Origin of the sequence: Thioalkalivibrio sp. AKL8 (genome assembly GCF_000380525.1) — a bacterium.
Classification (GTDB): Bacteria; Pseudomonadota; Gammaproteobacteria; order Ectothiorhodospirales; family Ectothiorhodospiraceae; genus Thioalkalivibrio; species Thioalkalivibrio versutus.
In genome coordinates this window covers 1-57,671 of the sequence record NZ_AQYF01000014.1, presented here as the reverse complement: position 1 = coordinate 57,671, position 57,671 = coordinate 1, and the positions used below count along the sequence as shown (strand labels likewise).

Sequence of the window (57,671 nt, the reverse complement as noted above, 5' to 3'; positions counted from 1 at the left end):
TACGACACCTTCCTCGAGCTGGCCATCGTGCTGATCGCGCTGCTGGGCGCCTGGTCCCTTGGGCGACATGACCTGATCCCGGCGCGTCCGGCCCCGGGCCCGATCCTGCCCGGCACCCTGCGCCTGCTGGTCCCGGTCGCGATCGTCACCGGGGTGTACGTGCTGTGGGCCGGGAGCCACGCCCCCGGCGGGGCCTTCCAGGCCGGGGCCATCCTCGGTGCAGCCGGGATCCTGCTGGTACTGGCGCGGCCCCGCCAGCTGCCGATGGCGCCGGGGGTGCCACTGCGCCTGGGCCTGACCGCCGGCGTCGCCCTGTTCCTGCTGGTGGGGCTGTACGGCCTCGTGGCCGGACACGGCTTTCTCGGCTATGCGGACGCCTGGGCCTACCCGCTAATCCTCCTGATCGAGGTCGCGGCGACGCTGTCCATCGCACTGGCCCTGGTGGCCCTGTTCGTGGCCGGGCGCCCGGCCGGGGACGACGCATGAACGGCCTGGCCGAAACGCTGGCACCGGGCCTGTTGTACCCCACCGCTGGCGCCATCCTGTTTGCCCTGGGGCTGTACGGGCTGATCCGCCGGCACCATCTGGTCCTGCGCATCCTGGCCCTGAACATCATGGGCTCGGGCGTGTTCATGGTGCTGCTGGGTGTGGCCGCCCGCGGCGAGGGCCCGCCGGACCCGGTGGCGCAGGCCCTGACCCTGACCGGCATCGTGGTCGCGGTCAGCGCGACCGCCTTCGCCCTGGCTTTGGTGGTGCACCTGACGCGGCTGACGGGCCATGCAGTGATGCTCCCCGGGCCACCGGACGACGACGCCCCGGTGGAAGACATCTCGCGCGGCGAACATCACGCCGACGGCGGCCCCGCCGCCTCGGACGAGGATCGGCCCTCGTGACCCCGGCAAATGCCGAGTGGCTCCCGGCGGCGATCGCCGGGCTGGTCGCGCTGTCGCTGGTAGTGGCCGTATTGGCGACGGCCTGGCCGCGCCAGGCCCATCGCGTCGGCCTGCTGGGGGCGCTCGCGATCACGGCCTGGGTGCTCGGTCTGAGCGCGCTGTTCCTGAACGCCGGACCGGTTCCGGAGGCCGCCGCGACGCGGGTGGCACTGGGGGGCTGGGAGGCGCCACTGGGCCTGATGCTGCATCTGGACGGGCTGTCCATGACCCTGCTGGTGCTGACGGCCGTCGTGGGGCTTGCGACCAGCCTCTACAGCCTGGGCTATGTGCATGATCGCATCGAGCGGCGCCAATTCTGGCCCTTGTGGCTCTGGCTGTGGGCCGGCCTGAACATGCTGTTTCTCTCCGGCGATGCCTTCAACCTGTACATCACGCTGGAGGTGGTCTCGCTGTCGGCAGTGGCATTGGTCGCCTTCACCGGAACGGCCGCCGCGGTCTCCGGCGCGGTGCGCTATCTGCTGGTCAACATCCTCGGCTCGCTGAGCTTCCTGATGGGGGTGGTGCTGCTGTTCGGAGAGCACGGGGTCCTCGACCTGCTGCTGCTGGAGACGCGCACCGAGGCGGGCCCCACAGAACGCATGGCTGCCGTACTGATGACCGCCGGGCTCATGCTCAAGGCTGCGCTGTTCCCACTGCATGTCTGGCTGGCGCCGGCCCACGGTTCGGCCCCGGCGCCGGTCAGCGCGGTGCTCTCAGGGCTGGTGGTCACCGGGTCGTTCTATCTGATCCTGCGTCTGTGGATGGGCGTGTTCGCCCCGCTGGCCACCCCGGCCTTCGGCATCCTCGTCGGGATGCTCGGCGTGGCGGCGCTGGTCTGGGGCTCGCTGCAGGCCCTGCGCGCCGGCCGCCTCAAATCGATCGTGGCCTATTCCACCGTGGCCCAGTTCGGTTATCTGCTGGTGGCCTTCCCGCTGATGCTGGTGGATCCGGGTGCCTGGCGGGTGGTGGTGTTCTTCGCGGTCGTCCACGCGCTGGCCAAGGCCTCGGTCTTCCTGGCGGCCGGCACGCTGCAGCACGCCGCCGGGCATGATCGGCTGGCCGATCTCGGCGATGTACTGCGGGCGCGGCCGCGCACGGTCTTCGCCCTGGGGCTGGCCGGCGTCAGCCTGATGGGGCTGCCGTTCACCGGCGGATTCATCGCCAAGTACCTGCTCCTGGAGGCCGGCCTGGGCACGGTCCTGGCCGGTAGCGTCATCGGCGTGCTGTGGGTGCTGGCGATCGCCGGCGGCGGCCTGCTCGCGGCGGCCTACGTGCTGCGCATGGTGGCCCCGTCCTTCCAGCGCGGACGTGCGGACGCCGGCGAAGCGGTCTCGCCGTGGATGGACTGGGTACCGCTGGGCCTGGCGACTGTCGCGGCGCTCGCCGGACTGGCCGGGACGCTGACCCTCAACACGCTCGCGCTGACGCCGGGGGCCCCCTGATGGACGGCGGCTGGCTGCTGCTCGCGATCCTGTTCAGCTCCCTCGGGCCGGGGATCGCGATCTTTTTCCTGCCCGAGCATCGCCAAGGCCTGCGTACCGCGCTGAACCTGGGTGGCGCCGGCACCAAGCTGGCACTGGTCGGAGTCCTGCTGGCCGGGGTGCTGCGCGGCGACGAATACCGCTTCAGCCTGCCGCTGATGCCGGGCATCGACCTGGTCCTGGCCGCCGATGCGTTGTCGCTGCTATTCGCCAGTCTTTCGGCCGTGCTGTGGTTCGTGACCACCGTCTACGCGATCGGCTACCTGGAGGGTTCGCCCCGGCGCAGCCGCTTCTTCGGGTTCTTCTCGTTGTGCGTCAGTGCCACGGTGGGCATTGCCCTGTCCGGCAACCTGATCACCTTCCTGATCTTCTACGAGATCCTGACGCTGGCGACCTGGCCGCTGGTGGTCCATCGCGGTACGCCGGCGGCGCTGCGGGCCGGACGGCTCTATCTCGCCTACACGCTGACCAGCGGGCTGGTGCTGTTCACGGCGATTGTCTGGCTCACGCTCCTGGCCGGAGCCGAGGGCTTCACCCCGGGCGGGTACCTGGACGGTCTCGCGGAGACGCACGCGACCACCCTCCAGATCCTGTTCGTGCTGCTGATGATCGGCTTCGGGGTGAAGGCGGCGCTGGTGCCGCTGCATTCGTGGCTGCCCATTGCGATGGTCGCGCCGGCGCCGGTGAGCGCGCTGCTGCACGCCGTGGCCGTGGTCAAGGCCGGCGCCTTCGGCATCATCCGCGTCGTCAACGACGTCTATGGAACCGAGCTGGCCATCGAACTGGGCCTGACCGCCGGGCTTTTGGTGGTGGCGGCGATCACCATTGTCTACGGTTCCATCCAGGCCCTGCGCACGGACGACCTGAAACAGCGCCTGGCCTTCTCCACCATCAGCCAGGTCTCCTACATCATCCTCGGCGTGGCGCTGGCCGGGCCGCTGGGCATCATCGGCGGGCTGGTGCATCTGGTGCATCAGGGCATCACCAAGATCACCCTGTTCTTCTGCGCCGGCAACTTCGCCGAGACCCTCGGCATCCACCGCATCAGCGAGCTCGACGGGGTCGGCCGGCGCATGCCGCTGACCATGCTCGCCTTCACCCTCGGGGCGCTGGGTATGATCGGCCTGCCACCGCTGGCGGGATTCGTGACCAAGTGGCATCTCGGGCTGGGGGCGCTGGAGGCCGGCATGCCCTGGGTGCTGGGCGTGCTGGTCCTCAGCAGCCTGCTGAACGCCGCCTATTTCCTGCCGCCGGTGATCCGTGGCTGGCTCGGTGAGCGCCGCGAGCCGTGGCACGAACCGCTGCAGGCGCATGCCGGGCCGACCCGCTTCGAGACCCACTGGATGCTGCTGTTTCCGGTAGTCTTCACCGCTGCTCTGGGCCTGCTGGTGGGACTCTTCGCCGGGCTGGGGCTGAGCCCGCTGGGCTGGGTCAGCCTGATCGTGCGGCGCGACTATTCGCTGCCGGAGTTCGGGCTGTGAGCAGCATCCTCCTGCTCGCCGTCCCACTGCTGCCGTTGCTGCTGGCGGTATTCATCGGCCTGCGCCCGGGGCAGGCGCGGCTGAACCGCCTGGTCCCCTGGGCCGCGCTCCCCGGGCTGCTGCTCGCCGCCCTGGCCCCGACCGGGCTGGAGGCGACCTTCGATAGCCTGCTGATGGGGACCCACCTGGCCGTCGACCCAACCGGGCGGGCGTTTCTGGCCCTGACTGCAGGCCTTTGGCTGGCAGCCGGACTATTCGCCCTCGGCGAGCGGCGTGACGACGTCCGGCGCGAGCGCTTTTACGTGTTCTGGCTGCTGGCCCTGGCCGGGAATCTGGGCCTGGTCCTCGCGCAGGACGCGGCATCGTTCTACCTGTTTTTCTCCCTGATGAGCCTCTCCGCCTACGGGCTGGTGGTCCACTCCGGAAAGCCGGAGGCGTGGCGCGCCGGGCGGGTGTACCTGATCCTCGCGGTACTGGGCGAGGTCCTGCTGCTCGCGGGCCTGCTCCTGGCCGTCCACGCCGCAGGGCAATCCAGCCTGGCGGCGGTGGCAGCGGCCCGCCCCGAGGGCTGGGCGCTCGCACTGCTGGTCGTAGGCCTGGGGATCAAGGCCGGCATGCTGCCGCTGCACTCCTGGCTGCCCCTGGCCCACCCGGCGGCCCCCGTGCCGGCCAGCGCCGTGCTGTCCGGGGCGATGATCAAGGCCGGGCTGCTGGGCTGGATGCGGTTGCTGCCGCTCGACGCCACCGGGCATGCAGTGCTGGGCGAGACCCTGGTCCTGCTGGGCCTGGCAGCGGCCTTCCTCGGGGTCCTGGTGGGCGTCCTACAGGTACGACCGAAGACCATCCTCGCCTACTCCAGCATCTCGCAGATGGGACTGATGACGGTCGGCATAGGCCTGGCCCTGTTGCTGCCGGAGGCGCGCGGCTGGCTGCTGGCCGCCGTCACGCTGTACGCCGTTCACCACGGCCTGGCGAAGGGCGCGCTGTTCCTGACGGCGGGCATGCAGAACCAATGGCCCGGTACGCGCCTGGCCCGGGCCGCGTTTGTCCTGTTCACCCTGTTGCCGGCCCTGGCGCTGGCCGGGTTGCCGTTCACCAGCGGCGCGCTGGCCAAGAACACGCTAAAGGGCCCGCTGGCCCCCGACGCGCTGCCCGGCTGGCTGGCGCATACGGAGTTGCTGCTGACCCTCGCCGCAGCGGGCACCACCGTACTGCTGCTGCGTTTCCTGTGGTGCTGGCAGGCCGGGCTGCGGGCACCCGCCAACGGACTTGACCGGCACCGGTGGTGGGCCTGGGGCGCGCTTGCACTGACGGGGTTGTTGCTCCCGTTCGGGGTCCTGGTCGTCGGGCCCGGCGGCCTGCCCGTCGAGCCACGGGATCTGTATGGCCTGGCCCTGCTGTGGCCGATCGCCCTGGGGCTCGTCCTCGCCGGCATCGCCTACCGGCTGATCCGTGACCGCGAGACCCCACGCGTGCCGGAGGGCGATCTGGCCGTGCTGGCCGATGCCGCCTGGAGTGCCGCCCGCCGTACCCACCGAAGCCTGGCCCTGCGACCACCCCGGCCGCACCGGATGCCGGCACGCCTGCGGCTACTGCGCCTGAAACTGCGCCAGCGTCTGGAAGACGCCGAACGCGTCCTGACGCGATGGGAGACCATCGGGCTGCTGTTCTCCGCCGCGATGCTCGGGCTCTACCTGACGTTGCTGGTCGGATAGCCCCTAACACGGGCACGAAAAAGGCCGGCCCGGGGAATTCCCGGGCCGGCCTTGCACTAGCGCCGACTTGTTCTTGAGGGCTTACCGATCAGTTCTGATCGATGAAGTCCGCGGTGAAATCGGCCACGTCATCCGCGAAGAAGTCGCGGAAGAAGTGATCGGCACCGTCCACGGTCATCAGGGTGATGTCGCCGCTGTCCTTCACCGCCTCGACCTTCTGCGGCAGGTCCGGCACCACGTCATCCTCGGAGCCGACGATCACCAGCGTCGGAATCTGCATCCCGCGGATCACCGAAGGGGTATCGTTCTGGCGGGTCGGTTCGTAGTAGCCAAGAAAGGCGCGCGGGGTCACGTCCAGCTCCTCGCAATAGAGGAAGCGCACGTCCTCCATCAGGGTCTCTTCCTGGTTCATGCGCTGCAGTTCGCGGGCACGATCCAGCATCACCTGCAGCGGCAGGCCGCTTTGCTCCTCGAAATCCGCCGCAGCCTCATCCTCGTCAAAGGTGGAAGCCGCCACCAGCACCAGGGCGCGGATGCCGTCCGGGTCGTGCTCGATCAGGTAGCGGGCGACCTGATTGGCGCCACGGGAGTGCCCGAACAGGGTGACTGGACCGTAGCCTTCGTCCTGCAGCCATTCGTGCCACAGGCTGACCTCCTGCAGGTGATCGTCGACCCCGTGACGCACCGGGGCGTCACACTCGAACATCCCTTCACGTGCATCGATCCCGTAGCTCAGGTTGATCGACAGGGAGTTCAGTCCGTGCTCGGCCAGCAGGTCCTGCACCCCCGCCATCACCTCCATGCGCCCGTGCGCCAGGGTGCCGTGCAGCATCAGCACCACACCGTCGGAGGGGCTCGCCCCCATGCCTTCCTTCATATGCCCGACCAGGGTCAGATCATCGTGTTCCAGCGTGACCTTCTCCGCGGCTTGAGCGGCCGAGGCCACCAACAATGCTGCGGCCGCAAGGGCGGCCGTGGCGATCCAACGGGACATGGGGAACCTCCTGGGTGGTTAGCGTGATCCAATAGACTCAGTAGCAGTGGGAAAATTCCGCCCGAACGGGCGGGCGTAGTCCTGACAGCGCGACCTGCGCAGCGCATGATAGGCAAATCCGGAACGGCCCCGCCGCCACCTTGACGGTAGACGCATGAGCAATCGTGACCCATCCCTCGACTGGCACGCCCTGAAGACCGACGAGGTCCTCAAGCGCCTGGAGGTGGACGAGCACGGGCTCAAGTCTCCGGATGCCGAACAAAGGCTGCAGGACGTCGGCCCCAATCGCCTGCCGGAAACCGCACGCACCGGACCCATCCGGCGTTTCCTGCTGCAGTTTCACAACGTGCTGATCTACGTACTGATCGCCGCGGCCATCGGCACCGCTTTCCTCGGGCACTGGCTGGATACCGGCGTGATCCTGGGCGTGGTACTGATCAACGCGATCATCGGCCACATCCAGGAGGGCAAGGCGGAAAAGGCGCTGGATGCAATCCGCCAGATGCTCTCGCCGAAGGCGCAGGTGCTGCGCGACGGCCAGCGCCGGAGTATCCCTGCGGAAGAGCTGGTCCCCGGCGACATCGTCTACCTGCAGGCGGGAGACCGCGTCCCGGCGGACCTGCGCCTGACCGGGGCGCACAACATGCGCATCGACGAGGCCGCGCTGACCGGCGAATCGGTCGCCAGCGAGAAGCAGACCGCCCCGGTGGAGCCAGAGGCCGACCTCGGCGACCGCGTCTCGATGGCGTATTCCGGCACACTCGTCGCCTTCGGCCAGGGGCGCGGCGTGGTGATCGGCACCGGGGCCGATACGGAGATCGGACGCATCTCCACCCTGATCGGCGAGGTGGAGACCCTGACGACGCCGCTGCTGCGCCAGATCGCGCAGTTCGGCCGCTGGCTGTCGGTGGCGATCGGCATACTGGCCGCGGCCACCTTCGCCTTTGGCTTCTGGGTGCGCGACTACGACCTGGTGGAGACCTTCCTCGCGGCGGTCAGCCTCGCGGTCGCGGCCATCCCCGAGGGCCTGCCCGCGATCATGACCATCACCCTGGCGATCGGGGTACAGCGCATGGCCGCGCGCCACGCGATCATCCGCCGCCTGCCGGCGGTGGAGACCCTCGGCTCGGTCACCACCATCTGCTCGGACAAGACCGGCACCCTGACCCGCAACGAGATGACGGTGAAGAGCATCGTCACCACCGCGGCGGAGTACGAACTGACCGGGGTCGGCTACGAGCCGCACGGCGGGATTACCCGCGACGGCCAGGAGGCCGATCCGGAATCCGACCCGCTGCTCGCGGAGATCCTGCGCGGCATCCTGCTGTGCAACGATGCCGAGGTCTACCCGAAGGACGACGCCTGGACCATGGAGGGGGACCCCACCGAGGGGGCGCTGATCACTGCGGCGATGAAGGGCGGGCTGGACCCGAAGGAGGTCAACGAGCGCTATGTACGCGACGACGTGATCCCCTTCGAGTCGTCCTACAAGTTCATGGCGACCCTGCATCACGATCACGAAGGCGGGGCATTCGTCTTCCTGAAGGGCGCGCCGGAACGCGTGCTGGCCGTCTGCAGCACCCAGCGCACCGCCGACGGCGAAGAGCCCCTGGACGCCGAACACTGGCAGCAGTGGATGGACGGCGTCGCCGCGCGCGGCCAGCGCCTGCTCGCCCTGGCCACGCGGAGCATGGAGGATCATCGCCGGGAGTTGGAGTTTGCCGACATCGAGGATGGCGGTCTCACCCTGGTCGCCGTCTGCGGCATCATCGACCCGCCCCGCGAAGAGGCCATCAAGGCAGTGGCCCACTGCCAGGAAGCCGGCATCCGCGTAAAGATGATCACCGGCGATCACGGCGTCACCGCGCGCGCCATCGCCGACGAACTGGGCATCCGCACCGAGGGCGGCGTGGTGGTAGGCCACGAACTGGAGAACGCCACCGACGAAGAGCTGGAGGAGCAGGTCCGCCACGTGGACGTGTTCGCCCGCGCCACGCCCGAGCACAAGCTGCGCCTGGTGCGCGCCATCCAGAGCCATCACGAGGTGGTGGCGATGACCGGCGACGGCGTCAACGACGCCCCGGCGCTCAAACGCGCGGATGTCGGGATCGCCATGGGCATCAAGGGCACCGAGGCCGCGCGCGAGGCCTCCGAGATGGTGCTGGCCGACGACAACTTCGCTTCCATCGCCAACGCGGTGGAAGAAGGCCGCACGGTCTACGACAACCTGAAGAAGGCCATCCTGTTTCTGCTGCCCACCAACGGCGGCCAGGCCTTCACCATCGTCGCCGCCATCCTGCTCGGCCTGACGCTGCCGCTGACCCCGGTGCAGGTGCTGTGGGTGAACATGGTCACCGCCGTGACCCTGGCGCTGGCGCTGGCCTTCGAACCGACCGAACCCGGCGTGATGCAGCGCCCTCCACGCCCGCCGCGCACCCCCCTGCTGTCCGGCTTCCTGATCTGGCGCGTGGGGTTCGTCTCGGCACTGCTGGTCGCCGGCACCTTCGGCCACTTCCTGTGGCTGGAACAACAGGGCGTGGCCGACGAATTCGCCCGCACCGTGGCGATCAACACCCTGGTCATGGGCCAGTTGTTCTTCCTGTTCAACAGCCGCTACATCCTGGAACCGTCCTGCAATCGCGAGGGCCTGTTCGGCAGCCGCCCCGTGCTGATCGCCGTCGGCGCCCTGATCCTGCTACAGGGCATGTTTACCTACGCCCCACCGCTGCAGTTCCTGTTCGGCACCACCGCCATCGGCCTGGAGGAATGGGGCCGCATCCTCGTGTTCGGGATCGTCCTGTTCACCCTCGTCGAGCTGGAAAAGGCCTTCCTGCGCCGCCGCGGCTTCAACCCGCACCAGTAAATCCCGGTGCTGCGCAGGAACGCCATAACCAGGGGAAATCCGATCTGGAGGGATTGCGGCTTCAACCCGCGCTGACTTCTACCCGGTTGCGCCCGCCCTCCTTGGCGGCATACAGACCCAGATCAGCACGCTTGACGATTCCGCGTCTCTGATCACCCTCCCGGTATACCGCCACGCCGAAACTGGCGGTCACACTGCCGTAGTCACGGATCTCCAGGCCCGCGATCGCCGCGCGCAACCGTTCTGCCAGGCGGGTTGCACCCTCGAGACCGGTATTGGCAGCCAGTACGAGGAATTCTTCACCGCCCCAGCGACCCGCAAGATCGGCATCGCGCATGAAGGTCGAGACGGTCCGCGCCACCGTGACCAGCACTTCGTCACCGGCATCGTGACCCCAGGTATCGTTGAAGCGCTTGAAATGGTCGATATCGAACATGACCAGCGCGCAAGGTCGCCCGTAGCGTTCGGCCACGGCGACCTCCTGGTCGATCGCCTCCTCCATGCGGTAGCGGTTCCACAGGCCGGTGAGATGGTCACGGGTGGCCAGGCGCTCGAGCCGCTGGTTAAGCTGACTGATTTCGCCGGCCGCGATCAGCACGGCCAGATCGCTGGCCAGGTCGGTCGCCGCACGCAGCTCCGCCGATTGCCACGGGACACTCTGTCCGCGCACGATTTCCTTCCAGGAGGCGAAGCTCTCGCGCGGCGAAATTCGCCCACTTTGTCGGTCGAGTGTCTTTTCGGGGTTGCCCGCCCAGATGCGCGTTTCGGCCTTCTCTGATCGAAAGAACAGCAGCCAGGCGTCACGCGGGTTCCGGATCGGCAGCGGTACCGCCAGCAAGCCCGAGGCCCGGGCGGGTTCGCAGAACCTTCCCAGTTCGGTCCGGCCGAGTTCTCGCGATGACCAGGCCAGATCGCCGGAGTGATGCCTGTTCAACCAGGCGACGATCCCGTCGATCGATTCCGCATCCGGCACCGTGCCCACGCCGGCGCTCTGATCACCGGCGGCCAGAACCGCGCCACTGGCCCGGAAGATCCGCAACCATTCCTTGCCGTGGCTTGCCAGCAGTTCTTCCGGTTCGGGAAACTCCCCACGCTGATCGACCAGGACGTCACGACTGTCGTTGGCCCGTTGAATCAGCGCGGCCTCCTCGCGGGCCTGGACCAATTCGAGCTGAACACAGGTGGTCTGCACCATGGCGCGCAGGGCATCACGCAACGCCGGCGACAGGATATTGCGTGCCGCTGCATGGCAGGCCAGCAACCCCCACAACCGTCCATCGAGGTGCAGGGCGATCGACATCGAGGCGACCACGCCCATGTTGGCCAGGTAGGTGACATGGATCGGTGCGACCGCCCGCAGGATGCCGCACGAAAGATCGAGGGGAGAAGCGTCGACCGGGTCGCTTGTCGGGACGAGCGGCACGGCTGCCGCCGAAGCATCCGGGATGTCGCGCACCCGCATGATGCTGTAGAGCTGCCGCACCTGGGCGGGAATGTCGCTGGCCGGAAAGTGGTGACCCAGGTAGGTGTCGGCACCGTCGGCCAGGCTTTCGGCGACGACGCTGCCGTTCCAGTCCTCGTCGAACCGATAGATCATCACCCGATCGTAGCCGGCCAGTTCGCGCACCAGGGCGGTAAGCGCGCGCAGCAGCCCGTCACGGGTCGTGTGTCCGGACAGCTCGGTCTGCCAGTCGGCCATCGCGCCGAACAGCCAGCGTTCGGGATTGCCGGAAATCGGTTCGAGTTCGACCACCACGCGCGCACCACTGCGATACGACAGCAGGCGAAAACGCTGCGACCGGCCACGGCTACGCAGCGACACGATCAGCGCACCGTAACGGTTCCGTGAATCGAGCTGGATGCGGATCTGATCGAGCCAGCGGCGAGTGAACATCCGCTCGGGTGTCATGGCAAGGGCATCGGCCGGCGCCACACCGAGGATGGCTTCGAGGTTGGCGCTGACCTGGCGAACCTCCTGGAGCTGCTCGTCCATGGCAACCAGCGCACCATGCGGCTGAATCGCTCCCGGGATATGCACCGGCTCACGGTCGCAAGCCTCGAGCGCGGCATCCAGTTCCGGCTCGTCCATATCCTTCATCTCCTTCGCGGAGTGACAGCGGGCAATGAATTTATCGCATTTCGACAGCGCGTTTCCTGCTGTCGAAGGCATCCAGCTCGGCCTTGTAGTCGGCGAACGCCTCTCGGGCGCCTGCTACAGCCTGCGCGAGAGCGTCCTCGACTTCCAGCTCGCGCTCGAGCGTCGCCAGCAAGCGACCAAAGTCGTCGGGCACGATGGTCTCACCGAAAAAACGGCAAGGCACCGTATCGCCCAGGTTGGAACGAATGCACCGGGCAATCACCGCACTGCCCTGACGCGATCCCTCCAGTACATAAACCCGGCCCCACCAGGCCGCACGTCCATCCGAAAGGTCCGGCGGCGTCTGCGAGACCGGAGGGACGGGCTGGCCCAACGCGACCAGGTCCGCTTCCAATCGCGCGAGACGTGGTAACAGCTCAAATCCCGACTCCGCATGATGGCGGCTTGCATGAACCCGCCGCTCCAGTCGGGCATGCGGTCGGCACATGGCCGCAAGCGATTCCGCGTACTGCTCGCGGGTAAGCTCGCTACCGGTCAGCCGCTGCATCAACCGGTGCTGATCCAGCGCCTTGTGCGCGGGCACCGTGCCCCTGCGCAAGGCCTGGTGCGCGCGCCCCCTTTGATACCTTCTCATTGCATGAATGGTAGCAGCTTGCGCTGAGCCTGTGCCGTCCAGCATTCCGAGTATTGGGGCTTTCGCGCCGATATTCCTCGAGCCCCGGCTTGATGCCTCCGGGTCCAGTCCCGGGTGGCAGAAAGGAGGCGCAGTCGCATGTGGCACCGTCGCAGGGCCGCTGCGCTCCTCGATTCATGGGACGACCCGAGCTTTCCAGGGCGTGCCAGTCCCCCCGCCCGCTCGTTGAACGCCTTGATCGCTTCATTCGACACACACCTACAAGGATCGCGGAGTTGCGGGGACCGCCCGCGGTGGAACCCTGGCAGTCCGCGAGACACGCCCCTGACCCCCTTGGGATGGTAAAGTGCCGACCCAGCGCGGGCCACGAGTGGCCAGCCCCCTCATCCAAACCGAATTCGTCGCAGGAGCACCATGGCGCAGTACATCTTCACCATGAACGGCGTGGGCAAGATCGTCCCGCCGAAGAAGTACATCCTCAAGGACATCAACCTGAATTTCTTCCCGGGCGCCAAGATTGGCGTGCTGGGCTACAACGGCGCGGGCAAATCTACCCTGCTGCGCATCATGGCAGGCGTGGATACCGACATTGTCGGCGAGGCGCGCCCGCAGCCGGGCATCCACATCGGCTACCTGTCGCAGGAGCCGCAGCTCGACGAGAACAAGGATGTCCGCGGCAACGTGGAAGAGGCCGTGGCCCCGGTCAAGGAAGCCCTGGCCGAGCTGGATCAGGTGTATGCCGCCTATGCCGAGCCGGAGGCCGACTTCGACGCCCTGGCCGCGAAGCAGGGCGAGCTGGAGGCGAAGATCGAGGCCGCCGACGGCCACAACCTGGAGCGAAAGCTGGAGGTGGCTGCCGACGCCCTGCGCCTGCCGCCGTGGGATGCCGACGTGAAGAACCTCTCCGGGGGGGAACGCCGCCGTGTGGCGCTGTGCCGGCTGTTGCTGTCCAACCCGGACATGCTGATCCTCGATGAGCCGACCAACCACCTGGACGCCGAATCCGTGGCCTGGCTGGAGCGCTTCCTGCAGGAGTTCCAGGGCACCGTGGTTGCGGTGACCCATGACCGCTACTTCCTCGACAATGTGGCCGGCTGGATCCTCGAGCTGGACCGTGGCCAAGGCATCCCGTTCCAGGGCAACTACTCGCAGTGGCTGGAACAGAAGGAAAAGCGCCTGAAGCAGGAAGAAAAGTCCGAGGCGGCCCGCGTGAAGGCGATGGAATCCGAACTGGAGTGGGTGCGCTCCAACCCGAAGGGCCGTGGTGCCAAGAGCAAGGCCCGCCTGAAGCGCTTCGAGGAGATCGCCTCCACCGACTACCAGAAGCGCTCCGAGACCAAGGAGATCTACATCCCGCCGGGCCCGCGTCTGGGCGACAAGGTGCTGGAGGTGGACAACCTGTCCAAGCACTTCGGCGATCGCGTGCTCTACCAGGGCCTGTCTCTCTCCGTTCCGCGCGGTGCGCTGATCGGCGTGATCGGCCCGAACGGCGTGGGCAAGACCACCCTGTTCCGCATGATCGCCGGCCAGGAACAACCGGACGAAGGGACCATCGAACTGGGCGAAACCGTGCAGCTGGCGTATGTCGACCAGAGCCGCGATGCCCTGCAGGACGAGAAGACGGTCTGGGAGGAGATCTCCAACGGCCAGGACATCATCCAGGTCGGCAACTTCCAGATGCCGTCACGCGCCTACGTCGGCCGCTTCAACTTCAAGGGCACCGACCAGCAAAAGCGCATGAAGGATCTCTCCGGTGGGGAGCGCAACCGCGTGCACCTGGCCAAGCTACTGCAAAGCGGCGGCAACTTCCTGCTGCTCGACGAACCGACCAACGACCTGGACGTGGAGACCCTGCGCGCGCTGGAAGAGGCGCTGCTGGACTTCCCCGGCTCCGTGATCGTGATCTCGCATGATCGCTGGTTCCTCGACCGCATCGCCACGCATATCCTCGCGTTCGAGGAAGACGGCAACGTGGTGTTCTTCGACGGCAACTACCAGGAGTACGAGGAGGACCGCCACAAGCGCCTGGGCGCCGCGGCCGACCAGCCGCACCGGGTCAAGTACAAGCGACTCGCCTCCTGATCCACCCCGAACGCCCGGCACCCGCCGGGCCTTCGCCTTTCCGCGCCCCGGCACGCCACGATCCGTTCACGGGCAATGCCCGTTTCATCGGGCGCCCGGCCCGGCTGGAGACTACGGGCCCTGCGGCCGGGTCTTCTCCTCGAATTCCGTGGTAAACGCTTCCAGCTCCGCATCCTCGATCAGCCCCTCGCGCCGCATGCACGTGAACTGGTCAAGCGCCTTCGAGCGGGCGTGGCCATCGAAGATGAACGCAAGCCGCTTGTCCGCTTCGCGCACTTGCTCGTACAGGTCCAGAAAGCGTTCGTGATTCGACCGGTCGTCCTGTTCCATAGTCGCCCGACAATCGGCCAGGGCTCGTTCGCAGTAACGATCCAGCGCGGTTTCCTTCAACCGGCTGAACCGCTTCCAGTCCGACTCCTTGATCATTCCGGCCGCCTCCTGAAACTCGACACGTCAGGTGGTCAGGCGAGTGCGCGCCCAACAGACCGAAAATAATGCAACGGCAGCGATAGGCCCGCCAACCCTATCGGTGATCGCAGGTTGCGGTCAGGCGCCCGTCCACCGGCTCCCCCGTCATCTCCATATCCACGAATCGGCCGTCGGCCTGCAGTTCGCTTCCGTCGATCTGGAGCAGCGGCTCGGCAGCCCCTCCGGCGGCACTAATCCACTGCTGGCCCATGCGGGTCCGATTGGCCTCCAGCACCTCGCCCCCCGCACGAAAGTCCCCAAACTGCAGCGACACCGAGTGCGTCAGCATCCCCGCAACCGCATTGCGCGAGGCAAATACCCGCAGCGGGCCGCGATCCGTATCCGCGCGCGCCACCAGCGTCTGGTAGCGGTCATCCGACTCACCCGAGAAATCACAGACCTCCATCTCCAGCACGTACTCATCGCCCTCCAGGACCAGTATCGCGGCCCCGGCCGCGTGGGCATTCCCGGAAACCAGCGCAACGGAAAACAACGAGACCAGACAGGCGGGCAGGACCAGCGCTCGACGCATACGGGAGCTCCTTCGCATGGGTGGGGGTATGCCGGAAGCTTACCCCATCACCCCGCGAAGCTCCTGCCTCCTGCCATGCGGTCCATCCCGACGGCCGTGCCCCAGTTTCTGGGCGTTGGCCGGCGATGCGGATTCCCTTCGTTCGGGATGTGGTCCATATTCGGGTTAGCGGTCGGATTGCCCGGCCGGTCTGCCTTCGGGACGGAGGGCGATGCAGGGATCCATCAGCAGTACAGGAAGCGCGGGGTCTGCGGACGGCCGCGAGAGGCGACAGGCCCAACCCGAGCGAATCGCGACTTGTCGCCTGCAGCTGCACCCGGGGTTCACGCTGGACGACGCTGCCGCGATTGTTCCCTATCTCGCGCGGCTGGGGGTTTCGCATGTCTATCTTTCGCCGATCCTGCAGGCGGTGCGCGGCAGCACCCACGGCTATGACGTGGTCGACCCCTCGCGCGTCAACGAAGAGCTTGGCGGCGAGCCAGCACGCCAGCGCCTGTGCGCGGCGCTGGCGGCGGCCGGGATGGGCCTGGTACTGGACATCGTGCCCAATCACATGGCGGTGGCCGGGGACCAGAACCCGTGGTGGTGGGATGTGCTGGAGAACGGCCCGTCCAGCCCGTTTGCGACGTACTTCGACGTCGACTGGGAGTCCTCGGAGGAGCGCTGGCCAAACAAGGTCCTGCTCCCGGTGCTGGGCGATCATTACGGCCGTGTCCTCGAGGCCGGCGAGATCCGCCTGCAATATGGCGCCGGGCTGTTCGACCTCGCCTATTACGAGCACCGCTTCCCGCTAGACCCCTCCTCGCTCAACGAGCTGCTCGCCCGCGCCTGTCGCGCCACGGGTATCGAACTGCTGGGCTTTCTCGCGGAATCCTGTGCACGCCTGCCACAGCCGCATCTGATCGCACACCATTCGGTGCAACGGCGCCACCGCGACCAGGACGTGATCCGCCAGCTTCTGGACGACACGACCCGCCAGAACCCGGCGGCCGCCGAGGCGATCGCGACCGAGGTCGAGCGGATCAACGCCGACCCCGATGCCCTGGATGCGCTGATCGAGAAGCAGAACTACCGGCTGGCCTGGTGGCGCACCGCCGGCCGCGACCTTGGCTACCGGAGGTTTTTCGACATCAACGACCTGGCCGGGCTGCGGCAGGAGAAGGAGGAGGTCTTCCAGGCCCTGCATGCGTTGCCGGTCCGCTGGGTGGCGGAAGGCTCGGTGCACGGCCTGCGGGTCGACCACCCGGACGGACTGCGCGACCCCCGGCAGTACTTCAGCCAGTTGCACCGCGCCTGTCCGGACACCTGGATCGTCGCCGAGAAGATCCTCGAGCCCGGCGAGCAGCTGCCGGACGACTGGCCAATCGCCGGCACCACCGGCTACGACTTCCTCAACCGCGTGCAGGGGCTGTTCGCGGACCCGGCCGGCGAGACCCCGCTGACACGGCTGTTCGCGGAGCTCACCGGCGAGGAGGCCGACTACCCGGGACTGATCTACGAATCCAAGCGACAGATACTCAAGGACCTGCTCGGCAGCGAACTCAATCGCCTGAGCTCGCTGTTCGTGGATATCTGCGAACGCCACCGCCGCCACCGCGACTACACCCGTCACGAGCTGTACCTCGCCCTGCTGGAGGCGGCGGCCTGCTTCCCGGTCTACCGCACCTATGTCACCCCACGCGAAGGCGGCGTGACGGCGGCCGACGTCGGCTGCGTGGAGACCGCGATCCAGCAGGCCGCCGAGCGCCGCCCGGAGCTGGACAGCGAGCTGCTGCAGTTCCTGCGCAACCTGCTCCTGCTACGCATCCCCGGCGAGCGCGAGACCGAGCTCGCCCTGCGCTTCCAGCAGCTGACAGGCCCGGCGATGGCCAAGGGCGTGGAGGATACCGCGCTGTACCGCTTCCACCGCCTGACGGCACTCAACGAGGTCGGCGGCGACCCGGGAAGCTTCGGGTTGTCGGTGGACGAATTCCACGAGGCCAGCGCCCGGGCCCGGGCGCTGCACCCCGAGGCGATGCTGGCCACCTCGACCCATGACACCAAGCGCAGCGAGGACGTACGCGCTCGCCTTCTGCTGCTCTCCGAGATGCCGGAGGCCTGGGCCAGGAGCGTGCGTCGCTGGATGCGTCACAACGCCCGCCACCGCAGTGGTGGGTGGCCGGACCCGGCCACCGAGTACCTGTACTACCAGACGCTGGTCGGTGCCTGGCCGATCGACGCCGAGCGCATGACGGCCTACATGGAAAAGGCCGCACGCGAGGCCAAGCAGCACACCAGCTGGACCCATCCGCAGGAGGACTACGAGCAGGCCCTGCGCGATTTCGTGGCCGGCACCCTGGACGACCCGGGGTTTCGCGAATCGCTGGAGTCGTTCCTGCAGCCACTGGTCGGCCCCGGCCGCACCAACAGTCTGGCGCAGACCCTGATCAAGCTCACCGCACCGGGCATCCCGGACATCTACCAGGGCAGCGAGCTGTGGGACCTGAGCCTGGTCGACCCGGACAATCGCCGCCCGGTGGACTTCGACACGCGGACCCGCCTGCTGGAGGAACTCGCGCACCTCTCGCCGGCACAGATCAACGCCCGCGGCGACGAGGGCCTGCCCAAGCAGTGGGTGGTGCACCAGGCCCTGGCCCTGCGCCGCCGCCACCCGGAGTGGTTCCGCCCGGACGCGGCCTGTACCCCGCTGCGCGCCAGCGGCGAACGCGCCGGGCACGCGGTCGCCTACCTGCGCGGCGAAGGGGCGCTGGTGCTGGTGCCGCGCCTGACACTCGGGCTGGCGGGCGACTGGGGCGGCACCCGGCTTGCGGTTCCACCCGGCACTTGGCACAACCGCCTGTCCGGCGCGGCGTTGCAAGGCGGCGACTACCCGGTCGCGGAGATCCTCGATGCGTTTCCGGTGGCCCTGCTCGAACGCGAGGAGGCCACGTCATGACCACCGTTAGCGTGTGGGCCCCCGAGGCGCATCAGGTCGAACTGGAGTGCGGTGGCAGCCGCATGCCAATGGACTGCCGCGCGGACGGCTGGTGGTCGCTGCAGACCTCGCGGGTGGTGCACGGCAGCGACTATGCCTTCCGCGTCGACGGCAACGGCCCGTTCCCCGACCCGCGCTCCGCCTGGCAGCCACAGGGCGTGCACGGCCCGTCGTGCTGGCTGGAGCATTCCCGCTTCGTCTGGAACGACGCCGGCTGGCAGGCGCCGCCGCTGGCCGCGGCGGTGATCCAGGAGATCCACGTCGGCACTTTTACCCCGGAAGGCAGCTTCGACGGCGTAATCGACCACCTCGATCACCTGGTCGACCTCGGCATCACCCACCTGGAGCTGATGCCGGTGGCGGCATTCCCCGGCGAGCGCGGCTGGGGCTACGACGGGGTCGACCTGTACGCACCGCACCACGCCTACGGGGGCCCCGATGGCCTGAAAAGGCTGGTGGATGCCTGCCACCGCCGCGGCATCGCGGTGCTGCTGGACGTGGTCTACAACCACCTCGGGCCGGACGGCAACTACCTGGCGCAGTTCGGCCCCTATTTCACCGACCACTACCAAACCCCCTGGGGCGACGCGATGAACCTCGACGGCCCGGACAGTGACCCCGTGCGCCGCTTCTTCGTCGACAACGCCCTGATGTGGCTGCGCGACTACCACATCGACGGCCTGCGCATCGACGCGGTACACGCGATTGTCGATACCTCGGCCACCCATTTCATCGAGCAGCTCGCCACCGAGGTGCAACGCCTCGGGCGCGCGCGCGGGCGGCACCTGGTGGTGATCGCGGAGAACGACCGCAACGACCCGCGCGTGGCACGGCCGGTCGAGGCCGGCGGCTACGGGCTGGACGCGCAGTGGAACGAGGACTTCCATCACGCACTGCATGCCCTGCTGACCGGGGAATCCGACGGGTACTACGCGGACTTCGGACGCCTCGCGGATGTCGCCCGGGCGCTGACGCGCGGCCTCGTCTATGACGGGCGCTACTCCCACTACCGCCGGCGTACCCACGGGCGACCGGCCTCCGACCTGCCCGGACGGCGTTTCATCGGCTGCCTGCAAAACCACGACCAGATTGGCAATCGGGCCCTGGGGGACCGAATCAGTGAAGGCGTCTCGCCGGGACTACTGAAGATTGGCGCAGCCCTGGTGATGACCAGTCCCTTCGTGCCCATGCTGTTCCAGGGGGAGGAATGGGCGGCCGCGACGCCGTTTTTGTATTTCACCGATCACACGGACACCGACCTGGGGCGCGCGGTGACCGAAGGCCGCCAGCGCGAGTTCGCGGCCTTCCGCCGGGGCACCGATCCCGGCAACGTCCCGGACCCGCAATCCATCGAGACCTTCGAACAATCCCGCCTGGACTGGGACGAGCTCGGACGCGAGCCGCATGCCGACATCTTGCAGTGGTACCGGGCCCTGATCGCCCTGAGGCATGCCCACTCGGCGTTCGGCGACGACCGTCTGGAGGCGATCGAGGCGCATTTCGACGAGGCGGCACGCTGGTTGATCGTGCACCGGTCGGGACTGCGGGTGGTGTGCAACCTGCACCCTGCCCCGCAACGGCTGGCGTGCCCGGGCGCCGCGGCCGGTCACCTCCTGCTCCAGTCCGATACAGGTATCGTGGTGGGTCCGGACACCCTGGAGCTGCCCGGCGAGTCCGTCGTGATCCTGGACGCACCTGCCCCCTCCTGCCTGCCCGGCCAACCGTCCATGTCAAAGGAGTGATCCAGTGACCGTATCCGACCGCCCCGTACACCGCATTGACGGCTACCTGCCGATCGAGGAGCACGGCCTGATCGGGAACTGCACGACTGCCGCCCTGGTCGGTCGCGACGGGACCATCCCCTGGATGTGCGTCCCCCGCTTTGACTCCGAACCCTTGTTCTGCGCGCTGCTGGATCACCAGCGCGGCGGCGCCTTCACCGTGGCCCCGGAACCCCTGGTCACCTCGCACCAGCGCTATATTCCGGATACCGCCGTCCTGATTACCGAGATGACCGGACCAGAGGGGCGCGTCCGGGTGACCGACTGTCTGCCCCTGCGCGCAGGGGCAGACCTCTCGGAGGACGCACCCGCCGGACGGAATGAGCTGCTTCGCCGGATCGAGGTGCTGGAGGGCCGGGTACACCTGCGGGTCCGCGTTACTCCCCGGGGCGGGGCGGATTTGTATCCGCACGGGGCCGGGCTGGGCCTGGCGTTGCACCGCCAGCCCGACCTGGAACTGGCCCTGAGCTCGTCCCTGCCGCTGGAGGACGCGGACAGCCTGCATGAACTGGAGGCCGGGGAGCAGCATCACGTGCTCCTCGGGTGGGGGCCGCATACGCATCGGTTCCAGCCCCGCACCCCGCAGGACCTGCTCGAGGCCACCCTGCTGGTCTGGCGACGCTGGATGACGCACTTCAGCTATGAAGGGCCTCGCGAGGACCTCGTCCGCCGCTCGGCTGTCACCCTCAAGCAGATGGACTACACCGCGACCGGGGCCATGATCGCGGCACCGACATCCTCCCTGCCGGAGGCGATCGGCGGCCCGCGCAACTGGGATTACCGCTACGCGTGGATCCGCGATGCGGCGTTCTCGGTGTATGCGATGAGCGACATCGGCATGACCCACGAGGCCGCCGGGTTTATCGGCTGGGCCCTGGACGCCGTCGATCGCGCGGGCTGGCCCCGGGTGCTGTACGACGTGGACGGCCACCTCCCGCAACCGGAGCGCAGCGATCCCGAACTGGAGGGCTACCGTGGTTCGGGACCCGTTCGCTGGGGGAACGGCGCGGTCGAACAGCGCCAGCATGACGTGTTCGGGGAGATCCTCGATTGCGCCTGGCGCTGGGTACGCTGGGGCGGCACGCTGGACGATCACCTGTGGCAGCGCCTGCGGCGCCTGGTCCAGTCCGCCAAGACCGAATGGAAAAACCCCGACCACGGGATCTGGGAGGTCCGCACAGCCGGACGACCGTTTACCTACTCCGCCGCCCTGTGCGCGGTCGCGCTGGAGCGCGGGGCCGCGCTGGCCGAGAGCAACGGCGTGCAAGGCGACAGTGCGCTCTGGCGTTCCGAGGCGCGGCAGATCCACGAGGCGATCCTGGAACAGGCCTGGGACCCCGAACTCCAGAGCCTGACCGAACATCTGGGCGGCGGCGGCATCGACGCGAGTCTGCTGGCACTACCCGGACGCGGCGTCATCCCCGCGGATCACCCGAAGATGGTGGCCACTACCGAGGCCGTCGTCCGGCGCCTGGGTGCCGGCAACGGCCTGCTCTACCGCTATCTGCCGGAGGAATCCCCGGACGGACTGCCCGGGCACGAGGGTGCGTTTGTGCTGTGCAGCTTCTGGCTGGTCGACAATCTGGTCGGGCAGGGTCGACTGGAGGAGGCCCAGGCGCTATACGACTCCCTGTGCGACCGCACCAATGCGCTGGGTCTGCTCCCGGAACAGATCGACCCCGCTAGCGGCGCTTTCCTCGGCAACTTCCCGCAGGCGTTCAGCCACGTCGGCCTGATTTCGAGCGGCATCAAGCTCGCGCGGGCGCTGGAGCGAAGCCGGGAGCGTTGAGAACAGTCAACTCACGTTAAGCGGTGCCCGAGGCCCGAAAGGCCTCCGGACTGGGGAGACACCCTCTTCAGGCGGTCGGCATCATCGAGGAGTGGTGATGGACGATCTTCCATCCCCCGTCGCGATTCTCGTAGACGAAGGTGTAGCGCGCGGGGACATCCTTGGTCTCACCGCCATCCGTCACGCGAAAGGTGTAGGTGCCGGCATCGGTGAGCTTGTTGCAGCCAAGCTTCACGTTGCGGGTGTTGATCGTCCCAAAGGGCTTCTTCTCCAGGAAGTGCTCGAAGTAGTCCTGGATCTCGGCGTGCGTGGTGCGCGGGACGTTGGAGACGGTCGGGAGCAGCACAGCGTCCTCGGCGTAGCGCGCGGCGACCTTGCGCGCGTCACCTGTCTGGAGGGCGGCATTCCAGCCCTCGAACAGTTCCTCGGCCAGTCGGCGGGTCGCCGGCGCACAGACCACGCAGCTCTCGTTGGCCGGGGTATCGATCGCGCCGAACCGGGGGTCACCGCCGGTCCCGGTTACCGGATGGTGTTGATCGCGGTGCGAGGCACTCAGGCTCAGGCGCGCGCGCGGCGCCTGGTCGGCGTTGATGAACTGGGTGCCGCTGATACGCGGTCGGCTGCTCGTGGTCACTGACTGATCTCCGAGTTCGGCCGTTAGCGGCCGGGTAATCCGTGAATTGTAAGGTACGCTCCCGGGCCTGTCATTCCGGGCCCGCCCCGAATGACTCCGCTGTCAGCGCCCCCTGCAGATTGGGCCGCTGCGCTTGCAATGGCCGTTTGTGGTCAGCTCGCCTGGGCCTTGAAGGCCGCAAGGAGATCCTCGACCTGGCCGCGCACGCGCGCCTCGTCCTGGATCGCGAAGTCGAGAAAGGTCTGCGCGACCACCGACAGGACCTTCTGCCTGGGGTGAACGATGTGCCACTGGCGGTGAATCGGGAAGTGCTCCACATCCAGCAGTGCTACCGGCCCGCCCGCCCCCTCCGCGCTGAGGGTGTGCAATGACAGCACCGCAATCCCCAGGCCGCCGATTACCGCCTGCTTGATCGCCTCGTTGGACCCGAGCTCCATGCGCACCGTCGGGCTGATCCCGTGCTCCTGGAACAGCTTGAGCGTTGCCTCGCGGATCCCGGAGCCCGGCTCGCGCATCAGGAACGTCTCCTGTTCCAGGCGTTCGATCGGGATGTTGCGCTGTCCGACGAGCGGGTGATCGCGGCTGGCCATCACCACCAGCGGGTTCGGTGCGAACGGATACACCGCGATGTCGGTCAGCCGCTCGGGCACGTGTCCAATGATGTACAGATCGTCATCGTTGTTGGCCAGGCGCTGCAGCACGCGATCGAAGTTGCTGACCTCCAGCGACAGTTCGATGTCCGGATAGCGCTTGGCGAACTGCCCGAGGATCGTCGGCGCGAAGTACTGCGCGGTGGTGATCACCGCCAGGCGCAGCCGCCCCCGCTTGAGCCCGTGCATTTCCGCGAGCTTCATCTCCAGGTTGGTCAGCGCGCCGAGCATCTCGCGACAGGTGTCGTACAGCAACAGCCCGACCTCGGTGGGGAAGGCCTTGCGCCCAACGTACTCGAACAGCGGCAGGCCGAGGGCGCCGGAGAGCTTCTTGATCTGGATGGAGACGGTGGGCTGGGTCAGGTAAAGCTCTTCCGCCGCGCGGGTAAAGCTACCCAGGCGCACGATCGCTTCGAACACCTGCAGCTGGCGCAGGGTGGCGTGCCGGATCAGGTGCGCCGGCAGTTCGGATTTCAGCATCACCTGCGGAAGGCCGGACTCCTTCTGCGGTGTCGTGCCGGTCCCTTTCCTGGCCATGCTAGTACCCGTGACCCCTACCGGGTGAGACCGGCGTACAGCATCGGCAGCTTTTCCGGGAGCCGTTCGATACGATCCAGCACCATGAAGTGCTGTGCCCCGAAGATCCGTTCGACGTACTCGTCGGCGTTCGGGTCCAGGCTGATACAGAAGCTGTAGACGCCGTTCTTGCCCACCTCTTCCACCGCACGTTTCGCGTCCTGACGCAGGTACTGCGGGTCGCGCACATCGGTATCCGCCGGCTCGCCGTCGGTCACGATCAGCAACAGCTTCTTCTGCGTCCCCTGTTGCTGCAGCAGATGCCCGGCATGCCGAACGGCCGCGCCCATGCGAGTGGAGAGCTGTCCCTTCATCCCGGCCAGTCGTGCCCGGGCGTGATCGTCGTAGGGGGCGCCGAAGTCCTTGAAGCGGTAGTACTCGACATCGTGGCGACCATCCGAGGCAAAGCCGTGGATAGCGAAGGGATCGCCAATCTTGGAGATTGCGCCGCCCAGCAGAGCGGTGGCCTCGCGCGCCAGCTGTACCACACTGGTATCCGTACCCTGGACCATCTCGTTGGTGGACTCGGACAGATCCAGCAGCACCAGCACCGACAGATCGCGCACCTGGCGGATATTGCGCACGTAGATGCGCTCGTCGGGCTGCCGCCGCATGCGCAGATCGATCTGTGCATCGACCAGCGCGTTCAAGTCCAGCTCGTCGCCCTCGGCCTGCTTGCGCAGACGCTGGACACCCTGCGGTTGCATCGCCTCGATCAGGAACTTCAGGCGCGAGATCAGCGGCTTGTGCTTTTCGTTAATCGCGTCGATCTCGGCCACGTCGCCCTTCTGCGGACGCCGCTCCAGCAGGGTGACCCAGTGCGGCCGTTCCAGCTGCATCTGGTAATCCCACTCATGGTAGTGATACGGCAGCGAGATCGGCTCCTTGCCCTCCTGCTGGTTGATGCTTTCCTCTTCGCCGTCCCGGAACCATTCGGTCGCCAGCACCATGATCATCTGGGCATCGTCCCCAGCGCCAGGGACATCGAGGGTGTTGATCATCTCCATGGGGGTCACGTAGACGCGTTCCTGGTTCGAACCGCTGGCCATCAGCGTCTCGAAGTCGTCTTCCTCGCGCCCGAACGCCCACATGTAGCGATTGTCGTCACGGTAGAGCACATCCGGCGCGACCTGCCGCGGGTTCATGTAGCCCTGCTCCGGAAATTCCGGCGCCAGGGCCTCGGCCAGGGCGCGCGCCAGGCCGGGGGCCTCGAGATCCTCCGTCCGTTCGGCCAGCGCCGCACGGGCCCTGGTCGCGAACGGATGGTCGTCGCGGTAGTCCGGGTCCAGCAGGGCCCGGGCGGTGCGGGCCAGCAGGGCCTGCGGCGCTTCACCGTCGTCCGGGGTCGCGGTATGCAGGGGTGTCCAGAGGTTGCGCAAACCCGGGAAACCCTGGCTTGCCAGGGCCTCCACGCGGGCATCCTCGAACAACTCGGTCAGCACGCCGGTCACGCCGCGCGGCGCCTCCTCTGGCTGCATTTCCCGCGTGTAGACCACATGGGCCGCGGCATGGGCCGCCGCCGCACGGTAGAGATCGAGCCCGGTCAGGCCTTCCCAGTCGTCGAAGGCATCCGGCAGGAAGATCGTGAAGCCCTCGATATAGGGCTTGTAGCCCTCGCGCGACTCGAAGTCGCCACTCGTCGGCCGCATGAAGAAATCGCGCGCCCAGAGCGAACGCAGGTAGAGGTTGATGCGCCGCTGCACATCCACGAACAGCGTGCCGCGTCGCTCCTTCTGGAATACTGAACGGGACTCGGGCGATTCCAGACCAAAATAGGCGATCTGTTCCTCGAGGTCGGTACGGTGGGCCTGCGCGCCCCAGGTCGCCCAACGGCGCAACCCGCCCAGCGTCAGTTGCGAAAGCAACTCGTCGAGGCGTTCCAGCATCGGCCGAACGCCGCGTGGCGCCTGCCCCAGCAGGTTGTCGACCAGGCGCAGATATCCCCCGAACAGGCGCAGGTCGCCCAGGCGTCGCGCCGCAATCGGGCTGGTGGAGATCAGCAGGGTAATGACCGCCCCACTCGTCTTGGAGTACATCTTGATCGCCGAGCTCACCAGCTCGCCGACAGCATCCTCGCCCAGCTCCTGCGCCAGATCCGGCGCCTCCTGGACGAAGGCCACGACCATCTCCGAACCTCGCCCCAGGGAGTGCAGGCTGCGTGCGCCTTCCAGGTAGTAGCGCTTCAGACCACCCGTACTGAAGGCCCGCGTCGCTTCCTGCCACGAGGCCTCGAGTACCTCGGCGGCCTGCCCCCCGAGGTCCTCGAGGAGGTCCTGGTATTCCTCCAGATGGATGCTCATCGTGTCCGGCGCACGCGCCTAGAAGAACGTCGTGACGGCGGAGTCGAGGGCGTCGCGCATGTCCGGATCGTCCGTGATCGGACGCACCAGGGCCATGCGGCACGCGGCGAGCGGCGCGACGCCCTTGGCAATCAACGACGCGGCGTACACCAGCATGCGGGTCGAGATCCCCTCGTCCAGCCCGTGGCCCTTCAGATTGCGCGCGCGCTCCGCGACGCTGACCAGCTTGCTGGCCATGTCCTCGTTGACCCCGCCTTCGTGGACCACAATCCGCGTTTCGGTTGCGTGATCCGGGTAGTTGAAGTCCAGCGCGCCGAAGCGCTGCTTGGTCGACTCCTTCAGATCCTTCATCAGGCTCTGATAGCCCGGGTTGTACGAGATCACCACCTGAAAATCCGGATGCGCCTCGACCATCTCGCCCTTCTTCTCCAGCGGGAGCATGCGACGATTGTCGGTCAGCGGGTGGATCACGACGGTCGTATCCTGGCGCGCCTCGACGATCTCGTCGAGGTAGCAGATCGCCCCGTGGCGTGCCGCCTGGGTCAGCGGGCCGTCCTGCCAGCGCGTGCCGTTGGCATCCAGCAGATAGCGCCCCACCAGATCCGAGGCGGTCATGTCCTCATTACACGAGACGGTAATCAGCGGCTTGCGCAGCTTCCAGGCCATGTGCTCGACAAAGCGCGTCTTGCCGCAACCCGTGGGGCCCTTGAGCATCATCGGCATGCGCACCGAATAGGCAGCCTCGTACAGCTCCACCTCATCCGCCGTGGACTGATAGTAAGGCTCCTCGGTGATCAGGTGATCGCGTAGTTCGTCCTGCATGTTTCGACTCCTCAATCAGAAAGGCCGGGGCGCAGGCCCCGGCCACCGGCACGCATCGGCGTCAGTCAGGCCAAACCCGATCCGGATGCAACGCGTTGCCGCCCTTGTTCGCCTTCGGCTCCTTCTTTGCAGCCGGCTTTTTCCGGCCCGGGGTTGCCTTGGCCTGGGTCGACTGGGCGGTCGTCCCCGTCTTCCTCGTCGCTGCCGGCTTCTTGCGCGCCGTGGCCGCCTTGCGGGCCGGAGCCTTGCGGGTCGTGGTCGCCGCCTTCTTGGTGGCGGCCGCCTTGGTACTCGCGGCAGCCCGCGGGCTGCTGCTCGCCGGCTCCTGGCTCGTGTCCTTCTGTGCCGCGGCCGGCGCGTCGGCCGTGGCCGTGTTGTCCGGGCTCTTGTCCTTGTCCTGGTCCTCGCGCGCACTGCGCACGCCGGCTGCCAGCTTGTCTTGCAGATTGCTCATTGCGACACCTCCTCGATGATGGCTTCGATCTCCGCCGCCGCCGCCTCGCCCGGCTTGCCCAGATCAAAGACGGAACAGCCTTCCAGCGCAGAACGCCGATATATGGCCCGCCGGCGGAGCGACTGCTCCAGGGCGGGGATGTCGATCTCCATCAGTGCGTGTTTCATCGCACGCGACAGCGCACTGCGGACTTCGAGCTGATTAATCACGATGTAGGGGCGCAGGGCGGGATTCCTGAGCTTGGCCTCTTCGAGCCCGCGCCCCATACGGACGCTACCCCACAGATCCACCGGCGACGGAAGCACCGGGATCAGGACCTCGTCCGCGGCCGCCAGGGCACCGGTGACGGCCCCGCCCTCGAGCGTCGGCGGGCAATCCACCACGATGTGGTCGTAGTCCTTGCGCAGGGCCTTCAACTCGCGGTCGAGGGGCCCGGCAACCGCAAACACCGACGCCGCAAACGGACGATCCTCGGAGGCCATGCGGGCCCATTGACCGGCCGAACCCTGAGGGTCAGCGTCGACCACCAGCGTGCGGCCCCGCCGGGCCAGCCCCGCGGCCAGGTTCATGGTCAGGGTGGTCTTGCCAGTGCCGCCCTTCTGATTGACTACCGCGATTACCCTCGAACCCACGCAACAGCCTCCTGCGGAAGGGGACCGGGCTCTCAACCCGGCCCATCAAGAATCCCCCGGCTCAGCCGGTGGTGGCATCGGCCAGGCGGTCGACTTCAAGGGCAAAGGCCTTGTCGCCTTCCCCAAGCTGTTCGCCATCACGGGCGTCGATCGTGATGTTCACGTAGGTCGTGCCGAAGCTGATGTTCGGATGATAACCATCCTGCTCCGACAGCTCGGCCACGTGGTCTAGAAACTTCCGCGTGATGCCGTAGCGGTCGAACGTGAACTGTTTGCTCATGGACGCCGAGGTCCCCTTGCCGGGTTCCCACCCGGCCGGAACCACGAGATCGGTATCCGCCATTGCCTACTCCGCTTGTGTTGCCGCGTCCGCGCTCGTCACGCGGTGCTGCCCTGGGCATCGATCTCGCGCACGTGTTCCAGTTCATCCTCGAGGATGCTCTCGAACAGCGCCGCATCATCCACCGCACCGACGCGCCGGCAATAGACGGCTGCTTCGTCGTACAGACGAATCGCCTCCATCTCCAGCTCGCGCGAGTGCGCCAAAAGCTCGGCCATGGAGCGACCAAGCCGCACCGGCGCCAGCTGGCTACCGTTCGGCGCCACCCCGTAGTGGAACATGCGAGTCATGAAGCGATCCGCATGATCCAGCTCTTCCTGGGCGTCCCGACGCAGGCAGTCGCTTACGTCAGTCATCCCCCACATCGCGGTCAACCGCGCCTGGGCCAGGTACTGCTGGACCGCCGACAGCTCGTGTGCCACCGCCCGGTTCAGGTACCCCACGATCCGTGGATCGGACATGGATGTCGCCTCAGCTGGCCGAACCGCCGGCAGTCGGTGCCGTCGGCAGGATCCCTTCCACTTCCGAATGCACGCGAGCAATGATGTGCGCAGCCACCAGGCCGTCACCCACACGCTCGCAAGAATCCGCGCCCGCACGCACAGCGGCGTTCACGGCACCGGTTTCACCACGGACCAGGACGGTCACGTAACCGCCACCGACAAATTCACGACCGATCAGGCGCACTTCGGCGGCCTTGGTCATCGCATCCGCGGCTTCGATCGCCGGGACCAGACCACGGGTCTCGATCATGCCAAGGGCCACACCAGAAATTTCGTTAGCCATCATCTACCTCTTCATGAAAAAGCCGTCGGGCCCGATCCGGGCCCGACGGGGTTCGGCCGCCGTGAGTTACGGCTTTTCCGGGAGGATGTTTTCCACCTCGGAATGGACGCGAGCAATGATGTGCGCAGCCACCAGGCCGTCACCGACACGCTCGCAGGAATCCGCACCGGCACGCACGGCGGCGTTCACGGCACCGGTTTCGCCACGGACCAGCACGGTCACGTAACCACCACCCACGAACTGACGCCCGATCAGACGCACCTCGGAGGCCTTGGTCATTGCGTCCGCGGCCTCGATCGCCGGCACCAGACCACGGGTCTCGATCATGCCGAGTGCCACACCAAAGTTTTCGCTAGCCATTACTCAACTCCTATCAAGCGTTACTGATTATTTACTTTTCAACCTGCTCGGGCAGGATGCTTTCCACTTCGGAATGCACGCGGGCGATGATGTGCGCGGCCACCAGGCCGTCACCCACGCGCTCGCAGGAATCCGCACCGGCACGCACAGCGGCGTTAACGGCACCGGTTTCGCCACGGACCAGCACGGTCACGTAGCCGCCACCGACGAACTGGCGACCGATCAGACGCACTTCGGAGGCCTTGGTCATTGCATCGGCCGCTTCAATCGCCGGCACCAGACCACGGGTCTCGATCATGCCCAGCGCCACACCAAAACGTTCAGTTGCCATTGTCTTCTCTCCTGGATTTACGGTTTTTTAAAACAAAAATGACGCTCACGCCGCCTTGCGGGAACCAGCAGAGCGCTGTGCATCGGTCTGGTCTTGTCCTGCCACGTCCTTCGACCCTTCCGTCTTCTTACCACCATCGTCCCAGTGGTCGATGATGCCGCCGATCGTCAAATCGGTCTGGATAGTGTTGTCGTCCAGCGCGAGCCGCGCGGCCGACCCGCTGATGGTGAATACCCAGTTACCCGGATGCGCCCCGACCGGATCCACGGCCACACTGAGCGCGCCCTTCTGGTCGACCAGCACGCGCAGCGAAATGGTGCTCAACCCGTCGACGCGACGGGTCACCACCAGTTCATCCTGCACCTGCATGATTTCCATGGAGCTACTGCTCCTCCCAGTAATCGATGATCCCGACGATCGTCGCGTCACTCGGGTAGGACTTGTCACCGGCCGCTTCGCGCGCCGCCGAGCTGCCCACTACGATGACCCAGTCCCCGGGCACGCACCCGACCGCATCGACCGCCACGGTGCGCGGCCCACCCGCCTTTTCCTGAACCACCAGCAACGGCCGGTGCCCCAGATCGCGGATGCGGTTGGTCGAAACCAGCGTCTTCTCAACCTTGCAGATCTTCATTCCCGTTCCCGTGTGCGTCAGGCGGCCAGTGGTTCCAGACGGCTTCCGCTGCGTTTGTCGCGGATCACCATGTGGCAGCCGATCAGGCCCTTTTCAGCCAGGTCGCGATAGCGATCCATGATCGTGTTGCGAATCCGGCGACAACGCGCCTCGACCCGCTCCCGCGATCCCGGCACCTTGCGGTCGTAGCGGTAATGCACCACCACCGGAATTGGCAGGCCGCGCTCGACATTCAGCTTGCGAAAAATCTTGTTCACGCCGACATCCATCCCCTCGGCGCCCTCTTCCATCGTCTCCAGGTGAGCGAAGTACGCGAAGTTGCGAACCTGCATCTCCTCGATTTCCTGGCCGACGATAATCACACGCTCGCGGTGGCCGACATCGGCGTAATGGCCTCCGTGATAGCGCGCCACATAATCCAGCTGCGAAATATTGCTCAGCAGCAGCCGCGAGATCAGGCGCAGCATCCCTTCATGCGGCGCGCCGTTACCGCGCCCCCAGCCCTGCTGGTGAATCGTGTCCTGGATCGCCTGATACACCCGCAGCGATGCGGTCTGTTCGTCCAGCCCCTGCGTCGCCCGGTACAACTCCGCGCTTTCCACGAAGCGATACAGGCTCATCCGTGTGTCCGCGTCCGGGATGTGGATCTTGATCGCATCCGTATCGGTATCCACCCCGATCAGCAGCGTGTCGACCGAGGCCCCACAGCAGTAGGTGTTCTCGATCGCCTGACGAAACGCGCGCAGCTGGTGCAGGGCGCCGTCCGCCGCATCGCGCTCGCTGTTGCCGTGCGCCGCGCAGCCCTGATGCAGCGGATCCGCGCCACTGTAGTGGTAAGCCGCAATCTTCAGATAGCGGCTGGGGACATCGGCCGTGGTCGGCCGCCCCTCACGGAAGCGCAGCAGTTCGCGCTTGGTCCAGTGACGTACGTCCTCTTCGATGTCGAACTGCGCCCCGGCGTAACTCTTCACTCGCACCGCGAGATCAGGAAGCCGCAGGATGAAGCGGCGCAACCCCAGCAGTCGGCCGTCCGAGCACGGGGAGATGTCCACTTCGTGGAAGTCGCAGTCGAGGAAATACGCAATTGCGCTTTCCGCTTCGGCGACCAGGTCATCACGGCCGGCCCAGTATTCGTTGACCACCTGATCGAACAGCTCGAACGTCCCGTGCAGATACAGTTCGCGCGTATCCAGATCGTTGATCCAGGCATCTTCCAGCGCCTTTTGCGGCAGCTGATACCCCAGGCGCTCCTCGACGATCGCCTGCGCCCGCGCCTCGAAGTCCCGCTCGTGCTGCAGCGCATGCACCTCCTTGAGCACCGGAACCAGCTGCGCGAAGCGCTCCCGGAACCCCTGCTCGAAGGCGTGCAACCGCTCGTTCATCGGGACATCCGCCAACGCGTGACCCGCGGTCAGTTCACGCGCCATGTCCGGAGACGACGAGCCGCAGGCCGGCACCGCGGACACCGGGACCGCACTACTCGGCGCCGCGGCGCGCGCAGCCGCAATCCGGGACTTCGCGAAGCGCGAGCCCATGGAGCTGTTTTTGCGGCGACCACGCACCATGACGTTCTTCAGAGTCCTCGCCTGTCCTTAACCGCGCGCCCCGCCGGACAGCGTCACCAGAGAACCGGCGTCGCTGTTCCCGGAGGAACCCGTGATCCTGCTCGTGGGCGCTTCCTTGCGCTCGAGTTCCCGATTGATATAAGCGCTGCGGCCTTCACCACGCGGGTTACCCTTCTGCGTCTGGTTGCGGCGCGTCGAGAAGCCCTCGGTCCCGGTCACGTGGTCACCGCGCCCCCAGTCGTCGCCGGTAATGGAGACGCCATTGCTGCTGCCGTTCAGCGTCACCCGGTTGGCACCGACCTTCTCCGCTTCTTCCACCGGCTCCGCGGCCACGGACTGCTTGCTGGCGCCATAACGGAACTCTTCGGTGCCGGAGACCAGACCCATCGCCTTGTTAATGGAACCGGTCAGGCTTCCGCTACTGCCATAGGCCGTCCCCGTCACGCGCTCCCGACGCTCTGCGGCGACCCGCGCCGGGGTGTCCACGCTGAAGCCGGCGTTGGGCATCGGGCGAGAAGCGGCTTGCGCCACTGGCTGCGCCGGCGCGGCCTGCATGCCCATCCCTTCCGGGCGCAGACGCGGATGCAGACTGCTCGCGGCACTGGCGCAACTCTTGGCAAATTCGTTACCGCCCACATACGGGGAACCGGACACGTCCTGACAGGCGCCCCGTTCGGTACCGGTCACGCGCTTGTCGTAGCCCGGTTGGCTGCCGGACAGCGAGTGCCCCGGCGTGGACTGGCGCTCGGCCACACGGGTCCCGGCCTCCTTCGAATCCTGCGTATCGCAGAACTGGTCGTACTGATCCGGACCGATATAGGCCGTGCCGCTCACCGGCTTGCAGGCGCCATATTCGTCACCGGTGACCCGCGAGGAACGCCCGATCGCCGAGCCGGACACAATCTGCTGATTCCAGGTACGGCCCACAGTCACTTTCTCCGGGCTGGCTTCCGGGCGCTGACCGCCACAAAAGGCGTCATAGTGCTCGGAGCCGGCATATTCCGTGCCGGTGATCGGCTTGCAACCACCATATTCGTCACCCGTCACGTGGATCGAATGATCCACCTGGGTACCGGAAACCTCGCGACCCCGCAGGGTGTGCATTACACCGACCTTGGGGACGCCCCCGGCGTCCGGGCGCTCGCACAGTTCACCAAAGTCGGACTTGTTGTAGTACGGCGTACCGGTCAGCGAGGCACAGGAGCCGCGCTCGTCGCCGGTTACATGCCGGCTACGCCCCACGGCCACACCCGTCACGCTCTGGTCTTCCATGGTGTGCGACTCCTGGACCTTGGCCGGGGCCGGCTCCGGGCGAGTACCGCAAAAGCCCTGGAACTGCTCGGTGCCCAGATACTCGGTCCCGGTCACCGGTTTGCAGCTGCCATATTCGTTGCCGGTTACGTTCACGGAGCGCCCGACTTCGGAACCGGTCAGCTCACGACCGCGAAGCGTATGCATTACGCCAACCTTCGCCGGCGCCCCGTTCGACTTTCCCGTGTTACAGGGAACCTCGCTGGCCGCGGTGTTCAGGTACTCAGTACCGGTCACATCGCGGCAAGAGCCGGCTTCGTCGCCGGTAACGCTCGGGCTACGCCCGACCGAGGTGCCCGATACGCCTTCCCCTTGACGGGTGACCATCACGCTGGTTCGGGCCGGCCCGGCCTGCGGACGCGTGCCGCAGAAGCCTTCGTATTGTTCGGTACTGAGATATTCGGTGCCGGTGATCGTCTCGCAGGACCCACGCTCGTCGCCGGTCACACGGTTCGACCGCCCTACTTCGGTGCCACTGACGGACTGGCCGTGCGCCGTGTGCGAAGCGCCCACCTTAGGCGGATTACCTGCGGGGGACACGCCACAGTAACGCTCGTAATGTTCCACCCCAAGGTATTCGGTCCCGGTGACCGACGAGCAGCTGCCCGCCTCGGTGCCGGTAACGCCGGAGCTCCGCTCGACTTGCGTGCCACTGACGTGGCTGCCGGCGAGCGTGGTGCCCTCTTCAACCTTCGGCGGCACATCGCCCTCGACGGGGCGTGGCCGGCCACAGGGACGCCCCGGCTCGGAGGAGCCACGGCCCAGCTTGCACAGTTCTTCACGGCGCTGCCGAGCGACTTCGCGGGCGGACATCCCTTGGCGCTTGGCGGCCTTCCAGGCGCCTTCCTGCGGCATGGTGCCGCGGGCCTGACCGCCGTTAAAACGCCGACGCTGGGCCTTCTTGCCGCTCTGCGCCATGGCATCCCGGCGCGCCATACAGATCGCGCGAACCTCCGAGATCATCGGATGCGGACCGGCGGCTTCGCCCCCGGACTCGACCTTGTGGCACAGCTGGTCCAAGCCGCTTTCGACCACCGCGGCGTCGCGGCTCGGGGCGCTGTTTACCGACGCATCGCGCTCGGCCTTCTCGCCCTTGCAGCCGCAGCCGCAATCCTTCTTGGATTCCTGGGTCGCGGCAGCCACCGGTTCCGATCCCTTGATGCGATCCCCACGGCGCGGTTCCGGCGCAACGGCCTTCTTCCCTTCCGTGGAAAGCGCCTGACGCCGCAGGCGGCAGATCTCGCGACCGCTCATGTTCGAGCAATCGACCTCGACGTTCTGCGACTGGGCCAGCGCTTCCAGCTGGCGCGAACGTTCGGCGCCGGCGGGGGCCATGCCACCCGCGGCCTGCGCACGCGTGTTGGTTCGGCCCACAGCCTTCTTGCCCTGGCGCGCCATCTTCTGGCGGCGCTCAAGGGCGGCCTGGCGGCCATTCGAGATACCCGTGTGCGCGCCCGGTTCCGGGCGGCGCTCGGGGGTGGTGTCGCGGGTCTCGACGGAGACCTGCGACGAGGATTCACTGGAGTGCATCTCCGGCTCCCGCGCCTGGGGTGCCGGGGCAGGGTCCGCCTTCGCCTGGCGCGCATCTCGCGCAGCCCCAGCGGAGCGGCTGCTCCCTTTGGTTTGGTCGGTCGACTTCACGGCAGCCTTGCCATTGCGAGACATGGCTTTGCGCCGTTCCAGGGCACGTTCACGCCCCGAGAGACCTTCAGACGCAGATGTCGGATTACTCATGGCACTTCCTTACAGTTGGCGGCAGCAACGGTAAATAACGCTTTACTGAACTGCCGGGCCCGAAGGCGGACCCGGCAGGTACCGGGCCCTAATTAGCGACCGCGATCGACCACGAAGGCCGTGCCCTGACTCTGGGCGTAGTTATCGTAGGCGAGGAAGCGAACCATCATGCCGGGGTTGGCACGGCGGCACTGCTCGATCTCGCTCAGCACGGTCTCGACGGACTGCTCGCCGAACATCGGGAGCTTCCACATGTACCAGTAGTTGGACATGGCGTGTTCTTTTTCGCTGTACTCGACCGCCGGATTCCAGCCCTGGGCAATGGCGTATTCGATCTGACGGCGAACCTGATCGGCGTTCATCTCGGGCAGGTAGGAGAAGGTCTCGTACTTCTGCACCGGCTTGAAGTTCTGAATATCGGACATGTCGTTAATCCTATGCGCTTGTTCTCTGAAGGTGCGGGCAGCCACTCAGGCCGCCCGCACACGGACGATCACTTGTGTTGGACGTCCAGCTTGTCGGTGGTGTCGAACTCGAACTTGATTTCCTTCCACGTTTCCATGGCGATCTTCAGTTCGGGACTGTGCTGGGCGGCCTGGGTCAGGATCTCCTTGCCTTCCTTCTCGATCTCGCGACCCTCGTTGCGCGCCTGGACGCAGGCCTCGACGGCCACGCGGTTGGCGGTCGCGCCCGGAGCATTGCCCCACGGGTGGCCCAGGGTGCCGCCACCGAACTGCAGCACGGAGTCGTCGCCGAAGATGGAGACCAGGGCCGGCATGTGCCAGACGTGGATACCACCGGAGGCCACGGCGAACACGCCCGGCATGGAACCCCAGTCCTGATCGAAGAAGATGCCGCGCGAGCGGTCTTCCGGGATGAAGGATTCACGCAGCAGATCGATCCAGCCAAGCGTCGCGGCGCGGTCGCCTTCCAGCTTGCCGACCACGGTGCCGGTGTGGAGGTGGTCGCCGCCGGACAGACGCAGGATCTTGGCGAGCACACGGAAGTGGATACCGTGCTTCGGATGACGGTCGATAACCGCGTGCATGGCACGGTGGATGTGCAGCAGCATGCCGTTGTCGCGGCACCAGTTGGCCAGGCCGGTGTTGGCACAGAAACCGCCGGTGATGTAGTCGTGCATGATGATCGGTGCGCCAATTTCCTTGGCGTACTCGGCACGCTTGTACATTTCTTCCGGGGTCGGCGCGGTGACGTTCAGGTAGTGACCCTTGCGCTCGCCGGTCTCGGCTTCGGCCTTTTCGGTCGCTTCCTGGACGAAATCGAAGCGGTCACGCCAGCGCATGAACGGCTGGGAGTTGACGTTTTCGTCGTCCTTGGTGAAGTCGAGACCGCCACGCAGGCACTCGTAGACGGCACGGCCGTAGTTCTTCGCGGACAGACCCAGCTTCGGCTTGATGGTGCAACCCAGCATCGGGCGGCCGTACTTGTTCAGGCGATCACGCTCGACCTGGATACCCATGGGCGGACCGCCACAGGTCTTCACGTAGGCGATCGGGAAGCGCACGTCTTCCAGGCGCAGCATACGCACGGCCTTGAAGCCGAACACGTTACCGACCAGGGAGGTGAACACGTTCACCATGGAGCCTTCTTCGAACAGGTCGATCGGGTAGGCGATGAACGCGTAGAAGGACTCGTCGTCACCCGGGACGTCCTCGATCATGTACGCCCGACCCTTGTAGTAATCCATGTCGGTCAGGAGGTCGGTCCACACCGTGGTCCAGGTACCGGTGGAGGACTCGGCTGCCACAGCGGCGGCAGCTTCTTCGCGGTCGATACCGGGCTGCGGGGTAATCTTGAAACACGCCAGCAGGTCAGTATCCAGCGGCGTGTATTCGGGCATCCAGTATGTTTCGCGGTAATCCTTGACGCCCGCGGAGTACTTCTTGGCGGCAGACATGTGGCCTTCTCCTACGCGTTGGTTAATCGTGATGGTCGCCTAGATTAGGGAGGGCAATCACTAATAACAAATAAATAATCTAGATGCGACCGATAGACAATCGTTTATATAAAAGCCGGGCAGCGGGAGGGCCGCTGACCGGCAGGGGTTCGGGTTCGCAAGGATGCAGTCAGGCGCCGAAACGCCGACCGCGACCCATTGCGGACGTCGATTGTAGTCGAAGACCGTAGCCGTTGCATGCCTTCGGCGCGACCCGCCGCACAGGCCCTGTGACGGGCCGCCGGGAACGCCCCGTCACGCAGCAACGACCCCGGGTATCAGGACGTGGCGGCAGTGGCGGGCTCTCCGTCACCGGCGGCATGGTGATCCCGCGCCAGGTAGAGATAGATGGCGGGCACCACGAACAGGGTGAACAGTGTCCCGATCGCCATGCCGCTCGCGATCACCAGGCCCATCGCGAAACGCGAGCCGGCACCGGCCCCGGCGGCCATCAGCAAGGGCACCATCGCCACCACGGTCGCGGTGGTGGTCATCAGGATCGGCCGCAGGCGCAGGGCAGACGCCTCCTCGATGGCTTCGCGCAGCGTCCGGCCCTGGCGTTGCAGCTGGTTGGCAAACTCCACGATCAGAATGCCGTGCTTGGCGATCAGGCCGATCAGGGTCAGCAGCCCCACCTGGGTATAGATATTCAGCGAAGTCACCCCAAGGCTGATGAAGATCAGTGCCCCGGCGATCGACATCGGCACCGTGGTCAGAATGATCAACGGGTCGCGGAATGACTCGAACTGAGCAGCCAGGACCAGGAAGATCACCAACAGGGCAAAGAAGAAGGTGACCACCAGCTCACTGCCCTCGGCCTTCAGCTGACGCGACTGTCCGGCATAGTCGACGCTGACATCCGGTGGGAGCACATCGGCGGCAATCTCGTCGACGATGTCCAGGGCCTCGCCCAGGGTCACGCCCGGCCGCGGCACGCCCGACAGGGTCACGGCATTGAGCTGCTGGAAGCGCTTGAGCGAGCGCGGGGTCACCGTTTCTTCCAGTGTCACGATGCTGGACAACGGGATCGGCTCGCCGTCGCGGGTACGCGTGAACAGCTCTTCCAGCTGCTCCGGATTCAGGCGCTCGCTGCGCTGCACCTGGGGGATCACGCGATAGCTGCGGTTCTCCATCGCGAAGCGCCCGGCAAACCCGCCAGACAACATGGTTGCCAGATCGGCATTGAGCGTGGCCATGTCGATCCCGAGCTGGGCGGCGCGTTCGCGGTCGATCTTGAGATCCACCTGCGGCTGATCGAAGTCGAGATCGGAGTCCATGAAGATGAAGCGCCCGGTCGCCATCGCCCGCTGCATGATCTCGCTGGCGAACTGCTCCAGCTCCTCGAACGAACCGGTGGAGCCGAGGACCACACTGACCGGTGCACCGTCGCCCGGAGTGGGCAGCTGCGGCGGCTGGATCGCGAACACCTCCAGCGCCGGGATGCGGTCCAGGCGTGGCTGCAGCTCCTCCTGCAGGATGGTCTCGGTATCCCGATCACGCTGATCCCAGGGTGCGAGGACGAAACCGCCCAGGGCCTGGTTGCCGGCACCGGCGATGCCCGGGCCTCCGCCAAAACCGTTCACGATAAAGATGTTATCGAGCTCCGGGATTTCGTCGAAGAAGCGGTCGGTCAACTCGGTGTTGCGTTCCAGCCAGTCCAGGCCCATGTAGGCGTCGCCCTCCATGATGGAGAACGCGAAGCCCTGGTCCTCCGGCGGCTCCAGCTCGCTCTGCGAGGTGACGAACAGGAAGTAGCACGACACCAGCACGATGGCACCGAACACCGCGATGGTGAAGCGGTCATTCAGCGCCCCATGCAGGCGCCGACGATAGCGTTGCTGGAGGGAGTCGAAGCGTGCATCCAGCCAGCCTTCGATCCGTCCGCGCTTCTCGGTGGCGCCATCGCGCAGGATCTTCGAGCACATCATCGGCGACAACGTGATCGCGACAATGCCCGAGATCACGACGGTCGCCGCCAGGGTGAACGCGAACTCGATGAAGAGCGTCCCGGTCAGCCCGCCGATGAAGCCCAGCGGCAGGAACACCGCCACCAGGGTGGTCGACATCGCCACGATCGGCCAGGCGAGTTCGCGCGCCCCCTGGATCGCCGCGTCCATGCGCGACATCCCCTCCTCGATATGGCGGGAGATGTTCTCCAGCATGATGATGGCGTCATCCACCACGATGCCGATCGCCAGCACCATCGCCAGCAGGGTCAACAGGTTCAGCGAGAACCCCATCAGCAGCATCAGCATGAAGGTGCCGACCAGCGACAGCGGCACCGCTACGGCCGGGATAATCACGCTGCGCAACGAGCCGAGGAACAGGTAGATCACCACCAGCACGATCCCCAGCGCCAGGCCGATGGTCACCAGCACCTCGTCGATCGCACTCTGGATGTAGTCCGTGGAGTCGTAGACGATCTCGCCTTCCAGCCCCGAGGGCAGGCGCGGCAGGATGCGCTCGTCGAATACGTCGCGGACCTCGGCAATCACGTCCAGGGCGTTGGCATCCGGCGCCATCTCGATACCGACGAAGGTGGCCGCCTCGCCATTGAAGCGCACCGAGGTGTCGTAATTCTCCGAGCCCAGCTCCACCTCGGCCACGTCGCCCAGGCGCACCAGGTCGCCGTCGGTCTCGAACAGGATCAACTGCTCGAACTCCTCCGGACGACTCAGATCGGTATCCGCCGTCAGGTCCAGCCCAACCATGGAACCCCGCGTCTGGCCCACGGCGGACAGCACATTGTTGCGCTCCAGGGCCTCGCGCACGTCGCGCCCGGTCACACCGAAGGCGGCCATGCGATCGGCATCCAGCCAGGCGCGCATCGCAAAGCTCTGGGCACCCAGGATCTCGGCTCGCTGCACGCCGTTGATGGTCGCCAGTTCCGGCTGCACCTCGCGGATCAGGTAATCGGTGGTCTGGTTGTTGGACAGCCGTTCGGAGTAGAACGACATGTACATTGCGGCCACGTCCTGCCCCACGGACAGATCCACCACCGAGTCCTCGGCCTCCGCCGGCAGGTCGCTGCGAATCTTGTCCACCTGGGCCGCGATCTGCGTCAGGGCCACGTTGGGATCGTAGTCCAGCTCCAGATGGGCCTCGACGATGCTGATCCCCGCGCGGCTGGTGGAGACGAGGTAATCGATCCCCTCGGCCTCGGCCACCTCGCGCTCCATCGGCGTGGTGATGAAGCCCTGCACCAGATCGGCATCCGCGCCGATATACGCGGTGCTGACGGTCACCACCGCGTTCTGCACCTCGGGGAACTGGCGCACGTTCAGGTCAAATACCGCGCGCACCCCGAACAACAGGATGAACAGACTCACCACCGTGGCGAGCACCGGCTTCTGGATGAAGATATCGGTAAAGCGCATGCCAGCGACCCCGCTCTAGCGGTTCGCCGGGCGCGGGTCGCGCTCGGCATCGGGCTGGGCATCCTCGGTGATCTCGACCGGGGAGTCGTTTTGCAGCTTGAGCAGGCCACTGGCCGCGATACGCTCACCCGGCTCCAGCCCGTCAAGGACCTGCACCAGATCACCGCGGCGCGCGCCGGTCTCGATCAGGCGTTGTTCCACCCGCAGCTGGCCTTCGTCGTCCTCCGCGATCACGAATACCGATTGCCCCCAGGGCGCAAAGCGGATCGCGGTCTGCGGCGCGACCACCGCCTCCTCGGACTCCCCGCGATCCAGCGTCACCCGGGCGAACTGCCCCGCACGCAGGCGACCCTGTTCGTTTTCCAGCAGGGCCTGCACGCGGAACATGCGCGAGGCCGCGCGGACCCGCGGCTCGATGGCCGTGACATTGCCGGTGAACTCTTCGCCAAAGGCATCCACCTCCACACGGACGTCCTGACCCAGGGCGATCTCGCCCAGGCGGCGCTCCGGCAGGGTGAAATTCACATACAGCGGCTGCAACGCCTCCAGCACCACGATCGGATCCCCGGGCCCGACGAACTGCCCGACGCTCACCTCGCGGATACCCAGCTCGCCAGCGAACGGCGCGCGCAGGCTCTTCTGCCGGATGCGCGCCTCCTGCGCCCTCACCGAGGCCTGGGCCTGCTCGGCCTCGGCGACCCGGCGCTGAAATTCCGAATCCGAGATGTCGTTGCGCTCGATCAGGCCCCTGGCGCGCTCCAGCTCGCGGCGCGCCAGGCGCTCGCCGGCCCGCAAGTTTTCGAGCTCGGCCTCGTCCAGAGTGGTATCCAGGTCGACCAGTGGATCGCCGGTCTCGACCCGCGCCCCGTTCTCGAAGTGAATCGCCTGGACAATGCCCTGCGCCTCGAAGCTCAGGGTCGCGCCCTGCACGGCCTCCAGGCTACCGATCGCACGCACCTGCGGAGTCCAAGAGTCCGTCGTGACCTCGGCGGCGTTGATGGTCACCACCGGCTCCGGCATGTCTTCGAAGTACTCTGCGATCTGCTGATCGACAAAGGCCTTGAAGCCGAAAATACCGCCGAGCACGATGGCCACCGCCACCAGCATGAGGATAAAACGCTTCATCAGGGTCTCCTGGAGACACCGGCGGGGGCATTCCCACCGGCATCATGAAATGAGTTCAACAGACTCGCCCGTCGCCGGACTCTAAACAGCGCCCGGGTCGCAGAGACCTGCATCGCGCAGGGCGGCACGCACGCGCGCCGTCTCCGCCCGAACCACCGTGGGCTCGTCCGGATCCAGCCGCGGCTCCCAGCGCCAGCCGGTCATCAGGGCATGGAAATGCCGGATGAGGTGGTCATAGGGCCGATGGATGTCGTAGGCATCCAGCAACCCCTGCGCATTGGCAAGGCTCTGCATCCCCACGTTCAGCGCCCAGGGGCCCAGCCCCATCTCGTCTTCGGAGATCTCGCGGGCCGGCGGCAGGTCGCCGCGGTCACGCGCCTCGGCCACCACCGCATGCACCGCCTCGCTGATCGGCTTCCCGGCCTCCAGCAATGCCATGCGGCGCGGAGCCGACACATTGGCCCAGACCACCTCGGTCACCAGGTACTGGGTCAGGCGATAGTAGTCGGGGTTTTGCGCGGCAAAATCGATGTCGGTCAGCACGATCGCCAGCATGCGCGAGCGCGTGCCGAGGGAGAGCTCGGGGATGGCCCGGAAAAGCGCCGCCCGTTGCAGCGTGGTGCGTGCCGCGACCGCCGCCAGCAGGTCCTCTTTCGACTCGAAGTGCTGGTACAGCGTACCGGTCGCGTACTCGCAGTCCGCCGCCAGCTTCGACATCTGCAGGGCCAGCAGGCCGTCCTCGCGGATGCGCTCGTGCGCCCGCTCGATGAACAGCGCCTCGCGCGTCTCGCGCTCGCGGCGTTTGCGATCCCCGGTAGTCATGGCGCTCAGCATATCGAACCCACTACGTTTTTTGAACCCGATTCGAGTTAGGTCCCGAAAAAGGCCGGGGACAGCATGCCCCGGCCCCCCCGATTCGAGTATTCAGCCCGTCTCGCGCAACAGCCGCACGATCGCGTCGGCGACACTCTTGCTGGACTGCGGGTTTTGCCCGGTCACCAGCTTGCCGTCCACCACCACGTGATCGGCCCAGTCGTCGGCGGTATCCACCTCGCCGCCGAGCTCCTGCAGCTTGTCCTGCAGCAGGAACGGCATCGCAGTGTCCAGCTGCACCGCCTTCTCCTCGCTGTTGGTGAAGGCCGCCACCTTGCGCCCCTTCACCGCGGAAGTGCCATCCGCCAGCATCGCACCGACCAGACAGGCCGGCCCGTGACAGACGGCGCCAACCACCTTGTCGTTGTCCATGAATTCCGCGACCAGGCGCTGGACATGCGGGTTGTCCGGCAGATCGAACATGGTGCCGTGACCGCCGGGAAAGAAGATCGCGGCATAGGCCCCATGGTTAGTGTGGTCATTCAGCGCGATGGTGTCATCCAGGGCCTCCTGCGCGGCCACCGCCGCGGAGCCCGCATGACTGGCCTCCAGGCTTTTCGGATCCAGCGGCACGGGGCCGCCCTTCGGACTGGCCACCTTGACCTCGAAACCCGCCTTGCGAAAGCGATCATAGGGCTCGGCGAACTCGTCGAACCATACGCCCGTCGCCTGGCCTGGAGCGATCTCGCCGTGACTGGTTACTACCATCAGGATCGTCTGGCTCATCCCTTGTCTCCTTGCATCCATGTCTCCGGTGGACTCGCCGGCCGGCTACAGGTTCCTGGTGTGCAAGGCTTGGGTGAACGAGCAGCGAGTCTGACGGCGAAAAACAGACGCGGAAGGATCAAGCAAACGAGAGAGCCGAAGAACCACGCGGCCGGATGGCCGCGGGCTGGGAATCAAAGGCGGTAGTACTCGCGATACCACTCGACGAAGCGCGCAATGCCGTCTTCCACCGCGGTCGCGGGGGCATAGCCCACGTCCTGACGCAGGGCCTCGACATCCGCATAGGTGTCCGGCACGTCCCCCGGCTGCAACGGCAGCAGGTTCTTCTCGGCCTTCTTGCCCAGGCAGTCCTCGAGCACCTCGATGTAGCGCATCAGCTCCACCGGCTCGTGGTTGCCGATGTTGAACAGGCGGTAGGGGGCTGCGCTGGTGGCCGAGTCGGGCTCGGCCCCGTTCCAGTCGGGATTGCGCGGGGCCACGTGATCCAGGGTGCGGATCACGCCCTCGACGATGTCGTCGATATAGGTGAAGTCGCGCCGGTGGTGGCCGTAGTTGAAGACGTCGATCGGCTCGCCCGCCAGGATCTTCTTGGTGAACATGAACAGCGCCATGTCCGGGCGGCCCCAGGGGCCGTAGACAGTGAAGAAGCGCAGTCCGGTCACCGGCAGGTCGTAGAGATGGCTGTAGGTATGCGCCATCAGCTCGTTGGCCTTCTTGCTGGCGGCGTACAAGCTCAGCGGGTGATCGACATTGTCGTGCACCGAGAACGGCATGGTGGTGTTGGCGCCGTAGACAGAGCTCGAGCTGGCATAGACGAGGTGCTCGACGCCGTTATGGCGGCAGCCCTCCAGGATGTTGCCGAAGCCGACCAGGTTGGTGTCGACATAGGCCGCCGGGTTCTCCAGCGAATAGCGCACGCCGGCCTGGGCCGCCAGGTTCACCACCCGCTGCGGCCGGTGCTCGCGGAACACCCGCTCCATCGCGGCGCGATCGGCGATGTCCTCGCGCACCTCGGTGAAGTTCGGGTGATCCTGGGTGCGCGCCAGGCGCGCCTCCTTCAACGAGACGTCGTAGTAGTCGTTCAGATTGTCGACGCCGACCACCTGGTCGCCACGCTCCAGCAGGCGCAGGCTCAGGGCGCTGCCGATGAAGCCGGCCGAGCCGGTCACAAGAACTTTCATCACGTTAGTCCTGGTCGTCCGGCAGGGTAATGTTCAGCTCGAGGACCTCGCAGTCCCCTTCGCGGTCCACGTTCATCTGCACGGCCTCGTCGTCTACCTGAACGTATTTGCGGATCACCTGCAGCAGCTCCTGCTGCATGGCCGGGAGGTAGTCGGGCCCGGAGCGCGCCGCACGCTCGCGCGCCACGATGATCTGCAGGCGCTCCTTGGCAACGCTGGCGCTCTTCTGCCGCGGCTGACGGAAGTAATCGAAAATCCCCATGATCAACCCTTGAACAGGCGCCCGAAGAAGCCCTTCTTCGGTACATCGACAAAGCGCAGCGGGCGTTCCTCGCCCAGGAACCGGTCCACCGCGTCCTGGTAGGCCTGCCCGGCGTCGGATTCCTCGTCCAGCACCACCGGCTGTCCGGCGTTCGAGGCATTCAGCACCGCCTGGGATTCCGGGATCACGCCCAGGAGTTCGATCGCCAGGATCTCGCCGACATCCTCGATGCTCAGCATCTCGCCGCGTTCGGCGCGCTCGGCGGAGTAACGCGTCAGCAGCAGCTTGCCCTCAATCGGCTCACCGCCTTGCTCCACCTTGCGCGTCTTGCTCGCCAGAATGCCGAGGATGCGGTCGGAGTCGCGCACCGAGGAAACCTCGGGGTTGGTCACCACGATCGCCTCGTCGGCAAAGTAGGCGGCCATCAGTGCGCCGCGCTCGATCCCGGCCGGGCTGTCGCAGACGATAAAGTCAAAGTCGCCGGACAATTCGTTCAGCACGCGCTCCACGCCATCCTGGCTCAGGGCGTCCTTGTCGCGGGTCTGCGAGGCGGGAAGGATGTAGAGGTTGTCCACACGCTTGTCGCGGATCAGGGCCTGCTTCAGGTTCGCATCGCCGTTGATCACGTTGACGAAGTCGTACACCACGCGCCGCTCGCAGCCCATGATCAGATCGAGGTTGCGCAGACCGACGTCGAAATCGATCACGACGGTCTTGTGACCGCGCTGGGCCAGGCCAGTGGCAATCGCGGCCGAGGTGGTGGTCTTGCCCACCCCGCCCTTGCCGGAGGTAATCACTACGATACGTGCCATGTTGGCGGTAGCTCCTTGTCGTCTTGCACGCGCCCGGTGTTCCCGGGGCGTGCGGACGGGTTCCTGTCATTCGTGACCGGCAGGTGGCCGGTCAGATCTCCGCGATCTTGAGGCTTTCGTCGTCCAGTGTCACCAGCCGATTCTCGCCGCGTTCGGCTTCCGTGATGTCTTCGGCGATCCGGTAGTGTCCGGCGATGGACAACAGCTCGGCGTCCAGGCGCCGACAGAAGATACGCGCGGTCACCAGACCGCGCACCCCGGCCAGCGCACGCCCACGTAACGGACCCAGCACATGGATATGCCCGTCCGCCAGCAGTTCGGCGCCCGGCGAGACTGCGCCGGTCACGATCAGGTCCCCCCCGCGGGCGTAGATCTGCTGCCCGGAACGCACCGGTTGATCGACGATACGAGTCGCGCTGTGGACCGCCGCCACGGCGGTCGGCGGGCGTTCCTGCTCGGGCTCGACGGCCTTGTCCTGCGCCGGGGGCTCGTCTTCCAGCGGCACCTCGCCGGAGGGTGCGCCGCCACGCCCGCCCAGTTGCAGCACCGGCAGGACGTCGAACAGTTCGGCATAGCTCTGCAGGCGCTCGGCGGCGGCGCCTGCCTGCAGGCCGATCAGCTTGAAGCCCTCGGCGCGTACGCGCTCGATGGTTGCCTGCAGGTCGGACTCCGGGCTCTCGGCCACTGCCTCCAAATCGAGCACGATGGGCATGTCGCGCATCAGATCCGGGGCCTGGTCGCGCCGCGCGGCCAGCACCTCGCCCAGAACCTTCGGATCGGTCTGGTACACGCGCAGCACAGAGACCAGCATCATGCGGCCTTTCAATTCAATGGCCTGGACAGAACTCGGGGACGCGCTCATCGGATCGGCTGGCTCGCTGGCGGTGACGTGCACAAAAAAGGCGGCGTCCGCAATCTGGGGCGCCGGACAGGACGTGCGCTTTATAGCGCGGACGGGGAAAGCACAGCAAGGGTGCGGGATCACTCCTGCCGCCACATCAGCTGCGCGGCGGGCCCGGGATCAGCGTGTTGGTGCGGCGCACGTAGTCGGCATAACCGGGGCGGGATTCATGCAGACGACTTTCCAGCAACGTGACACCGGACACACGCAGGATCAGCAGGATCATCAGCACCGCCGAGGGCACGGCCCACCAGCCGCCCGCCGCCAGGGCCAGCAGGCCGAACCCGACCCAGACCACAATCTCCCCGAAATAGTTGGGGTGACGGCTGTAGCGCCACAGGCCACGATCCATCACCTGCCCGCGATTGCCCGGATCGGCGCGAAAACGTGCCATCTGCGCATCCGCCACCGTCTCGAAAAAAAGCCCCACCGCCCAGAACAGCAACCCGGCGACGGCCAGCGGCCACCACACCACCTCGGCCCGCACCACGGCCAGCATGGGCAGACCGATCACCGCCACCAGTGCGCCCTGCAACCAGAAGATCGTGACCAGACTGCGCGCGGCAAAGGCACCCTCGCTCCGGCCCGCACGCATGTCCGTGTAGCGCCCGTCCTCGCCGTGGTCCCAATTGCGCCAGGTAATAAAGGCGGACAGCCGCAGCCCCCACAACAGCACCGGGATCACGATCCACAGCCCCAGCAGAGGCCACCCGGCCAGCCCCCACCACACCAGCGTGACCAGGACGAAACCCAGACCCCAGTAGCGGTCCACCAGGCTCGCGTCGCGCCGCAGCACGCTCGCCGCCCAGACCCCCGTCATCAGGGCCAGCGCCGCGCCGAACCCGACCAAGAACATCACCCAACCGGCCATCCGCTAGGCCTCGGGCCGGCGAAACAGGATATGCGACACGAACCACTCGTTCCCGCCGCGATAATCGAACAATTCGGCGCAGGCCATGTAGAACATGCGCCAGCGCTGGAACCACAGCGCGGCATCCTGTGCGCCGTAGGTCTGTTCGAACAATGGCATCAGCTCGTCCCGCGCGGCGTCCTGGCGCGCCAGCCAGGCGTTCAGGGTGCGCGCGTAGTGGTGGCCGTTCACCCGCCACTGGCGCACCACGCGCAGATCCTCCTGAAAATGCCGCGCCAGATCATCCGATGGCATCAACCCGTCGCGGAAGAAGTACTGCCCCATCCAGTCGTGTTCGCCCTCGCTCTCGAAGAAGTAGGCGAACTCGCGATGGGCGAAGACATGCATGAACAACTGCCCGCCCGGACGCAACCAGGTCGCCACGCGCCGCAACAGCTCGGGCCAGTTGCGCATGTGCTCGAACATCTCCACCGACACCACCCGGTCGAACCCGGTCTGCTCCGGCGCAAAGGTGTTCATGTCCGCGGTCATGATCGTCAGGTTTTCCAGCCCGCGCGCATCCCGCCGGGCCTCGATCGAGGCCCGCTGGGTCGCCGAGTTGGACACCGAGACGATGCGCGACCTCGGGTATTGCTCGGCCATCCAGAGCGACAGCGAACCCCAGCCACAGCCCAGCTCCAGGACCTGCTGCCCGTTCTCGAGGCCCGCCCGTTCGCAGGTCAGCTGCAGCATGGCCGCCTCCGCCCCGCGCAGGTCATCCACGCCCTCCGGCCACCAGGCGCAGGAGTATTTCAGCCACGGCCCGAGGCAACGCTCGAAATATTCGGTCGGAACCTCGTAGTGCTGCTCGTTCGCCACCTCGGTGGACAACGCCACGGGCGCGGCGCGCATCGCCTCGATCAACGCATAGCGACGCTCCATTGCTTCCTCGGCCGGGGCACCACTCGCGCGCAGCCGCTCGGCCAGCAGCCGACGAATCCCCGCCCGCACGAGCGGGTCCGGCACCCGTCCCTGTTCCGCCCATTCGATCATCCGCTGCATCTGTCGGCCTCTGTTGCAATATTCAGGGAGACACTGACCCGTTCGCACTTTGGCGTTCGAGTCGGCCTTGCGTGCTAGCCCCGGCACCCGCCGCGCCGGGGCTTGTAGAAAGATAGAAGGATCAACGCCAACGTGCGAATGAATCAACATCAACCTCGTTGACCCGGGGCCCGATATGCGGTTCCCCGTCAAGCCAGGGAAACGTCGCGGGTGACTGACACCTTTGCTTGCCGGGGTGCTAGATTGGCAACCTTGATCTCAGCTACTGAACCGACATGGCGCAACCCCAACGGATCCCGGCCCGCACCCTCCACCGCATCTGGGCACCTTTTTTCAAGGCGGTCCAGGAGCGACATGACGCCTTTCTGAATGACCTCGACGACCGCCTGATGGAGGCCTCCGAACGGGCCATCGATTCGCAGCGGGCGGCCCAGAATTTCGCCCTGTCGCGACAGGTTCGAATGGGGAGCTCGACGATCAGGCAACACTTCCGCGAGCGACTACACGCGGCCCTGATCTCTGTTGACGAAACAGAGGGCGCAGGCGACCTCACCGGTGACGGCCTGGAATTGTCCCTGATGGATGACGCCGACACCGAACGTGAAGTTGCCCTGCGCAAGCTCGTCAACAGCGCGCGCTCCAGCCTGTCCGAGGAGATCGACGCGCTGGAGACGGTCACTCGGGATTATGACCTGGCCACGCCGCCCGAAGCCGCGCCCTGGCACCCCCACGCACTGGGCGAGGCGTTCCTCGAGGCTATGGAGGCCGTCCCGCTGTCCGCCGACGAATGCCTGCTGCTCCTGCACTGGTTCGATCGTGACATGCTCAGGGAAATGCAGCCCGAAATGCAGGCGCTGCTGCAGGATTTCCGCGAGGCCGGCTTCACGGTTCCCCAGGTGCGCCAGACGACACGCAGGCCGGCCGGTCGCAGCGACACCAACGCGGGACAAACCGCCCCCACCGGCGCCCCGCCGGGGACCGACTTGCCCGGGACCGGCGCCGCATCGGGCAACTGGGGCCAGTTCGGGTACCAGGTACCGCTCGCCGGCCAGGTAATGACTGCAACCGGACAGATGCCCGCCGGCAGCCCGGTCGAGGCCATCACAACCGTGTTGAACACATCCCCGGCCAGCACGCTGGAACCGTTCATCATGGATCTGCTGCAGGGTCTGTTCGACCTGATCCTGAAACGGGACGACCTCAACCCGGCCCTGCGCGAACCGCTTGCCGACCTGCAGCTGCCACTGGTGCGTATTGCGATGCGCGAGACCCACTTCTTTCGCGATCGCACCCACCCGGCGCGCCAGATGACAGGCCTGCTACTGAACATCGCGTTGCGCATCGACCCCGACCTGCCCCTGGAGGAGGCTCGGCAACTGCCGCTCACCCGCCTGGTGTTCGAGAACGTGGAGCGCGTGCGCAACGGTGGCCTCAGCGACAGCGCAGCCTTTGACGAGGCCCTGGATCGACTGCGCAACGAACTCGCGACGGCCGAGGACCAGATCGCCCACCAGGCCGCGAGCGAGCAGGCCGATGCACAGCAGGAAGAACGCACGCTGGAGATCCGTTACAGCGTCGAATCCACGGTGGAGCGCACCGTGATCTCCATGGGCCAGGACATCCCCGACGAGGCCCGCGAGCAGCTGATGGATGCCTGGGTACCCCTGATGACGGCCCAGAAGACCGCTGACGCCGAGACTTCGGCGGTCGGCGATACGCCCCCGGACCCGGCCAACCCGGACAACGATGGCATGGCTCTGCTGCACGAACTGCTGGCGCTGATGCAGAAAGAGCCGGACTTCCAGTCCTCCGCCCCGCTCCTGGCCCGTATCCGCGCCTTCCTCGATCGCGCCCCGCTGTCGAAGGAGGAGCGCGCCCGCATCAAGCAGGACCTGGTCAGTGCCCACCTGGTCGCCGCCGGGAAACGCCGTTCCGCCACCGCCGATCGGCAGTCGCCAGCCGAACAGGCGCCGACTGGGCCAACCGGCGAGGCTGGCACCAGCGAAGAACGGTCCGAGCCGGCGCGCAAGCGAGCCAGCGCCCGCCCGGGTTCCATCTTCGGCAGTTCACCGCGCCATCCGGACGACGACCCGTCCCTGATGCGCGACCATGACGACGAACATGTCGAGCATGCCGACAACCTGATCTCCGGCACCTGGATCCAGTTCACCTCCCCCGCCGGCACCCGGGTCACGCGCATGAAGCTGGTCTGGCGCGGCAGTCACGCCGGACGCCTGCTGTTCACCGATGCCGCGGGACGCGCCAAGCGCCAGCACAGCATTCAGGGTCTGGCGCACGAATTCCGCAGCGGGCGCGCCCAGATCATTCCGGAAGAATCGCTGTTCGATCACCTGATGGACCAGCGCCTCGGCCAGACCGCCTGAGTCCAACCCTGGCCCGGTTCGGCACGCGACCTGCCACCCCAGCCGGACCTTTTCCGCCGCGAAGCGGTCCATCTCTCGAACCCCTTTGGGATGCATCGATGACACGCTCACTGGCGGCCCTGTTCGCGGGCCTGGTACTGGGGATCCTGATGACCGGATGCAGCAGCCCGCAGAAGATGCCGACGGTGGATCACGTCGACCTCGACCGCTACATGGGCGACTGGTACGTGATCGCGAATATCCCCACCTTCCTCGAGCGCGATGCCTACAACGCGCTGGAGCAGTACGCGCTGAACGACGACGGCACCATCGCCACCACCTTCTCGTTCAACAAGGGCGGCTTTGACGGGCCGCGCCGCGAGTACAACCCGACGGGTTTCGTGCAGAGCGAGGACAACGCCGAATGGGGCATGCGCTTCCTGTGGCCGTTCAAGGCCGAGTTCCTGATCGTCTACCTCGACGAGGACTACAGCCAGACGGTGATCGGCCGCAGCAAGCGCGACTACGTCTGGATCATGGCGCGCGAGCCGGCGATGCCCGAGGACGACTACCAGGCCATCCTCGCCTACCTCGACGAACTCGGCTACGACACCGACGCGATCCAGCGCGTCCCCCAGCGCTGGGACGACTGACGTCCCCGTGCTGCGGCGAGCCTAATCCCTGACGCGCCCGTAGCCGCCACCCCCCGGAGTCCGGATCTCCACCGCATCCCCCGGACCCACCGACTGGCGATCACAGCCTGCCATCGGCTCGCGCGTGCCATCCGCGCGCAGGATGGCATCCTCGCCCAGCGCCCCCGGCTCGCCACCCGCCAATCCGAACGGGGGTACGCGGCGCCGATTGGCCAGCAGCACCACCTCCATCGCCGCATCAAAACCCAGCCGCCGGATCACGCCATCACCCCCCCGGCGCTGCCCCCGGCCACCGGAGCCGTGGCGATAGCCGAACTGTTCTACCCGCACCGGAAAACGGCTCTCCAGGACCTCCGGGTCGGTCAGGCGCGAATTGGTCATGTGGGTCTGCACGGCGCTGACCCCGTCATAGCCGGGTCCGGCCCCGGCACCCCCGGCGATGGTCTCGTAGTACTGCCGCTCGGCATCGCCGAAGGTCAGGTTGTTCATCGTGCCCTGGGCCGCGGCCTGCACCCCGAGGGCGCCGAACAGCGCGTCGGTCACGACCTGCGAGGTCTCGACGTTGCCCGCCACCACGGCAGCGGGTGGGGCCGGGTTCAGCAGGCACCCCTCCGGGATCGCCAGGTCCACCGGCGCCAGGCAGCCATCGTTCAGGGGAATCTCGTCCTCCAGCAGCGTGCGCAGCACGTACAGCACCGCCGCACGGACGATGGAGCCCGGGGCGTTGAAGTTGTCCTCGCGGGCCGGCGAGGTCCCCGCGAAATCGATCCGCAGGCGGCGCGCTCCCGGATCGGGTGTCACGGCCACCCGGATCTCGGCCCCGTTGTCCAACGCATAGGTGAACGTGCCACCCTCCAGGCCCGCGATCAGCCGTTGTACCGCCTCGGTGGCGTTGTCCTGCACATGCCTCATGTAGGCCGCCACCGTGGCCGCGCCATATTCGTCCAGCAGCCGGCCCAGCTCTTCGAGCCCCTTGCGGTTGGCCGCCACCTGGGCCTCCAGATCGGCCAGATTCTGCTCCGGATTGCGCGCCGGCCAATCGCCCGATCCCAGTAGCGTCCGCATCTCCCCGGTCGCGAAGCACCCGTCGCGCACGAGAAGGGTCGGTGGGATCAGCACCCCCTCTTCTTCCAGACGACGGGAAAAGGCCGGCATCGAACCCGGCGTGATGCCGCCGACATCGGCATGGTGGCCGCGCGAGGCCACGAAAAACGCCGGTTGCGCGATCCCGGCCTGCGGATCCTCCGTCACTGCATCCCCGGGGCCCACGAAGACCGGTGTGACCACGGTGATGTCCGGCAGATGGGTGCCGCCGTTGTAGGGATCGTTCAGCACCCAGGCGTCTCCGGGACGCAGATCACCCTCCGCCGCCGCGATCACCGCGCGCACGCTAGCGCCCATCGAGCCCAGATGCACTGGCATGTGCGGGGCATTGGCGACCAGGTTCCCGCTGGCATCGAACAGCGCACAGGAGAAATCCAGGCGCTCCTTGATGTTCACCGAATGGGCGGTATTGCGCAGTGTGAACCCCATCTGGTCTGCGATTGCCATGAAGCGATTGTTGAAGACTTCCAGCAGGATGGGGTCGCGCGGGATCGCGTCCACATCGGTGGTTTCGGCTGCCCCCCGCCGACCGGCGCCCGCCTCGCGCTCCAGGCACAGCGTGCCCTCGTCCTCGATCCGACCCCGCCAGCCCGGCTCCAGCACCAGCGTTGCGGTGTCCTCGATCACCAGTGCCGGCCCTGCCAGCGTCATCCCGGGGCTCAGGGCCTCGCGCCGGTACAGGGGTACGTCGCGCATCTCGCCCGCCACGACCATCGCGACCGTATCCGCCTCCGGTGCGGGACGCTCGACCATCGAATCCGGTACCCGATCCAGCGGCCACTCGGTCCCGGTCGCGATGGCCTCGGCCGCCGCGACCGCTACCACCAGCTCGCGATCCGGCGGGGCGAAGCCGTAGCGCCCGCGATAAGCCGCAGCGAAGGCCTCCATCAGAGAAGGGGTGGATCCGGCCGAGACCTCCAGCGCCGTATCCGAGCCGGCTAGCCGCAGATGCAGCCGTCGCTCGATGCGCATGTCCCCGGATTCCACCCCCTGTTCCGCGAGGGCCGCGGCCGCCACCGTGGCCTGATCGTCCAGTGCGGCCTCGATCGCTGCGACATGCTCCTCGTCCAGGGGCCACTCCAGGCTGCGCTCGCGCAGGGCCCGCAGCTCGCCCAGCCCCATCCCGTAGGCGGACAGCACGCCTCCCAGCGGATGGAACAGGATGTGGCGCATGCCCAATTGCTCCGCGACCCGGCAGGCATGCTGCCCACCCGCCCCGCCAAAGCAGACCAGGGCATAGCGCGACACGTCATGGCCCCGCTGCACCGAGATGGTCTTGATCGCCTGGGCCATGTGCTCCACCGCGATCTGCAACAACCCCTCGGCCAGCCCCTCCGGCGTCACCCGTTCAGCCGTCATCGACATGACCTGAACCGCCAGCTCATCGAACTGCTGCCGGACCGGCTCCGGGTCCAGCGGACGGTCGCGCTCGGGGCCGAACACGGCCGGGAAATACTCCGGTCGCAAGCGCCCCAGCAGCACATTGCAATCGGTCACCGTCAACGGCCCACCCTGGCCGTAACAGGCCGGACCGGGCTGGGCCCCAGCGGACTCCGGCCCGACCCGCAAGCGGATCCCGTCGAAGCGGCAGACCGACCCACCGCCAGCGGCCACGGTATGGATATCCAGCATCGGCACGCGCAGACGCGCACCCGCCACCTCGCTCTCCTGGCGGCGTTCCAGCTCCCCGGCCAGGTGTGCGACATCGGTGGAGGTCCCGCCCATGTCGAAGGTGATCAGGCGCTCGAACCCCAGGGGCGCGGCGGTCTTCAGCGCGCCAACGATGCCGCCGGCCGGCCCGGACAGGATCGCGTCGCGGCCGCGAAAATGCACCGCGTCCACCAGCCCGCCATGCGACTGCATGAAGCGCAGCGGCACATCCCCCAGTTCGCCGGCCACCTGATCGACATAGCGGCGCAGCACAGGCGACAGGTAGGCATCCACCACCGTGGTCTCGCCACGCGGCACCAGCTTGATCAGCGGGCTGGTCGCGTGGCTGGTCGCTACCTCGGCAAAGCCCATCTCCCGCGCGAGCGCCGCGATGGCCTGCTCATGCGCCGGATAGCGATAGCCGTGGATGCAGACGATCGCCACCGAACGAATGCCCTCATCCAGCGCCGCCTGCAGGCGCGGACGCAGCTCATCAAGATCCACCGGCTGGAGGACCTCCCCGTCCGCGTTCACCCGTTCGCGCACCGGTGCAACCCGCGCATAGATCGGCTGCGGCAGGCGGATGATGCGCGCAAACAGGTCGGGCCGCGCCTGGTGCCCGATCGCCACTGCGTCCTCCAACCCCGCAGTAATCACCAGCAGGGTCGGCTCGCCCTTGCGCTCCAGTAGCGCGTTGGTCGCCACCGTGGTGCCCATGCGCAGCTCGTGGATCACCCCGGCGGGTATCGCGGCGCCGGCGGCCAGCCCGAGGAGGTCGCGGACGCCCTGCACCGCGGCGTCGGCATACGCCTGCGGGTTGTCCGACAGCAGCTTGCGGGTATGCAGGCGGCCTTCCGGGTCGCGTGCGACCAGGTCGGTGAAGGTGCCGCCGCGATCCACCCAGAACTGCCATTGGTTGTCGGTTCGGGCTTGAGTCATGTTTGCCGCTCTGGTCTGATCCCGTGAACTCGGGCGCCGCGCGCCAGTCGCAAGCGCGTCACCTAATAGGAAATGCTCCCGCATGGATCCCGTCACCCAAGCCAGCCTGGGCGCCGTTGTCGGCGGCCTGACCCTCGGATCACGCCTGGGCCGAAAGGCCATCCTGCTGGGCGCTGTAGTGGCCATTATCCCGGACCTGGACGTGCTCATAGCCTACGGGGATGACGTCTCCGATTTCATCCATCACCGCGGCTTCAGCCACTCCCTGCTGCTGCATCTACTGGTCGCGACGGGCATAGCGGGCCTGCTCGCACGCATCCCGGCCACGCGCGATATCGGCTTCGGACGCTGGTGGTGGTTCCTGTTCCTGGTGCTGTCCACGCATGTGCTGCTGGATGCGCTCACCACCTACGGCACCCAGATCCTGTGGCCCTTCGCCGGACCTGTGGGGACAGCCTCGATCTTCGTGATCGACCCGCTCTACACCCTGCCCCTGCTGGTCGCCGCGATCGGCGCGCTGTTCTACCGCTTCGCGCCGCGGCTGCTGGTGGCCGGACTGGTCCTTTCCACCGCCTATGCGGGCTCGGGCCTGGCGCTGAAGGCCTGGATCGACCACCGCATCCAGCCCGCGCTGATCGCGATGGACCTGCAGGACCAGCCGCGCATGGTGCAGCCTACCCCGTTCAACCTGCTGCTGTGGCGCGTCACCGTCGTGGATAATGAACGCTTTCTGGAGGCATGGGTGGGCATCCTCGACCAGCCGATCCGCCCGGACTTCGAGGCCTTCGAGCGCGGCGCGCACCTGCAGCACGAGGCCCTGGCCCTGGAGGATGGCCGGCGCCTGCAATGGTTCGCCGGCGACTTCCTGCGCTTCCACCGGGCCGAGCACACCGACGGCCCCGACCGGCTGGTCGTCACCGACCTGCGCCTCGGCGCACCCGGCTACTTCCCCTTCGGCTTCGAGATCGCCGAGGAACGCGAGGGCGACTGGCAACCCATCACCAGCCGCCAGGTCCGCGAGACGGGCCCGCGTGAAGACGCGATCCGTGCCATCGCCACGCGCATCATTGATCCGGAGGGTGCGCCCTGCCTCATGGACCTGGCCGAACCCGATTACGCCATCACCCGGCCGCCGCCGCGCTGCCGCCTGCAGATGCCGTGATCGGATCCGACGAGCCTGAACCGGGACCCGCGGCCGCCTGCGAACTGTGTGGCCGCACGATGGACGCGCTGACCCGCCACCACCTGATCCCGCGCAAGCAGCACCGGCGCAAGCGCATCCGCCGGCGATTCAGCCGCGCCGAACGCGAAGCCCGCATCCTGTGGATCTGCCGCCCCTGCCATGACCACATCCACAAACACTTCGACGAACAAACCCTTGCGGAACGCCTGAACACGCGCGAGGCACTCCTCGCCGAACCAGTCATCCACGATTTCGTCACCTAGATCGCCCGCCACCCACCCAGCTTCAAACCCCACGGCTAGGCCCCGCGGACACTGGACATCATTTTTCGAGCCCCGATCTCTTTCGCCTGCGCCTGCGGTGGCTGGCCCTGGTCCGTCGCCAGTCTTTACGTGCCTCCGTCCGGCCGCCTGCCGGGTCAGGCTGGCCCCGGTTCGTCCTCTGTGTTTCCGTACTTTCGGTCCGCCACCTGCCATGCGCTGACTCGCCAGCGCGCCGCGAGGTACTTCTTTGCTCGTGCAAAGAAGTACCTGTCAGGTCTCGGCTGGTTATAAACGCGTTTTCGAAAGCAGTCGGGGTGGGTTTGCTGCCACGCCTTGAGGGCCGCTACGGGCGTTCGGTGACCCAGGGCCTTTTGCTGGATGGCGTGGTTGTACAAGTACAGGTAATGGTACAGGGCATCCTGCATCTGCTCGCTGGAGTCGATGTGGTACGTGCGCAGGAGATCGGCAATGCGCCCGTTGAAGCGCTCGACCATCCCGTTCGTCTGGGGCTTTCTGGGCTGGGTCAGGCGGTGTTGGATGCCGTGTTCGGCGCACAGCCGGTCGAATGGGTGACGGCCGGTCGGCTGGCGCTCTCCGGTGACCACAAAACGGTCGGTGAACTCCTTGCCGTTGTCGGTCAGTACATGCGTGACGTAGAACGGTGCCCGTTCGAGCAGCCGTTTCAGAAAGTCTCGCGCTGCCGCCCCGGACTTGGATGAACGAACTTCGAGATAGACCCAGCGAGTCGCCCGATCGATCGCCACGAACAGATAGCGACGCGAGGACTCTTCAGCCAGCTTCGGCAGGTACTTCACATCCACATGCACAAAGCCCGGGACGTACGCCCTGAAGGCCTTGCGGGGTGGCGCCGGCTCCCCCTCGGCCTGCTGCCGCAGCGCCTTCAGGCTGGCCACGCCGTGGCGGCGCAGGCAGCGGTCCAGGGCGGCGCGGCTCAGGTCCGGCTGCACGAACTCGCGGGCCACGACCAGCAGATCATCCAGCGACAGCCACAGCCACTCGCGTACCGCGATGAGGATGGCTTCCTCTCCGGGCGTCAGGGCCGTCTTCATCTGGTGCGGGCGGTGAGACCGGTCCTGGGTGTCTTCCCGGTGGCGCCACTTCATCACCGTATGGCGACTGATGCCCAGGCGGCGTGCCAGGTCCCGGTGACGGACCGACGGCGGTGCTTGCTGGATCTCGCGCCGGGTCCGCGGGGTGGTACGGGCGTTCACGTGAATCGCACTGGACATCGAATCACCTCCGGTGGGGCTCTGCCAACAGGGTAGCTAGCCACTCCCGAGCTCGAAACAGCGGCTCCTTCTCCGACGGTAGGTAACCACCTGAGACCTGACAAGTACCCAAGAAACACGCCCGACTGCCGCGACCCCGGCCCGCTGTGCGGGCCGGGGTTTCCCTCGCTCCGAGGCTTTTCGCGGG

At 66.7% G+C, this 57,671-nt stretch carries 48 protein-coding genes (1 of these 48 running past the window's edge); 14 read left to right on the top strand and 34 right to left on the bottom strand.

The annotated features are described in order from the left end of the window. The 5 genes in view from G335_RS0113270 to G335_RS0113250 are tightly spaced (each overlapping or abutting the next) and all read left to right on the top strand, a layout consistent with a single transcriptional unit that may run on beyond the window. A protein-coding gene (locus G335_RS0113270) for a hydrogenase subunit MbhD domain-containing protein (protein ID WP_018177034.1) crosses the window boundary here: on the top strand, nt 1-486 show its final stretch. Its footprint begins 510 nt before the window's first position; 486 of the gene's 996 nt are visible here — the last part of the coding sequence; its start codon lies off the left edge, out of view; it ends in the stop codon at nt 484-486. Beyond that, complete coding sequence (locus G335_RS0113265; RefSeq protein WP_018177033.1) at nt 483-893, top strand: cation:proton antiporter subunit C; 411 nt, start codon at nt 483-485, stop codon at nt 891-893. Before G335_RS0113270 ends, G335_RS0113265 begins: the two co-directional genes overlap by 4 nt. Beyond that, on the top strand, nt 890-2,374 hold the full coding sequence (locus G335_RS0113260) for a complex I subunit 5 family protein (protein WP_018177032.1): 1,485 nt from the start codon (nt 890-892) through the stop codon (nt 2,372-2,374). Before G335_RS0113265 ends, G335_RS0113260 begins: the two co-directional genes overlap by 4 nt. Then, entirely contained in the window at nt 2,374-3,894 is a 1,521-nt protein-coding gene (locus G335_RS0113255) for a complex I subunit 5 family protein (protein WP_018177031.1), read from the top strand. Before G335_RS0113260 ends, G335_RS0113255 begins: the two co-directional genes overlap by 1 nt. Then, nucleotides 3,891-5,609, top strand: coding sequence for a complex I subunit 5 family protein (locus G335_RS0113250; protein ID WP_018177030.1), 1,719 nt, complete (start codon nt 3,891-3,893; stop codon nt 5,607-5,609). The genes G335_RS0113255 and G335_RS0113250 overlap by 4 nt, the downstream gene beginning before the upstream one ends. A gap of 88 nt (nt 5,610-5,697) precedes the next feature. Here G335_RS0113250 and G335_RS0113245 read toward each other — a convergent pair whose 3' ends face one another. Then, on the bottom strand, nt 5,698-6,603 hold the full coding sequence (locus tag G335_RS0113245; RefSeq protein ID WP_018177029.1) for an alpha/beta hydrolase: 906 nt from the start codon (nt 6,601-6,603) through the stop codon (nt 5,698-5,700). A gap of 154 nt (nt 6,604-6,757) precedes the next feature. Here G335_RS0113245 and G335_RS0113240 point away from each other — a divergent pair, with 154 nt between their 5' ends. Beyond that, nucleotides 6,758-9,466 carry a cation-transporting P-type ATPase gene (locus tag G335_RS0113240; RefSeq protein WP_018177028.1) on the top strand — a complete coding sequence of 903 codons (2,709 nt, stop codon included), beginning with the start codon at nt 6,758-6,760 and terminating at the stop codon, nt 9,464-9,466. A gap of 61 nt (nt 9,467-9,527) precedes the next feature. Here the strand turns inward: G335_RS0113240 and G335_RS0113235 are convergent, their stop codons facing one another. Further along, nucleotides 9,528-11,555: a sensor domain-containing diguanylate cyclase gene (locus G335_RS0113235; RefSeq protein WP_026304848.1), complete on the bottom strand. Its 2,028-nt coding sequence runs from the start codon at nt 11,553-11,555 to the stop codon at nt 9,528-9,530. A gap of 40 nt (nt 11,556-11,595) precedes the next feature. Continuing rightward, entirely contained in the window at nt 11,596-12,243 is a 648-nt protein-coding gene (locus tag G335_RS0113230; RefSeq protein WP_018168611.1) for a biliverdin-producing heme oxygenase, read from the bottom strand. Nucleotides 12,244-12,612: 369 nt separating this feature from the next. Here G335_RS0113230 and ettA point away from each other — a divergent pair, with 369 nt between their 5' ends. Continuing rightward, complete coding sequence (gene ettA, locus G335_RS0113225) at nt 12,613-14,280, top strand: energy-dependent translational throttle protein EttA (RefSeq protein ID WP_018168610.1); 1,668 nt, start codon at nt 12,613-12,615, stop codon at nt 14,278-14,280. A 111-nt stretch (nt 14,281-14,391) separates the two neighbouring features. Here ettA and G335_RS0113220 read toward each other — a convergent pair whose 3' ends face one another. Continuing rightward, nucleotides 14,392-14,706, bottom strand: a complete 315-nt coding sequence (locus G335_RS0113220) for a hypothetical protein (RefSeq protein ID WP_018177026.1) — start codon at nt 14,704-14,706, stop codon at nt 14,392-14,394. 97 nt (nt 14,707-14,803) lie between these two features. After that, on the bottom strand, nt 14,804-15,280 hold the full coding sequence (locus G335_RS0113215; RefSeq protein WP_018177025.1) for a hypothetical protein: 477 nt from the start codon (nt 15,278-15,280) through the stop codon (nt 14,804-14,806). A 211-nt stretch (nt 15,281-15,491) separates the two neighbouring features. On the opposite strand from G335_RS0113215, the gene treY reads away from it, so the two are divergent. From treY to G335_RS0113200, 3 genes are read left to right on the top strand one after another with little or no spacing between them, the layout of a single operon-like run. Then, nucleotides 15,492-18,215: a malto-oligosyltrehalose synthase gene (gene treY, locus G335_RS0113210; protein WP_018177024.1), complete on the top strand. Its 2,724-nt coding sequence runs from the start codon at nt 15,492-15,494 to the stop codon at nt 18,213-18,215. Then, the gene (gene treZ / locus G335_RS0113205) at nt 18,212-19,996 is read left to right on the top strand and encodes a malto-oligosyltrehalose trehalohydrolase (protein WP_018177023.1); all 1,785 of its coding nucleotides are present in this window, start codon (nt 18,212-18,214) and stop codon (nt 19,994-19,996) included. The genes treY and treZ overlap by 4 nt, the downstream gene beginning before the upstream one ends. A gap of 4 nt (nt 19,997-20,000) precedes the next feature. Beyond that, on the top strand, nt 20,001-21,824 hold the full coding sequence (locus G335_RS0113200; protein ID WP_018177022.1) for a glycoside hydrolase family 15 protein: 1,824 nt from the start codon (nt 20,001-20,003) through the stop codon (nt 21,822-21,824). A 67-nt stretch (nt 21,825-21,891) separates the two neighbouring features. Here the strand turns inward: G335_RS0113200 and G335_RS0113195 are convergent, their stop codons facing one another. The 27 genes from G335_RS0113195 to G335_RS0113060 form a co-directional block, all read right to left on the bottom strand. Next, a complete protein-coding gene (locus tag G335_RS0113195; RefSeq protein ID WP_018177021.1) occupies nt 21,892-22,458 on the bottom strand; it encodes an SgcJ/EcaC family oxidoreductase in 567 nt (188 codons plus the stop codon). A 152-nt stretch (nt 22,459-22,610) separates the two neighbouring features. Next, nucleotides 22,611-23,588 carry a LysR family transcriptional regulator gene (locus G335_RS0113190; protein WP_018168603.1) on the bottom strand — a complete coding sequence of 326 codons (978 nt, stop codon included), beginning with the start codon at nt 23,586-23,588 and terminating at the stop codon, nt 22,611-22,613. Nucleotides 23,589-23,662: 74 nt separating this feature from the next. Continuing rightward, nucleotides 23,663-25,984, bottom strand: coding sequence for a nitric oxide reductase activation protein NorD (locus tag G335_RS0113185; RefSeq protein WP_018177020.1), 2,322 nt, complete (start codon nt 25,982-25,984; stop codon nt 23,663-23,665). Nucleotides 25,985-26,002: 18 nt separating this feature from the next. Next, nucleotides 26,003-26,806, bottom strand: a complete 804-nt coding sequence (locus G335_RS0113180; protein WP_018144344.1) for a CbbQ/NirQ/NorQ/GpvN family protein — start codon at nt 26,804-26,806, stop codon at nt 26,003-26,005. 61 nt (nt 26,807-26,867) lie between these two features. Next, nucleotides 26,868-27,260, bottom strand: coding sequence for a hypothetical protein (locus G335_RS0113175; protein ID WP_018168601.1), 393 nt, complete (start codon nt 27,258-27,260; stop codon nt 26,868-26,870). After that, nucleotides 27,257-27,892 (bottom strand): ParA family partition ATPase, encoded by a 636-nt coding sequence (gene parA, locus G335_RS0113170; RefSeq protein ID WP_018168600.1) that lies wholly within the window; start codon nt 27,890-27,892, stop codon nt 27,257-27,259. The genes G335_RS0113175 and parA overlap by 4 nt, the downstream gene beginning before the upstream one ends. 61 nt (nt 27,893-27,953) lie before the next feature. Next, nucleotides 27,954-28,235 carry a 4a-hydroxytetrahydrobiopterin dehydratase gene (locus G335_RS0113165; RefSeq protein WP_018168599.1) on the bottom strand — a complete coding sequence of 94 codons (282 nt, stop codon included), beginning with the start codon at nt 28,233-28,235 and terminating at the stop codon, nt 27,954-27,956. 35 nt (nt 28,236-28,270) lie between these two features. Next, complete coding sequence (locus G335_RS0113160) at nt 28,271-28,693, bottom strand: bacterioferritin (RefSeq protein WP_018168598.1); 423 nt, start codon at nt 28,691-28,693, stop codon at nt 28,271-28,273. A 10-nt stretch (nt 28,694-28,703) separates the two neighbouring features. Further along, a complete protein-coding gene (locus G335_RS0113155; RefSeq protein WP_026289304.1) occupies nt 28,704-29,018 on the bottom strand; it encodes a BMC domain-containing protein in 315 nt (104 codons plus the stop codon). A gap of 66 nt (nt 29,019-29,084) precedes the next feature. Continuing rightward, nucleotides 29,085-29,378, bottom strand: a complete 294-nt coding sequence (locus tag G335_RS0113150) for a BMC domain-containing protein (RefSeq protein ID WP_012982276.1) — start codon at nt 29,376-29,378, stop codon at nt 29,085-29,087. A 31-nt stretch (nt 29,379-29,409) separates the two neighbouring features. After that, complete coding sequence (locus tag G335_RS0113145) at nt 29,410-29,709, bottom strand: BMC domain-containing protein (RefSeq protein WP_012982275.1); 300 nt, start codon at nt 29,707-29,709, stop codon at nt 29,410-29,412. Between the two features lie 45 nt (nt 29,710-29,754). After that, entirely contained in the window at nt 29,755-30,087 is a 333-nt protein-coding gene (locus G335_RS0113140; RefSeq protein WP_018168596.1) for a carboxysome peptide B, read from the bottom strand. A gap of 4 nt (nt 30,088-30,091) precedes the next feature. Then, the gene (locus tag G335_RS0113135; protein ID WP_017940626.1) at nt 30,092-30,343 is read right to left on the bottom strand and encodes a carboxysome peptide A; all 252 of its coding nucleotides are present in this window, start codon (nt 30,341-30,343) and stop codon (nt 30,092-30,094) included. A 17-nt stretch (nt 30,344-30,360) separates the two neighbouring features. Continuing rightward, nucleotides 30,361-31,770, bottom strand: a complete 1,410-nt coding sequence (locus G335_RS0113130; RefSeq protein ID WP_018168595.1) for a carboxysome shell carbonic anhydrase — start codon at nt 31,768-31,770, stop codon at nt 30,361-30,363. A 165-nt stretch (nt 31,771-31,935) separates the two neighbouring features. Further along, a complete protein-coding gene (locus tag G335_RS0113120) occupies nt 31,936-34,884 on the bottom strand; it encodes a CsoS2 family carboxysome shell protein (RefSeq protein WP_026304847.1) in 2,949 nt (982 codons plus the stop codon). 161 nt (nt 34,885-35,045) lie between these two features. Next, nucleotides 35,046-35,378, bottom strand: coding sequence for a ribulose bisphosphate carboxylase small subunit (locus G335_RS0113115; RefSeq protein ID WP_018168592.1), 333 nt, complete (start codon nt 35,376-35,378; stop codon nt 35,046-35,048). Between the two features lie 68 nt (nt 35,379-35,446). Then, on the bottom strand, nt 35,447-36,871 hold the full coding sequence (locus G335_RS0113110; protein WP_018168591.1) for a form I ribulose bisphosphate carboxylase large subunit: 1,425 nt from the start codon (nt 36,869-36,871) through the stop codon (nt 35,447-35,449). A gap of 317 nt (nt 36,872-37,188) precedes the next feature. Beyond that, complete coding sequence (locus G335_RS0113105; RefSeq protein WP_018177019.1) at nt 37,189-40,287, bottom strand: efflux RND transporter permease subunit; 3,099 nt, start codon at nt 40,285-40,287, stop codon at nt 37,189-37,191. 15 nt (nt 40,288-40,302) lie between these two features. After that, entirely contained in the window at nt 40,303-41,412 is a 1,110-nt protein-coding gene (locus G335_RS0113100; RefSeq protein WP_018177018.1) for an efflux RND transporter periplasmic adaptor subunit, read from the bottom strand. 81 nt (nt 41,413-41,493) lie between these two features. Continuing rightward, complete coding sequence (locus G335_RS0113095; RefSeq protein ID WP_018144358.1) at nt 41,494-42,246, bottom strand: TetR/AcrR family transcriptional regulator; 753 nt, start codon at nt 42,244-42,246, stop codon at nt 41,494-41,496. Between the two features lie 90 nt (nt 42,247-42,336). Beyond that, entirely contained in the window at nt 42,337-43,011 is a 675-nt protein-coding gene (locus tag G335_RS0113090; RefSeq protein ID WP_018144359.1) for a type 1 glutamine amidotransferase domain-containing protein, read from the bottom strand. Nucleotides 43,012-43,184: 173 nt separating this feature from the next. After that, entirely contained in the window at nt 43,185-44,192 is a 1,008-nt protein-coding gene (locus tag G335_RS0113085) for an NAD-dependent epimerase (protein ID WP_018177017.1), read from the bottom strand. 4 nt (nt 44,193-44,196) lie between these two features. Beyond that, nucleotides 44,197-44,454, bottom strand: a complete 258-nt coding sequence (gene minE, locus G335_RS0113080; protein WP_018937842.1) for a cell division topological specificity factor MinE — start codon at nt 44,452-44,454, stop codon at nt 44,197-44,199. Nucleotides 44,455-44,456: 2 nt separating this feature from the next. Then, nucleotides 44,457-45,266: a septum site-determining protein MinD gene (minD, locus tag G335_RS0113075; RefSeq protein WP_018144362.1), complete on the bottom strand. Its 810-nt coding sequence runs from the start codon at nt 45,264-45,266 to the stop codon at nt 44,457-44,459. Between the two features lie 91 nt (nt 45,267-45,357). Then, nucleotides 45,358-46,080, bottom strand: a complete 723-nt coding sequence (minC, locus tag G335_RS0113070; protein WP_018144363.1) for a septum site-determining protein MinC — start codon at nt 46,078-46,080, stop codon at nt 45,358-45,360. 184 nt (nt 46,081-46,264) lie between these two features. Next, nucleotides 46,265-47,038 carry a DUF1295 domain-containing protein gene (locus G335_RS0113065; RefSeq protein ID WP_018144364.1) on the bottom strand — a complete coding sequence of 258 codons (774 nt, stop codon included), beginning with the start codon at nt 47,036-47,038 and terminating at the stop codon, nt 46,265-46,267. A 3-nt stretch (nt 47,039-47,041) separates the two neighbouring features. Next, entirely contained in the window at nt 47,042-48,079 is a 1,038-nt protein-coding gene (locus tag G335_RS0113060) for a cyclopropane-fatty-acyl-phospholipid synthase family protein (RefSeq protein ID WP_018144365.1), read from the bottom strand. Nucleotides 48,080-48,354: 275 nt separating this feature from the next. Here G335_RS0113060 and G335_RS0113055 point away from each other — a divergent pair, with 275 nt between their 5' ends. After that, nucleotides 48,355-50,463, top strand: a complete 2,109-nt coding sequence (locus G335_RS0113055) for a DUF1631 family protein (protein ID WP_018144366.1) — start codon at nt 48,355-48,357, stop codon at nt 50,461-50,463. 98 nt (nt 50,464-50,561) lie between these two features. Beyond that, nucleotides 50,562-51,095: a lipocalin family protein gene (locus G335_RS0113050; RefSeq protein WP_018144367.1), complete on the top strand. Its 534-nt coding sequence runs from the start codon at nt 50,562-50,564 to the stop codon at nt 51,093-51,095. A gap of 21 nt (nt 51,096-51,116) precedes the next feature. Here G335_RS0113050 and G335_RS0113045 read toward each other — a convergent pair whose 3' ends face one another. Further along, a complete protein-coding gene (locus G335_RS0113045; protein WP_018177016.1) occupies nt 51,117-54,788 on the bottom strand; it encodes a hydantoinase B/oxoprolinase family protein in 3,672 nt (1,223 codons plus the stop codon). 82 nt (nt 54,789-54,870) lie between these two features. Between G335_RS0113045 and G335_RS0113040 the strand changes: the two genes are divergently transcribed. Further along, nucleotides 54,871-55,950, top strand: a complete 1,080-nt coding sequence (locus tag G335_RS0113040; protein ID WP_018144369.1) for a metal-dependent hydrolase — start codon at nt 54,871-54,873, stop codon at nt 55,948-55,950. A 59-nt stretch (nt 55,951-56,009) separates the two neighbouring features. Next, nucleotides 56,010-56,234: a hypothetical protein gene (locus G335_RS13620; RefSeq protein WP_018177015.1), complete on the top strand. Its 225-nt coding sequence runs from the start codon at nt 56,010-56,012 to the stop codon at nt 56,232-56,234. 155 nt (nt 56,235-56,389) lie between these two features. Here G335_RS13620 and G335_RS0113030 read toward each other — a convergent pair whose 3' ends face one another. Continuing rightward, nucleotides 56,390-57,484 (bottom strand): IS481 family transposase, encoded by a 1,095-nt coding sequence (locus G335_RS0113030; RefSeq protein WP_018175985.1) that lies wholly within the window; start codon nt 57,482-57,484, stop codon nt 56,390-56,392. Nucleotides 57,485-57,671: the final 187 nt, after the last annotated feature.

What these genes read in the sequence shown, in the direction of transcription:
- minC (WP_018144363.1), bottom strand. Translation starts at nt 46,080, where the DNA reads ATGATGCTGGTCTCTGTGCTGCGCGTGTACCAGACCGATCCGAAGGTT.
- G335_RS0113120 (WP_026304847.1), bottom strand. Translation starts at nt 34,884, where the DNA reads ATGTCTCGCAATGGCAAGGCTGCCGTGAAGTCGACCGACCAAACCAAA.
- G335_RS0113065 (WP_018144364.1), bottom strand. Translation starts at nt 47,038, where the DNA reads ATGGCCGGTTGGGTGATGTTCTTGGTCGGGTTCGGCGCGGCGCTGGCC.
- G335_RS0113085 (WP_018177017.1), bottom strand. Translation starts at nt 44,192, where the DNA reads ATGAAAGTTCTTGTGACCGGCTCGGCCGGCTTCATCGGCAGCGCCCTG.
- G335_RS0113130 (WP_018168595.1), bottom strand. Translation starts at nt 31,770, where the DNA reads ATGGCGCGTGAACTGACCGCGGGTCACGCGTTGGCGGATGTCCCGATG.
- G335_RS0113255 (WP_018177031.1), top strand. Translation starts at nt 2,374, where the DNA reads ATGGACGGCGGCTGGCTGCTGCTCGCGATCCTGTTCAGCTCCCTCGGG.
- G335_RS0113190 (WP_018168603.1), bottom strand. Translation starts at nt 23,588, where the DNA reads ATGCTGAAATCCGAACTGCCGGCGCACCTGATCCGGCACGCCACCCTG.
- minD (WP_018144362.1), bottom strand. Translation starts at nt 45,266, where the DNA reads ATGGCACGTATCGTAGTGATTACCTCCGGCAAGGGCGGGGTGGGCAAG.
- G335_RS0113030 (WP_018175985.1), bottom strand. Translation starts at nt 57,484, where the DNA reads ATGTCCAGTGCGATTCACGTGAACGCCCGTACCACCCCGCGGACCCGG.
- G335_RS0113110 (WP_018168591.1), bottom strand. Translation starts at nt 36,871, where the DNA reads ATGTCTGCCGCCAAGAAGTACTCCGCGGGCGTCAAGGATTACCGCGAA.
- minE (WP_018937842.1), bottom strand. Translation starts at nt 44,454, where the DNA reads ATGGGGATTTTCGATTACTTCCGTCAGCCGCGGCAGAAGAGCGCCAGC.
- G335_RS0113145 (WP_012982275.1), bottom strand. Translation starts at nt 29,709, where the DNA reads ATGGCAACTGAACGTTTTGGTGTGGCGCTGGGCATGATCGAGACCCGT.
- G335_RS0113175 (WP_018168601.1), bottom strand. Translation starts at nt 27,260, where the DNA reads ATGAGCAATCTGCAAGACAAGCTGGCAGCCGGCGTGCGCAGTGCGCGC.
- G335_RS0113265 (WP_018177033.1), top strand. Translation starts at nt 483, where the DNA reads ATGAACGGCCTGGCCGAAACGCTGGCACCGGGCCTGTTGTACCCCACC.
- G335_RS0113180 (WP_018144344.1), bottom strand. Translation starts at nt 26,806, where the DNA reads ATGCAGGACGAACTACGCGATCACCTGATCACCGAGGAGCCTTACTAT.
- G335_RS0113135 (WP_017940626.1), bottom strand. Translation starts at nt 30,343, where the DNA reads ATGAAGATCTGCAAGGTTGAGAAGACGCTGGTTTCGACCAACCGCATC.
- G335_RS0113240 (WP_018177028.1), top strand. Translation starts at nt 6,758, where the DNA reads ATGAGCAATCGTGACCCATCCCTCGACTGGCACGCCCTGAAGACCGAC.
- ettA (WP_018168610.1), top strand. Translation starts at nt 12,613, where the DNA reads ATGGCGCAGTACATCTTCACCATGAACGGCGTGGGCAAGATCGTCCCG.
- G335_RS0113050 (WP_018144367.1), top strand. Translation starts at nt 50,562, where the DNA reads ATGACACGCTCACTGGCGGCCCTGTTCGCGGGCCTGGTACTGGGGATC.
- G335_RS0113060 (WP_018144365.1), bottom strand. Translation starts at nt 48,079, where the DNA reads ATGCAGCGGATGATCGAATGGGCGGAACAGGGACGGGTGCCGGACCCG.
- G335_RS0113165 (WP_018168599.1), bottom strand. Translation starts at nt 28,235, where the DNA reads ATGGCGGATACCGATCTCGTGGTTCCGGCCGGGTGGGAACCCGGCAAG.
- G335_RS0113185 (WP_018177020.1), bottom strand. Translation starts at nt 25,984, where the DNA reads ATGAGCATCCATCTGGAGGAATACCAGGACCTCCTCGAGGACCTCGGG.
- G335_RS0113220 (WP_018177026.1), bottom strand. Translation starts at nt 14,706, where the DNA reads ATGATCAAGGAGTCGGACTGGAAGCGGTTCAGCCGGTTGAAGGAAACC.
- treZ (WP_018177023.1), top strand. Translation starts at nt 18,212, where the DNA reads ATGACCACCGTTAGCGTGTGGGCCCCCGAGGCGCATCAGGTCGAACTG.
- G335_RS0113090 (WP_018144359.1), bottom strand. Translation starts at nt 43,011, where the DNA reads ATGAGCCAGACGATCCTGATGGTAGTAACCAGTCACGGCGAGATCGCT.
- G335_RS0113095 (WP_018144358.1), bottom strand. Translation starts at nt 42,246, where the DNA reads ATGCTGAGCGCCATGACTACCGGGGATCGCAAACGCCGCGAGCGCGAG.
- G335_RS0113235 (WP_026304848.1), bottom strand. Translation starts at nt 11,555, where the DNA reads ATGGACGAGCCGGAACTGGATGCCGCGCTCGAGGCTTGCGACCGTGAG.
- treY (WP_018177024.1), top strand. Translation starts at nt 15,492, where the DNA reads ATGCAGGGATCCATCAGCAGTACAGGAAGCGCGGGGTCTGCGGACGGC.
- G335_RS0113155 (WP_026289304.1), bottom strand. Translation starts at nt 29,018, where the DNA reads ATGGCTAACGAAATTTCTGGTGTGGCCCTTGGCATGATCGAGACCCGT.
- G335_RS0113045 (WP_018177016.1), bottom strand. Translation starts at nt 54,788, where the DNA reads ATGACTCAAGCCCGAACCGACAACCAATGGCAGTTCTGGGTGGATCGC.
- G335_RS0113245 (WP_018177029.1), bottom strand. Translation starts at nt 6,603, where the DNA reads ATGTCCCGTTGGATCGCCACGGCCGCCCTTGCGGCCGCAGCATTGTTG.
- G335_RS0113160 (WP_018168598.1), bottom strand. Translation starts at nt 28,693, where the DNA reads ATGTCCGATCCACGGATCGTGGGGTACCTGAACCGGGCGGTGGCACAC.
- G335_RS0113105 (WP_018177019.1), bottom strand. Translation starts at nt 40,287, where the DNA reads ATGCGCTTTACCGATATCTTCATCCAGAAGCCGGTGCTCGCCACGGTG.
- G335_RS0113055 (WP_018144366.1), top strand. Translation starts at nt 48,355, where the DNA reads ATGGCGCAACCCCAACGGATCCCGGCCCGCACCCTCCACCGCATCTGG.
- G335_RS0113100 (WP_018177018.1), bottom strand. Translation starts at nt 41,412, where the DNA reads ATGAAGCGTTTTATCCTCATGCTGGTGGCGGTGGCCATCGTGCTCGGC.
- G335_RS13620 (WP_018177015.1), top strand. Translation starts at nt 56,010, where the DNA reads ATGGACGCGCTGACCCGCCACCACCTGATCCCGCGCAAGCAGCACCGG.
- G335_RS0113115 (WP_018168592.1), bottom strand. Translation starts at nt 35,378, where the DNA reads ATGTCCGATATTCAGAACTTCAAGCCGGTGCAGAAGTACGAGACCTTC.
- G335_RS0113230 (WP_018168611.1), bottom strand. Translation starts at nt 12,243, where the DNA reads ATGCTGGACGGCACAGGCTCAGCGCAAGCTGCTACCATTCATGCAATG.
- G335_RS0113040 (WP_018144369.1), top strand. Translation starts at nt 54,871, where the DNA reads ATGGATCCCGTCACCCAAGCCAGCCTGGGCGCCGTTGTCGGCGGCCTG.
- G335_RS0113140 (WP_018168596.1), bottom strand. Translation starts at nt 30,087, where the DNA reads ATGGAAATCATGCAGGTGCAGGATGAACTGGTGGTGACCCGTCGCGTC.
- G335_RS0113215 (WP_018177025.1), bottom strand. Translation starts at nt 15,280, where the DNA reads ATGCGTCGAGCGCTGGTCCTGCCCGCCTGTCTGGTCTCGTTGTTTTCC.
- G335_RS0113150 (WP_012982276.1), bottom strand. Translation starts at nt 29,378, where the DNA reads ATGGCTAGCGAAAACTTTGGTGTGGCACTCGGCATGATCGAGACCCGT.